The organism is Kitasatospora sp. NPDC001683 (assembly GCF_053596495.1).
The window spans coordinates 1-54,558 of the sequence record NZ_JBSFGK010000046.1; the positions used below are offsets into that span (position 1 = coordinate 1).

Here is a 54,558-nt window from a genome sequence, read left to right on the forward strand (position 1 = left end):
CCCGCCACCCCCCCGCCCCCCCCCCCCGGGGCCCCCCCCGGGCCCCGCGGCCCGTCGTCGTGCCCGCTCGTACCGCCTCACGGCTCCTGGGGGAGCAGCACCCACAGCGCGAGGTAGATCAGGAACTGCGGGCCGGGCAGCAGGCAGGAGAACAGGAAGATCAGCCGGACGGTGAACGGCGCCAGGCCGAAGCGCTCGGCGATCCCGGCGCAGACGCCGGCGATGACACGGTTGTGACGGGGACGGGCGAGGCGGGCGCTCATGTCAGCTCCTGGGGCCGGCGCCCGGTCCGGCCGGTCCGGCGGGCGTACTTCCATGCTCCGCCGCCGACGGGCCGAAGACCTCCGCCCACCAGCCGATTCCCGGCCCCGAGGAGTCACCGGGGAGGCGTAGGCCGGAGTCGGGGTCCGTCTCAGGGGTGCCCCGGACTCCGGCGGGGTGCCCGGCGGTCCGAGGGCATTGCGGCCGGGGGCGTGCGGGTGCGGAGGGCCCGTTTCGAGAAGCAGTCAGACCGGGGGGATATGATTCCGCGGTCGCTGCTGGTGGGGGGCATTCGGCGGCGCCTTTTCACGGCCTCAACAGGCCCCTCACGCCTGCGATTTCGCACTCTTCTCGGGTTACGCCCGAATTCTCCCGTGAGGTTCCCTTGCGCAATCAGTCCCGCAGAATCCTCGCCGCGGCCGCCACCGCCGCCCTGGTCTCCGGCGTCGCCCTGACCTCGGCCCCGGCCGCCCTCGCGGCCCCGATCACGGTCGGCGCGACCCAGGGCACCCAGGCCCCGGCCTCGCCGGTGACCGTCGCCCTCAGCGGCCTGCCCGGCACCGTCAAGGCGGGTGGCGCGCCGATCGAGTTCACCGCGACCCTCAAGAACACCGCCGCCCACCAGATGGACGTGCTGGGTTCCACCTTCGTCATCGGGGACACCGGCATCGGCAGCAAGCCGAGCCAGTTCAAGCTGGAGTACCAGGCCCCCGGCGGCACCCAGTGGCAGGACGCCGGGGCGAGCGGCGGGATCGCCGGTGGCCTCTGGGACATCGCCCGGAACGCCGGCCCGCACCTGGCGGCCGGCGCCGAGGTCTCCTACCGGCTGCGGCTCACCGTCGCCGCCGACGCCCCGGCCGGCCGGGTGACGCCGGGCTTCAACTCGGTGGTCTCGGACCCGATCCTGCCGCCCGAGCAGCGCATCTCGTACGCGATGAGCGGCTACCAGGACGTGGTGATCGCCCCGGCGGTCACGCCGACCACCCCGGCGACCACGCCCGCCGCCACGGCGGACGTCAGGCTCGACGGCGTGCCCGCCACCTTCACGGCGGGCGCGGAGGCGAAGCCGTTCAAGCTGGTCCTGACCAACAACAGCGGCAAGGACCTCCGGCTGGTGCCCGCGGTCGTGTTCCAGGGGCAGGACATCCTCCCCTCCGGCACGGTCAGGTTCGAGTTCCAGGCACCGAACGGGGACTGGCTGGAAGGCACCCCCGGAGGCGACTCGGACCACCCGGCTTGGCTCTACCAGGCACTGCGGACCGGCAGCAAGGACGCCGACGTCATCACCCTGCCGAAGGGCGGGACCAGGACGATCAACGTCCGACTGGCCTTCACCAAGGACGCTCCGGCCCTCGCCGAGTCCCTGGTCGCCATCGCGGGCACCCTGCCCGGCGCCGGTGAGAGCGCGGCCGAGGCGTCCAGCCCGAAGGCCGACTTCAAGATCGAGGCCGCCGCGGCCCCCACCGGCACTCCGGCCCCCACCTCCTCCGCCACCACCCCGGCGCCGGTCGCCACCGACCCGTCCACCGCCCCCGCCGTCCCGGCCGCGCAGGTCACCACCGGCGCGCCGAGCCCGGCGGCCGACACTGCCCAGACCGCCACCGCCCAGACCGACACCGCCCAGGCCGCCGCGGCCCCGGTCGCCGCGACGACCACCCAGCTGGCCGCTACCGGCGGCGGCTCCTCCGCCGCCCCGATGGCGATCACCGGCGCGACCGCCATCGCCCTCGGCATCGGCACCCTGGTCGTGGCCCGCCGCCGCAACAGCGCCCAGAGCCCCGGCAACTGATCCGGCGCGGCCGGCCCGGTACGCCCGAAGGCCCGCCCGTCCCCGCTCCACAGCGGATGACGAACGGGCCTTCGGCCTTCGTCGGATGCCGCGGTCGGGGCCGTGCTGGTATCACGGTGTCGCGATCAGGCCGGAACGGTAGTTGACGAGGTGGGAAATGATCGGGCATGAGGTGCTTCGGGTCTTCTGCGGGCCCGACGGGCGGCACGGCAATGAGCTCGGCGTGGTGCGTGACGGCGCCGCCGTGCCGGGGCGGGCGGAGCGGCAGGCGGTCGCGCGGGAGCTCGGGTTCAGCGAGACGGTGTTCGTCGACGATCCGGGGCGCGGGGAGATCGACATCTACACCCCGAGCGTGCGCCTGCCGTTCGCCGGCCACCCGTGCGTGGGGGCCGCCTGGCTGCTCGGCGTGGAGCAACTGGTCACCGCCGCCGGGGTGGTGGCCGTCCGGCACGAGGACGGGCTGACCCGGATCGAGGCCCGGCCCGAGTGGGCGCCGGGGCGGACCCTGCGGCAGTACGGCTCGGTGGCCGAGGTGGAGGCGCTGGAGGTGCCGCCGCCGGGGGAGTGGATCTACGCCTGGGCCTGGCAGGACGAGGCGGCCGGTACGGTCCGGGCGCGGGCCTTCCCCGGTCGGGGTGACGGGATCGACGAGGACGAGGCGACCGGTGCGGCCGCCCTGCTGCTGGCGGCGCGGCTCGGGCGGGCGCTGACCATCACCCAGGGCCGGGGTTCACAGCTGATGGCCGGCCCGCGTCCGGGCGGTCTGGTCGAGGTCGGCGGCCGGGTGGTGCCCGTGGAGGTTCAGCCCGCCCCGCCCCGAGCCGAAGGGGCGCGCCGGTGCCGAAAGGGAGAAGCGAGGGAGTGACGGAGGAGCGAGGGAGCGCCGACCGTCGGCACCGGGCCAGGAGCGCCCCGGAGGCGAGCGGCGAGCAGCGGGCCCCGAGCCGAAGGGGCGCGCCGGTGCCGAAAGGGAGAAGCGAGGGAGCGCAGACCGTCGGCGTCGGATCAGGAGCGCCCGGAGGTGAGCGGGCGAGTAGGCGGCGTCGGCTCCGCGTAGGCGCGCGGCCGGGCCGCCGGTGCGACCGCCACCGCCGGTGCGATGGCGGCGGCCACCGACGGGACGGTCGGCACGGACACCCGCGTCGCCCGCGGCTCGGTGCGGTGGGCCCGCAGCAGGTGGCGCAGGCCGGGTACGAGGGCGAGGTGGGTGATCACCACGCCGAGCACGGCGAACAGTATGTGGTCCACGTTGAGCACGTGGCCGGGCGTCCAGGAGGAGAGGAACTCCAGGCCGGTCGCCAGCAGGGCGGAGACGCCCGTGGTGCGCAGGAAGGACGGCAGCCAGGGGGCCCGGACCCGGCCGCCGGCCAGCGGGAGCAGGACGCCGAGCGGGGCGAGCAGCAGGAACTCGCCGACCACCTGCCAGGTGGTGGAGGAGCGGAGCGAGGCCAGTGGCGTCAGGTTGGCGTCGTACACCCAGGCCACCGGCAGCGGTCTGAGCACCAGCCAGAGCACCAGCGTCAGGTGGAGGGCCAGACCCGCCAGCCCGGCCAGCCGGAGGGAATGGTGGACGGCCGCCGCCGGCCCGGTCTCGGTCCGTGCGCCGGAACGCCCGTCGCGTGTCCTGGTGCCATCTCGCTGCACGGGGGGAAGGACGTGAGCCGGTGGCGCGGCGGTTCCACCCCGGGCGTGAACATTCCAGGACGCCCCCCCGGTTCCCCCCGCCCCGAGCGGGCGCGGGGCTGGGCCTAGCGGCACGGCCCGGCCGTCGGCACCGCGCTGAACGCGTTGTCCGGCGGCGGCGAGCCCGGTGCCACCGGGGTCGGCGAGGGGCTGGGGCTCGCGCCGGCCTTGGCCGCGCCGCGGGCCGGGGTGATCGCCGGGGCCGGGCCGGACGGGGTGGCCAGGGCGGTCGGTATGTGCGGGGTGCTAGGGCAGGCCGTCCGGCTGGCGGGCGCGCCGGCGTCGACCGGTACGGCGGTCGGCCGGATGCCGCAGCCGGAGGCCGACGCGAGCAGGAGCAGCACGCCGGCGGTGCGGCGCAGGGTGGTGCGGGTCGGGGAGGTGGGGGAGGTCACGTGGCGTCCTTGTGCTCGGCGTCGCCGGCGGGGCCGCACTGGGTCCCGCCCGCGGACGGCGGCGGTGGCGGGGTCAGCGGCAGGGTGAGCGTGAACACCGCGCCGACCTCCCCGTTCGCCGCCGTGATCGTCCCCCCGTGGATCTGTGCGTTGGCCATCGCGATGGACAGCCCCAGGCCGCTGCCCTCCGAGCGGGCCCGCCCCCGGTCGGCCTTGTAGAAGCGGTCGAAGACGTGCGGCAGCACGTCCTCGGGGATGCCGGGGCCGCTGTCGGAGACCTCGACCACGACCGAGTCATCGGTCTGCCGGACCCTGACCCGCACCGGCGAGCCGCCGTGCTTGAGGGCGTTGCCGATCAGGTTGGCGAAGACCACGTCGAGCCGGCGCGGGTCGACCACGGCCAGGATGCCGCGCGGGGCGTCCAGTTCGACCGCGTCGTACCAGGCCCGGCCGTCGATGCAGGACATGATCAGGTCGGCGATGTCCACCTCGTCGGCGACCAGCTTGGCGGTGCCGGCGTCGAAGCGGGTGACCTCCATCAGGTTCTCCACCAGGTCGGACAGCCGCCGGGTCTCGCTGACCACGAGCCGGACGGCCGGCTCGATCATCGGGTCCAGCGACTCGGCCTCGTCCTCCAGGATGTCGGTCACCGCGGTCATCGCGGTCAGCGGGGTGCGCAGCTCGTGCGACATGTCGGCGACGAACCGCCGGCTCTGCGCCTCGCGCGCGCTCAGCTCCTCGACCTGCTCGTGCAGCGACTCCGCGGCCCGGTTGAACGTCCGCGCCAGGTCGGCGAGTTCGTCCGAGCCCTCGACCTCCAGTCGGGTGTCCAGGTGCCCCTCGCCGAGCCGCCTGGCGGCCTCGCCGAGCCGCTTGACCGGCCGCAGCACGGTCGCCGAGGCGGCCTGGGCGAGCAGCGCCGAGCCGATCAGCGCGAGCAGGGTCGCGATGGCCAGCGACCAGCCCAGCGTGTTGAGGTCGGCCCGCTCGTTCTCCAGCGACTTGAACATGTACGCCGTCGGACCGTTCGGCACCACCTTGGTGCCGCCGATCACGAACGGGCGGCCCTCCAGGTTCTGCCGCTGCCAGTACAGGTGGTACGGGTACGGGTTGCTCTCGGTGACCTCGCGCGGCTTGGCGACGGTGGACCGCAGCGCCGCCGGGACGTCGGCCAGCGTGAAGTGCGGGTCGGAGGAGGCCGGGCACTCCGGGTGCGCCGGGTCGACCACGACCACGTCGTAACTCAGGCCGGAGCTCGCCACGTTGGAGGCCAGCGTGGCGAGCTCCGGACAACTGGCGTTCAGCGGCAGGTCGGAGACGTTGCGGCTGAGCGAGACCCGGAAGTCGTTCAGCGCGGTGTCCTGGGCGCGCTTGAGCACCGCGTCGCGGTTCAGCCAGTACGCGATGCCGGAGGCCGAGACGGCGGCGAGCAGCGCGACGGCCGCGAACACGGCGATCAGCCGCACCCGCAGCGAGCGCAGTCGCCGCCACGGGCCGGCCGAGAACCGCCGGGCGGTCTGCTGGTGGTCAGTCACAGGAGCCTGTCGTGGTACGGGAGTCCGACATGGAGGAAGGGGATCAGGCGGGCGGGTCCAGCCGGTAGCCCACGCCGCGCACTGTGCGGATCAGGGTCGGCGCGGACGGCACGTCCTCGACCTTGGCCCGCAGTCGCTGCACGCAGGCGTCCACCAGGCGGGAGTCGCCGAGGTAGTCGTGCTCCCAGACCAGCCGCAGCAGTTGCTGGCGGGAGAGCGCCTGGCCGGGGCGGCGGCTGAGCTCCAGCAGCAGCCGCAGCTCGGTCGGGGTGAGCTGGAGGTCCTGGCCGTCCTTGGTGACGGTCATCGCGGCCCGGTCGATCACCACGCTGCCGTAAGCGGAGGAGTCCGAGCTCTCCCGCTCGCCGCGCCGCAGCACCGCCCGGATCCTGGCGTCCAGCACGCGCGGCTGCACCGGCTTCACGACGTAGTCGTCCGCGCCGGACTCCAGGCCCACCACCACGTCGATGTCGTCCGAGCGCGCGGTGAGCAGGATGATCGGCAGCTGGTCGGTGCGGCGGATCCGACGGCAGACCTCGAAGCCGTCGATCCCGGGCAGCATCACGTCCAGCACGATCAGGTCGGGCCGCTGCTCCTTGAAGAGCCTCAGACCGTCCTCGCCGGAGGCGGCGGTGGCCACGCGGTGGCCCTGGCGGGTGAGGGCGAGTTCGAGGCCGGTCCGGATGGCGTCGTCGTCCTCGATCAGTAGGAGGAAAGGCACGGCCCCATTTTGTCCCACGGGAAGCGCCGAATCACCCCCCGGACCGGTCACCGACCGTACGGGAACCGGAAGGACGGCCACCTGCGTCCGGTACGGGGGAGGCGGACCGGGACGAAAGGCCCGCCCCTGTGACACCCCTGTGACAGTCGGCGGACAGCGCCATCACAACCGGCGGGCAGGATTTTCCATGTCGCCGCAGGACAGCGGGCCGCAAGGGCCGGCTGGAGGGCGGCAACAGGAACCGCTCGTACCGACCAAGGGGGCGCACGATGAACGCCATGCTTCAGACCCGGACCAACCCGGCTGTCCGCACCGCGCGTTCGTCAGCGACCACCCACCGGACCCGGTACGAGATCAGGACCGACGAGAACTCCGGTGCCGTGACCGTACGGGGGTGCGCGCACAGCACCGGTGGAAACCCTGTCGCCCGCCGGGTGAGCGGCGGCGGCAGGACGGGGGAGCTGTACGGGATCGGCCGACTGGGGAGTGCGGTCGACTCCGCCAACACCCTCACGCTGCGGGGGATCCTCCCCGTCCGCGTCGAGGGCAAGGACAACCGGGGGACCGGGGGGAACAACGGTCTGCGGACGGTCGGTTCGGGGGAGCCGACCGGCCGCGAGGCCGCCGGTGCGACGCTGCTGCGGCTGACGCCCGCACCGGCCCGCACCACCGGGGCGGGACAGGGAGACGCGCAGGGGGAGCACCCGGCCGTCGCGGAGGACCACATCACGGAGTTCACCGCGTACGTGCGCGAGCGCCGCGCCTCCCTGTACGCCACGGCGTACCACCTCACCGGTGACCGCTACGAGGCCGAGGACCTGCTGCAGAGCGCGCTCTTCAGCACCTACCGGGCCTGGGGCCGGATCACCGACAAGGCCGCGGTCGGGGGCTACCTCCGCCGCACCATGACCAACCTGCACATCTCCGCCTGGCGGCGCCGCAAGGTCAACGAGTACCCGACCGAGGAGCTGCCGGAGACGGCCGGCGACACCGACGCGATGGGCGGCACCGAGCTGCGCACCGTGCTCTGGCAGGCGCTGGCGAAGCTGCCGGAGAACCAGCGGACCATGCTGGTGCTGCGGTACTACGAGGGCAAGACCGACCCGGAGATCGCCGACGTGCTGGGGATCAGCGTCGGTACGGTCAAGAGCAGCATCTGGCGCGCGCTGCGCCGGCTGCGCGACGACGAGCACCTGAACAAGTCGGGCGACACCGTCCGGGCGTTCGGCGAGCTGGTCGCGTAGGGCTCACAGAGGACTCCCGTCGGGGGACGGGTAGCGGACGGTTACGGTTCGGGGGCGCCGGCTCGGGGGAGCGGCGCCTGTGGGCAGCCGAGGCCGTTCGGCAGGCGACGGCCCGGTGCGGGGGAGACGCACCGGGCCCGTCGTCGTCGTCGCTCTTCCGGCGTCGTTCCGCCGTTGTCCCGCCGCGGTTCAGACCGCCGAGAACTCCCCCGCCCAGGCCGCCGCGCGGACCCGCCGCTCGGCCTCCGGCCCGGCGCACGGGTACGAGCCGAGCTCGACCTGCCGGCCGACGATGGCCCGCTCGGCCCGCATCAGCCGGAAGCCCCGGCGCAGCAGCACCGGCAGCGACTTGCGGCCCTCCCGGACGTCCCGGCGCAGCCGGCGCCAGGCCGTGGTGAGCGCGCCGTTGCGCAGGCACAGGGCGTCGCCCAGCAGGCCCTCGGCCGCGCACTCGGCGACGATCTCGGCGGCGAAGATGCCCTCGGCGATGAACGCGGTCGCGCCGCCCAGGTCCAGCGGGCGGGTGGAGACCCGGCCGTTGTCCGGGATCGAGTACACCGGCACCCCGGTGCGTCCGTGCTCGTACAGGGCGCGGATGGCGGCCACGGCCTGGTCGCGGTGCCAGGAGAGCGGGGAGTCCCAGTCCACGGCGCCGTCCGGCAGCCGGGGCAGGGTCGGGTCGTCCCCGTCCTTGTAGAAGTCGTCCAGCTGGAGCACCGGCAGACCGCTGCGTTCGGCCAGCGAGGACTTCCCCGATCCGGACGGCCCGGAGAGCAGGATCACCCGGGCGTGGGCCGCCGGCCCGGGGTTCATGGGGGAGTCACTCACGGGACACCAGTCTGACGCATTCCGGCCGGTTGCCGAAACCGGTCGGCTCCCACTTCCTGCGCCCACCGGGAAAGTCGACGGACCCGCGCCAGGGGGGGGAGAGGCGCGGGTCCGTCCTGTGACCGCCCGGGCCCTGGGGGGAGAGGGCGCTGGGGACGGCCAGTCTGTGGAGTTGTTCTCTTCCGTTCTGTCGCGCGGAGCGCGGGATGGTGCGACGGAGGGTCAGATCCCCATCGGGTGCCAGACCGTCTTCGTCTCCAGGAACGAGAGTAGCCGGTCCGTACCGGGCGCATTGGTCCAGTCCTGGGCGAACGGGTCCAGCTCCGGACGCACCACCCGCTTCAGGGTATCCGCGGCGGCGGCCTCCAGGGCGGGCGCCGCGCCGGGGCCGTCCGCGGCGATGGCCCCGGTGAGGTCCAGCGCGTTGACGTCCTGGTGCGAGGCCAGGGTGGGGGCGATGTCCTCGGTCCGGCCGGAGATGATGTTGACCACACCGCCCGGGACGTCCGAGGTGGCGAGCACCTCGCCCAGCGACAGCGCGGGCAGCGGGGCGTCCGCGGCGGCCGCGACCACGACCGTGTTGCCGGTGGCGATCGCCGGGGCGATCACCGAGACCAGGCCGAGCAGCGAGTGCCCGTAGCCGGCCTGCGGGGCGACGATCCCGACCACGCCGGTCGGCTCCGGGGTGGAGAGGTTGAAGTACGGCCCGGCGACCGGGTTGGCGCCGCCCGCGATCTGGGCGACCTTGTCCGTCCAGCCCGCGTACCAGACCCAGCGGTCGATCGCGGCGTCCACCAGCGCGGCGGCCTTCTTCGGGCCGATGCCCTCGGAGAGGGACACCTCGACGGCGAACTGCTCGCGCCGGCCCTGGAGCATCTCGGCGACCCGGTACAGCACCTGGCCGCGGTTGTACGCGGTGGTGCCGGCCCAGCCCTTGACGGCCGCGCGGGCGGCCAGGACGGCGTCGCGGGTGTCCTTGCGGGTGCCCAGCGGGGCGTTGGCGAGCCACTCGCCGTTCGAGTCGGTCACCTCGTACACCCGTCCGCTCTCGGAGCGCGGGAACTTCCCGCCGACGTACAGCTTGTAGGTCTTGAGGACATCAAGACGGCTCACGACATCAGACATCGAGGTAGGCCTCCAGACCGTGGCGGCCACCCTCGCGGCCGTAGCCCGACTCCTTGTAGCCGCCGAACGGCGAGGTCGGGTCGAACTTGTTGAAGGTGTTGGCCCAGACCACGCCGGCCTTGAGCCTGTTGGCCATCCAGAGGATGCGCGAGCCCTTCTCCGTCCAGATGCCGGCGGAGAGGCCGTACGGGGTGTTGTTGGCCTTCGCGACCGCCTCGTCGGGGGTGCGGAAGGTCAGCACCGACAGCACCGGGCCGAAGATCTCCTCCTGGGCGATCCGGTGGGCCTGGCTGACGCCGGTGAACAGGGTCGGCTTGAACCAGAAGCCGGTGCCCGGGAGTTCGCACTCCGGCGACCAGCGCTCCGCGCCCTCGGCCTCGCCGGCCTCGGTCAGCTCGGTGATCCGGGCCAGCTGGGCGGCCGAGTTGATCGCGCCGATGTCGGTGTTCTTGTCCAGCGGGTCGCCGACCCGCAGGGTGGCCATCCGGCGCTTCAGGGCGTCCAGCACCTCGTCCTGGACCGACTCCTGGACCAGCAGGCGGGAACCGGCGCAGCAGACGTGGCCCTGGTTGAAGAAGATGCCGTTGACGATGCCCTCGACCGCCTGGTCGATCGGCGCGTCGTCGAAGACGATGTTGGCGGCCTTGCCGCCCAGCTCCAGCGACAGCTTCTTGCGGCTGCCGGCCAGCTGCCTGGCGATCGCCCGGCCGACCGGGGTGGAGCCGGTGAAGGCGACCTTGTTGACGTCCGGGTGCGCGGTGAGCGCGGCGCCGGTGCGGCCGTCGCCGGTGACGATGTTGACGACGCCCTTCGGCAGACCGGCCTGGCGGCAGATCTCGGCGAAGCGCAGGGCGGTGAGCGGGGTGGTCTCGGCCGGCTTCAGGACGACCGTGTTGCCGGTCGCCAGCGCGGGCGCGATCTTCCACGCCAGCATCATCAGCGGGAAGTTCCACGGGATGACCTGGCCGGCCACGCCCAGCGGGCGCGGGTTGGCGCCGAAGCCGGCGTAGTCCAGCTTGTCCGCCCAGCCCGCGTAGTAGAAGAACCACGCGGCGACGGTCGGGATGTCGAAGTCGCGGGTCTCGCGGATCGGCTTGCCGTTGTCCATCGACTCCAGCACGGCCAGTTCGCGGCTGCGCTCCTGGATGATCCGGGCGATCCGGAACAGGTACTTGGCGCGCTCGCTGCCGGGCAGCGACGACCAGTCGGCGAAGGCCTTGCGGGCGGCGGCGACGGCGCGGTCCACGTCCTCGTCGGTGCCCTGGGCGAACTCGGCGAGCACCTGCTCGGTGGCCGGGTTGACCGTCTTCAGGGCCTCGCTGCCGGAGGAGTCGACGAACTCGCCGCCGATGAAGTGGCCGTAGGAGGTGGCGATGTCGCCCGCGGCGGCGGGGGACTCCGGGGCCGGGGCGTACTCGAAGAGGCCGGCCTTGCGCACGGGCTCCTCGATGTTCTTCTTCTTGGCCATGGTGATCAGTCCACCGTCACGTAGTCGGGGCCGGAGTAGCGGCCGGTGGCCAGCTTCTGGCGCTGCATCAGCAGGTCGTTGAGCAGGCTGGAGGCGCCGAAGCGGAACCAGTGCGGGGTCAGCCAGTCGTCGCCGAGCGTCTCGTTGACCATCACCAGGTACTTCATGGCGTCCTTGGTGGTCTTGATGCCGCCGGCGGGCTTCACGCCGACCTGGACGCCGGTGGCCGCGCGGAAGTCGCGGACCGCCTCCAGCATCAGCAGGGTGACCGGCGGGGTCGCGTTGACGGCGACCTTGCCGGTGGAGGTCTTGATGAAGTCGGCGCCGGCCAGCATCGCCAGCCAGGAGACCCGGCGCACGTTGTCGTACGTCTGCAGCTCGCCGGTCTCGAAGATCACCTTGAGGTGGGCGGAGGAGCCGTCCGGGCGCTTGCACGCCTCCTTGACCGCGACGATCTCGTCGAAGACGTCGGAGTAGCGGCCGGAGAGGAAGGCGCCGCGGTCGATCACCATGTCGATCTCGTCGGCGCCCGCGGCCACCGCGTCGGCGGTGTCGGCCAGCTTGACCGGGAGGGCGGCGCGGCCGGCCGGGAAGGCGGTGGCGACCGAGGCGACCTGGATGTCGGTGCCGCGCAGGGCGTCCTTCGCGGTGGCGACCATGTCCGGATAGACACAGATGGCGGCGACGCGCGGGGTGGTCGGGTCGGTCGGGTCGGGGGTCCTGCCCTTGGCGCACAGGGCGCGCACCTTGCCGACCGTGTCCGCGCCCTCCAGCGTGGTCAGGTCGATCATGGAGATCGCCAGGTCGATGGCTCGGGCCTTCGCCGTGGTCTTGATCGAGCGGGTGCCGAGGCTGGCGGCACGCGCCTCGAGGCCGACCTGGTCGACGCCGGGCAGGCCGTGCAGGAAGCGGCGGAGCGAGGCCTCGGACGCCGCAACGTCCGCGAGGCCGCTGCCCGCAACGCCGGGGGCATTGGCTGCAACAGTGGACATAGTCACCAGAGCAGCATATCTACGCGCGTAGCCGACCGCTAGGGCGACCACCTTTCCGGCCGCCTTTCGTGGCCGGACCGAGACCTCGGGCACCCCGGAGCCCACGGGCGGCCCGGGAGCGCCTTTCGTGGCCGGACCGAGACCCGCCGACGAGGGGCGGATGGGGCAGAATCGACGCCATGACCGAATCCGACGGCAAGCCCCACCAGGGCCCGGCCGCCCCAGGCGGGGAACCCGAGTACGCGGACCGCGTGTACCGCTCCGTCCCCGGCGTGATCTCCGGCGTGTTCCTGCTCGCCGTCGCCGCCTGGCTGATCGGCGACGCGGTGGTGACCGGCACCGGGAAGACCCCGTACGTCGCCCTCGCGGCGGTGCCGGTGTTCGCCTTCCCGGTGATCGCCTACACGCTGCGCCCGGCGGTGTTCGCCGGCCCCGACCGCCTGGTCGTGCGCAACCCGTGGCGCACCATCACCGCCCCCTGGGCGTCGGTCGACGCGCTGCGCGCCGGCTACTCCGTCGAGCTGCTGGCCGGGGAGAAGAAGTACCAGGTGTGGGCCGTCCCGGTCTCGCTGCGCCAGCGCAAGCGCGCCACCCGGGCGCTGAGCCGCGGCAACGCCGAGCACGCGTCCCGGACGGGTCTGGGGCTGGGACTCGCCGGCCGGACCAACCCGGTCGTCCAGGGGTCCCCCGACCCCACCCGCGCGTGGTCCGACCAGGTGACCGCCGTCCTCCAGGAGATGGCCGAACGCAACGCCACCCGCCCCGGCGCCGCCGGCCCGTTGGTCGTCCGCTGGTGCTGGTGGGTCATCGCCCCCGCCCTGGTGGGCCTCGCCGCCCTGATCACCGTGATCGTGGTCTGAACCCGGACGCGCGAAAGGGCCCGCACCTGCGGGCCCTTTCGCGCACCGGGTCAGATGCCCGCGGCCTCGGCGAGGTCGCGCTTGACGGCCGCCAGCAGCTCGGCGGCGCGCTCGCGGGCGGGGGCCAGGTCGGCGGCCGTGGCGACCGGGAGGACGACCTCCAGGTAGCACTTGAGCTTGGGCTCGGTGCCGGAGGGGCGCACCACGATCCGGGCGGAGCGGACCGGACCGCCGGCCAGGTAGTAGCGCAGGCCGTCGGTGGGCGGCAGGTCGGCGGAGCCGGCCGAGAGGTCGTCGGCGCGGGTGACGGCCAGACCGGCCAGGACGGTCGGCGGCTGCTCGCGCAGGCGGCGCATCGCGTCGGCGATCAGCGAGAGGTCCCGCACCCGGACGGACAGCTGGTCGGTGGCGTGCAGGCCGTGCTCCAGCGCCAGGTCGTCCAGCAGGTCGGACAGCGTGCGGCCGGAGTTCTTGAGGGTCGCGGCGAGCTCGGCGACCAGCAGGGCGGCGGTGATGCCGTCCTTGTCCCGGACGCCCTGCGGGTCGACGCAGTAGCCGAGCGCCTCCTCGTAGCCGTAGCGCAGGCCCTCGGCGCGGGAGATCCACTTGAAGCCGGTCAGCGTCTCGGCGTAGGCCAGGCCCGCGGCCTCGGCGATCCGGCCGAGCAGGGTCGCGGAGACGATGGTGGTGGCGAAGGTGCCCTCGGCCTTCTTGGCGACCAGGGCGGAGCCGAGCAGGGCGCCGACCTCGTCGCCGCGCAGCATCCGCCAGCCGGTGGAGCCGTTGCCGCTGCCGGCCGCGTTGCCGTTGACGGGGACGGCCACCGCGCAGCGGTCGGCGTCCGGGTCGTTGGCGATCACGATGTCCGGGCCGACCGCGGCGGCGGTGCGGAAGGCGAGGTCCATCGCCCCCGGCTCCTCCGGGTTGGGGAAGGCCACGGTCGGGAAGTCCGGGTCGGGCTCGGCCTGCTCGGCGACCACGGTCGGCGCCGGGAAGCCGGCCCGGCGGAAGGCGGAGACCAGGGTGTCGCGGCCGACGCCGTGCATCGGGGTGTAGACCACGTCCAGCTCGCGCGGGCTGTGCTCGTCGACGATGGAGACGGCCCGGGCCAGGTAGGCCTCGATGACGTCCTCGCCGAGCACCTCCCAGCCCTCCTCGGCGCGCGGGACGTCGTCCAGCGAGCCGATCGCGTCGATCTCGGCGGCGATCCCGGCGTCGGCCGGCGGGACGATCTGCGAGCCGTCGCCCAGGTAGACCTTGTAGCCGTTGTCCTGCGGCGGGTTGTGGCTGGCGGTGACGGTCACCCCGGCGGCCGCGCCCAGGTGGCGGATCGCGAAGGCCAGCACCGGGGTCGGCAGCGGGCGCGGCAGCAGCGCGGCGCGCAGGCCCGCCCCGACCACCACGGCGGCGGTGTCCCGGGCGAAGTCGTACGACTTGTGCCGGGCGTCGTAGCCGATCACGACCAGGTCGCCGAGGCCCTGCTCCTTCACGTACGCGACCAGGCCGGCGGCGGCCCGGATCACCACGGCGCGGTTCATCCGCATCGGGCCGGCGCCGAGTTCGCCGCGCAGGCCGGCGGTGCCGAACTGGAGGCGGTCGGAGAAGCGCTCGGCGAGCTCGGACCAGGCGAGCTGGCTGTCCTCCTCGGCCTCCGGGGCCTCGGCCCGGGCCAGCAGGGCGGTCAGTTCCTCGCGGGTCTGCGGGTCGGGATCCTCGGCCAGCCAGGTACGGGCCCGGGCGAGGAGGTCGGTGGTGGGTGCCTGCGTCATCTGATACCTCCGTGGATACCCCCGGCTTGAGCCGGGGGTGGGGGTCCCCCCGCTTGCGGGGGAGAAACGGTCCTCCTGCGGAGCAGGACAGGTGACGACGATTCGCCGTCAAGGCGGACCGTCGCCCAGTAGCCGCCCGTAGCCACTTCGGCACGGGTGGTAGCATCTTTGGTGCCCGATCGGCGAGAACCAAGCTGGCCGGGTCTACCGCCGGGCTGGCGGGAAGTCAGGTCTGTGGAGCTGGTGTAAGACCGATGGGCGGTACACCGTCCCTTCGCTGGTAACCCCAGGTCGGCAACCGGCTGTGAAGCAGAAAGCCCGACCCGCGAGGGTTGGAATCCTCCGGCTTCAGCCCGGAGGAGGATGTCAAGTTCTTGCCTGCTCCATCGGGAAGTGCGTCGGGTGTCGGCCGGAGGGTTCCGCGCGCGGGGAAGAAGAGCTGTGCACATGCGAACGGGGCCCCGCGGGAAGGCGTGATCAGCGGATCACGCCGCCCGAGGGCCCCGTCACTCATGATTCTGCGCCCGGCAGGCGTCAGATCCGCTCCAGGACCTTCGCCAGCAGTTCGCCCATGCGCTCGGCGGAGGCCTTGCCGGCCTCCAGGACCTCTTCGTGGTTGAGCGGCTCGCCGGTCATGCCGGCGGCCAGGTTGGTGACCAGGGAGATGCCGAGCACCTCGGCGCCGGCCTCGCGGGCGGCGATGGCCTCCAGCGTGGTGGACATGCCGACCAGCTCGCCGCCGATCACCCGGGCCATGTTGACCTCGGCCGGGGTCTCGTAGTGCGGGCCGCGGAACTGGACGTAGACGGCCTCGTCCAGGCTCGGGTCGACCTCGTGGCAGAGCTGGCGCAGGCGCTTGGAGTACAGGTCGGTGAGGTCGACGAAGTTGGCGCCGACGATCGGGGAGTCCGAGGTCAGGTTGATGTGGTCGCGGATCAGCACCGGCTGGCCGGGCACCCAGCCCTCGCGCAGGCCGCCGCAGCCGTTGGTGAGGACGACGATGCCGCAGCCGGCCGCGGCGGCGGTGCGCACGCCGTGGACGACGGTGGCCACGCCGTGGCCCTCGTAGTAGTGGTTGCGGCCGAGGAAGATCAGGGCGCGCTTGTCGCCGATCTTCACCGAGCGGATCTTGCCGGCGTGGCCGGCCACGGCGGGGGCGGGGAAGCCGGGGAGCTCGGTGACCGGGAACTCGGCCACGGTCTCGCCCAGGGCGTCGGCGGCCGGCACCCAGCCGGAGCCCATCACCAGGGCGACGTCGTGCCGCTCGGCACCGGTCAGCTCGCGCAGGCGCTCGGCGGCGGCCTGGGCGGCGGCGTAGGGGTCGGTGGAGACGACCGACTGAGGAGAAGCGTTCACGGGAACGAGGATAGACGGGTTTCGGCTACGCGCGTAGAAGATCCGCGTACGGCATGCCGGATCGTTACCCGGTTGACCCGAAAGCACAGCTCGGTGGCGTCTTCCGGGCGACCGGGTCTGTCGATGCGCACAGGGGGGAGGGCTTGCGGTCAGCAGGGGCGGCGGCGCAGGTCCAGCACGTAGTCGTCCGGGGCGCCGGCGCTCTCGGCGGCGTCGGCGATCAGGCCGAGGTAGCGGGCCGCGGGCAGGCCGCCCTCGTAGTCGTTGAGGACGTACGTCCAGACCGGGATGTCGCCGTCCAGGGTCTGCGCGCGCAGCCTGATCTTGCGGTAGATGCCGAGCTGGACGCCCTCCCAGCGGTCCAGGCCCTCCTCGTCCATCGGCGCGATCTCGTAGAGGGAGACGAAGACCCGGTCCTTCTCGTCCTCGACGACGGTGGCCAGCGAGCCCTCCCAGCCGAGCTGCTCGCCGCCGAAGGTGAGCCGCCAGCCGTCCAGCCACCCCGTGCCGCGGAGCGGGGAGTGCGGGGCTCGGCGGGTCATCTGCCGGGCATCGAGGTTGGTGGCATACGCGGCGTAAAGGGGCATGGGGGCCAGCGTAGCCCCGTCGGTGCGCGGACCGGGGTGACTGGACGAAGGTACGGAGCGCGGACCCCGTTGTGGCGCCGCTCCTGGCGTGCGGGACAATGGGGTACGTGACTCGGATCGTGATCATCGGTGGCGGACCCGGCGGCTATGAGGCGGCTCTGGTGGCCGCTCAGCTCGGCGCGGAGGTGACCGTCGTCGACCGCGACGGTCTGGGCGGATCGGCGGTTCTCACGGACTGCGTGCCGTCGAAGACCCTGATCGCGACCGCGGAGGTGATGACCACCTTCGACAGCTCGTACGAGGAGCTGGGCATCACGGTCGACCAGGACGGCTCCGCCGCCGAGCGGGAGACCAAGGTCATCGGCGTGGACCTGGGCAAGGTCAACCGCCGTGTGAAGCGCCTGGCGATCGCGCAGTCCCACGACATCACCCAGTCCGTCACCCGTGCCGGAGTCACCGTGCTGCGCGGCCGCGGCCGGCTCGGCGCCGGCGGGCAGGCCGTGGACGGCTCCCGCGAGGTGCTGGTGGACGCCCCCGACGGCAGCGTGCAGTCGCTGCGCGCCGACGCGGTGCTGATCGCCACCGGCGCCCACCCGCGCGAGCTGCCGGACGCCCAGCCGGACGGCGAGCGGATCCTCACCTGGACCCAGGTGTACGACCTGGAGGAGCTGCCCCGCGAGCTGATCGTGGTCGGTTCCGGTGTGACCGGCGCCGAGTTCGCCGGCGCCTACCAGGCGATCGGCTCCAAGGTCACCCTGGTGTCCAGCCGCGACCGGGTGCTGCCGGGTGAGGACCCGGACGCCGCCGAGGTGCTGGAGGACGTCTTCCGCCGCCGAGGCATGAACGTGATGAGCCGCTCGCGGGCCGAGAGCGCCAAGCGGATCGGCGACCGGGTCGAGGTGACCCTCGCCGACGGCAAGGTGATCGAGGGCACCCACTGCCTGATGGCGGTCGGCTCGATCCCCAACACGGCCGGGATGGGCCTGGAGGAGGCGGGGGTCAAGCTCAACGACTGGGGCCAGATCCAGGTCGACCGGGTCTCCCGCACCAGCGCCCCGGGCGTGTACGCGGCCGGCGACTGCACCGGCGTCTTCATGCTCGCCTCGGTGGCGGCCATGCAGGGCCGGATCGCGATGTACCACGCGCTCGGTGACGCGGTGCAGCCGCTGAACCTGAAGACCGTGGCCTCCAACGTCTTCACCGACCCGGAGATCGCCACCGTCGGCTACACCGCGGCCGACGTGGAGTGCGGCAAGATGGACGCCGTCGTGGTCAAGCTGCCGCTGCGCGGCAACCCGCGGGCGAAGATGCAGGGCATCCGGGACGGCTTCGTGAAGCTGTTCTGCCGCCCGGGCACCGGCATCGTGGTCGGCGGCGTGGTCGTCGCCCCGCGGGCCAGCGAGCTGATCCACCCGATCGCGCTCGCGGTGGACGCCAATCTGACGGTCGAACAGGTGGCCAGCGCCTTCACCGTCTACCCGTCCGTCTCCGGCTCGACCGCCGAGGCCGCCCGGCAGCTGCACGTCCGCAAGCGGGCCGCGGGCGAATCCTGAGTTCAAGGCGCACAGTTGAGGGCGGCTGCCGATCGGCGGCCGCCCTTCGCGCGGGCATGGTCCTCACCCGGACGGCGGCGCGGTTCCGGGTTGTTGACGGCGCGCATTGTACGGTCATGCGCCGCTCTTGCGCGAGCAATTCCCGCTACCAGCTGCAAACGCCTGAAAGCAGACGGTCACGCAGGTTACCGTCGGTTCTGTGTTTGCTGCAGAACGTCGCCAGTTGATCCTCGAAATGGTGCGCGCCAACGGAGCCGTCTCGCTCCGGGAGTTGGCCCGCGTCGTCCAGACCTCCGAAGTGACCGTGCGCCGCGATGTGCGGGCGCTGGAGTCAGAAGGGCTCCTCGACCGCCGGCACGGCGGCGCGGTGCTCCCCGGCGGCTTCAGCCGCGAACCCGGCTACCCGCAGAAGACCCACCTGTCCGCGGCGGAGAAGAGCGCCATCGCGGACCTCGCCGCCGGACTGGTGGAGGAGGGCGACGCGGTGGTGGTCGGCGCCGGCACCACCACCCAGGAACTGGCCCGCCGGCTGGCCCGGGTGCCCGGGCTGACCGTGGTCACCAACTCGCTGCTGGTCGCCCAGGCGCTGGCGCACGCCAACCGGGTCGAGGTGGTGATGACCGGCGGCACCCTGCGCGGCTCCAACTACGCCCTGGTGGGCAGTGGTGCCGAGCAGTCGCTGCAGGGGCTGCGGGTCACCAAGGCCTTCATCTCCGGCAGCGGGCTGACCGCCGAGCGCGGGCTGTCGACCGCGAACATGCTGTCCGCGAGCGTGGACCGGGCAATGGTGCTGGCGGCCGCCGAGGTCATCGTCCTCGCCGACCACACCAAGCTCGGCGCGGCCGGCATGTTCCAGACCGTCGCCACCGAGACCATCACCCGGCTGGTCACCGACGAGCAGGCCACCGCCGACGACGCCACCGCCCGCGAGCTGGACGCGCTCGCCGACTGCGGGGTGCAGATCGACCTGGCACCGCTCGGCGTCGCCCCCGGCGCCGACGCCCCGGTGCACGGCACCGGCAGCGGCCCGGTGCACCAGACCCAGCCCGGTCCGATGGGCCGTCGGCCGGTCCCGCCGCCCGGCGGCGCCCCGCTGCCCGGCCAGCGCCGCCCCGGCACCCACGGCGGCCCGGCCGGCCCGGGCGGGATGCCGGTCCGGCTGGCCGAGATGGGCCTGCCGCGCGGGCGCTGAGCGCCCCGTCAACGCGACCGGTCCGCACACCCCGAAGGGCGTACGGACCGGTGGACGGCTGACGGAGTCGGCGTCAGTCCTGGCTGCGGTCAGTTTCTGACGGGGGTCAGTCCTTGATCTCGCACAGCGCGGCGCCGCTGCTGACGCTCGCGCCCACCTCGGCCTTGAGGCCGACGACGGTGCCCGCCTTGTGGGCGTTCAGCGGCTGCTCCATCTTCATCGCCTCCAGGACCACGATCAGCTCGCCCTCGGCGACGACCTGGCCCTCCTCGACGGCGACCTTGACGATGGTGCCCTGCATCGGCGAGGCCAGGGTGTCACCGCTGACGGCCGAACCGGCCTTCTTGGCGCCCACCCGGCGCTTGGCCTTGGCGGCGCCGGCCGCACCGGCCGCCGGGGCCGCCGAGGCGCCCAGCGAGGACGGCAGCGAGACCTCGATCCGCTTGCCGCCGACCTCGACGACCACGGTCTCCCGGGTCTCGGCCTCCTCGGCCTCGCCGGCGGCGCCGGCGAACGCCGGGATGGTGTTGTCGAACTCGGTCTCGATCCAGCGGGTGAAGACCTTGAACGGCCCCTCGCCGCCGTGCACCTCGGGCGCGAACGCCGGGTCGGTGACGACCGCCTGGTGGAACGGGATGGCGGTGGCCATGCCCTCGACCTTGAACTCGGCCAGCGCGCGCCTGGCCCGCTCCAGGGCCTGCTTGCGGTCGCGGCCGGAGACGATCAGCTTGGCCAGCAGCGAGTCCCAGGCCGGGCCGATGACCGAGCCGGTCTCCACGCCCGAGTCCAGGCGCACGCCCGGACCGGACGGCGGGGCGAACAGCGTCACGGTGCCGGGCGCGGGCAGGAAGTTGCGGCCCGGGTCCTCGCCGTTGATGCGGAACTCGAAGGAGTGGCCGCGCACCTCGGGGTCGCCGTAGCCGAGCTCCTCGCCGTCGGCGATCCGGAACATCTCGCGGACCAGGTCGATCCCGGTGACCTCCTCGGTGACCGGGTGCTCCACCTGCAGACGGGTGTTGACCTCGAGGAAGGAGATCGTGCCGTCCAGCGCGACCAGGAACTCGCAGGTCCCGGCGCCGACGTAGCCGGCCTCCTTCAGGATGGCCTTGGAGGCGCGGTACAGCTCGGCGTTCTGGGCCTCGGTCAGGAACGGCGCGGGCGCCTCCTCGACCAGCTTCTGGTGCCGGCGCTGCAGCGAGCAGTCACGGGTGGAGACGACCACCACGTTGCCGTGCTTGTCCGCGAGGCACTGGGTCTCCACGTGCCGCGGGTTGTCCAGGTAGCGCTCGACGAAGCACTCGCCGCGACCGAAGGCGGCGACCGCCTCGCGCACGGCGGAGTCGTACAGCTCCGGGATCTCCTCCAGGGTGCGGGCGACCTTCAGGCCGCGGCCGCCGCCGCCGAAGGCCGCCTTGATGGCGACCGGCAGGCCGTGCTCGCGGGCGAACGCGACGACCTCGTCGGCACCCGAGACCGGGTCCGGGGTGCCGGCCACCAGCGGGGCGCCGGCGCGCTGGGCGACGTGACGGGCGGTGACCTTGTCACCGAGGTCGCGGATGGCCTGCGGCGGCGGGCCGATCCAGGTCAGGCCCGCGTCGATGACGGCCTGGGCGAAGTCGGCGTTCTCCGACAGGAACCCGTAGCCGGGGTGGACGGCGTCCGCGCCGGAGTCCTCGGCGGCCTTGAGGACCTTCGCGATGTCCAGGTAACTGGTGCCGGGGGTGTCACCGCCCAGCGCGTAAGCCTCGTCGGCCGCGCGGACGTGCAGCGCATCCCGGTCCGGCTCGGCGTAGACGGCGACGCTGGCGATACCGGCGTCCGAGCAGGCCCGGGCGACGCGGACGGCGATTTCCCCGCGGTTGGCGATGAGCACCTTGCGCACTGTGGCTCCCTTCTTGAACCTCGTTGAGTTTATGGATTCCTGGGCAGTACCGGCGAGTAGCCCCAGGTTGTGAACTATCCCACACGCACCGTGATGGTTTTTCCGGCCGGGGCGGCGGGGCCGACGACGACCTCGCAGGTCGCGGCCGGTGCGGCCGGGCGGGCCCGGTCGACGGTGGGTGACCGGGCGGCGGCGTGGCGGGTCGGTGGCATGGAACACACCTTCCCGCGGCCCGCTCAAGCCGAGGTGGAGCCGACCGTGCTGGAGCCGACCGGGGCGGCCGTCGGGGAGGGCCGCAGTGCCTCGGCCGTCACGTCGGCGGCGAGCTCGACCATGTCCGGCCCGTACGCCCTGGGTTTGACGACCCGCAGGACCAGCGCGAAGGTGCCGTTCCGGCCGTGCCTGCGGGCGAGTTCGCGATGGTGTGCGACCAGGTAGCGCACGCCCGCCTGGTTGGCGGTGCCGGTCTGGCCGGAGACGAGGAACACCGGACGTCCCCCGTCCGCGGTGGCGATCCGGGCCAGCAGGGTGTGCACGTGCTCCTCGTCGGCGGTGAAGTCGCGGTCGCCGACGACGATGACGTTGCTGCCCGGGTCCGCGCCCGAGGTGACCACGGCGCCCGGCAGACCCCAGGCGAGGTGGGCGGCCGTCCGCTCGTTGCTGACCGGACCACCGATGCAGAACTCGGTCTTGGCGCCGAGGCCCCGTTTCGCCGAGTCGTGCGCGACGATCTCGGCCCTGGCCCCGCACCCTTCGACCAGCCCGGCCAGCGACATCAGCGCGTAGGCGTCCCGGCGGGTGACGGTGCCGGCGTCCGAGCCGGCTCCGATGCTGCGGGGCACCACGATCAGGCACTCGCTGCCGGCCGGCAGGCCGAAGAACGCCCGCACCCGCTCCACCGTGCGCCGCCGCCGCAGGGCCTGCGCCAGCCAGCCGAGACCGGCGCTGATGGCGCTGGCCACCAGTCCGAGCAGCACGTTGAGCACGTTGTCGTTCATCGGCGCGTTCCTCCCCCGTTCGAACGCCGGTCAGCTTAGAGGCTGAACTTTCTGTTGTGGCAGGTCAGTTGGTCCACAGATCAGTGATGCGCAGGTCCAGGTCGGCGAGCAGCCGGCGCAGCAGCGGCAGGGACAGGCCGATGACGTTGCCCGGGTCGCCGTCGATGCCGTCGATGAACGGCGCCGAGCGGCCGTCCAGGGTGAACGCCCCGGCCACGTGCAGCGGTTCGCCGGAGGCGACGTACGCGGCGATCTCCGCGTCGTCCGGGACGCCGAAGCGGACGGTGGTGGAGGCGGTCGCCGAGGACTGCCGGCCGGTCGCGGTGTCGACCACGCAGTGGCCGGTGCGCAGCACTCCGGCGCGACCGCGCATGGACTGCCAGCGGGCCAGCGCCTCGGCGGCGTCGGCGGGCTTGCCGAGGGCCCGGCCGTCCAGCTCCAGCACGGAGTCGCAGCCGATCACCAGCTCGCCGCCGGTCAGTTCGGCGGCGACGGCCTTCGCCTTGGCCTCGGCCAGGACGAGGGCGAGCTCACCGGGGGTGGCGGCGCTGATCGCGTCCTCGTCGACGCCGCTGACCACCACGCGGGGGTCGAGCCCCGCCTGGCGCAGCAGCCCGAGGCGGGCGGGGGAGGCGGAGGCGAGGACGAGGGCGCGCTGGTCGGTCATGCCCACCAGAGTAGGGGGTGCCGGCATCCGCCGTTCGGGTGAACGGCTCAGGTGAAGTACCGGCTGAACATGATCAGGACGGAGCCCACCAGCACGATGGCGGCGAGCACCTTGCCGGCCCGCTGCATCCGCTCCTGCATGCGACGGGCCTCGGGCGAGGGCTCGTCCTCGGGGTCTGACCAGAGCACCCGTCCAGAGTGCGCTGCGGGCGGGCCCGGACGCCTGAGTATCCGTACTCAGGTTTCGGGCCCGGCGGGCGGCAGTGCGCGGTGGAGAACGGGCGGGCCCGCCCCGAGCCCCTTTGGCCGGCGAGTGGGCGAATGGCGGAGCAGGAAGTCGGACCGGCCGACTTCCTGCTCCGGGTCAGAACGCGGGTCAGCGCGCCCAGCCGGAGGTCCGCCAGGCGTTGACGCCCGGGCGGACGGCGGGGCGGAGCAGGCGGGAGCGGTCGTTCCAGGGGGAGGCCGGGCCGACACCGGCCAGACGCGCCGCCTCGGCGGCGGCCTGCGCGGCGGCGGCCCGGGCCTGGACCACCGCCAGGACGGTGGCGAGCTCCTCGGGGGTCGGCTGCCCGTGCAGCACGTGGATCGGGGACATGGCTGGTTCTCTCCCGAGAGGGATGGTGCCTACAGGGGGATGTTGCCGTGCTTCTTGGGCGGCAGCACCTCGCGCTTGCCGCGCAGCGCCCGCAGGCCCCGGACGATGTGCCGACGGGTCTCGCTCGGGGCGATCACCGCGTCGACGTAGCCGCGCTCGGCGGCCAGGTACGGGTTGAGCAGGGTGTCCTCGTACGAGGCGATCAGCTCGGCGCGCTTCTCCTCGCCGGTGCCGGCCGCCTCGGCCTCGGCGATCTCCCGGCGGTGCAGGATGTTGACCGCGCCCTGCGCGCCCATCACCGCGATCTGCGCGGTCGGCCAGGCCAGGTTGAGGTCGGCGCCCAGGTGCTTGGAGCCCATGACGTCGTACGCGCCGCCGAAGGCCTTGCGGGTGATCACGGTGATCAGCGGGACGGTGGCCTCGGCGTAGGCGTAGATCAGCTTGGCGCCGCGGCGGATGATGCCGTCCCACTCCTGCTCGGTGCCGGGCAGGAAGCCGGGCACGTCCACGAAGGTGAGCACCGGGATGTTGAAGGAGTCGCAGGTGCGGATGAAGCGCGCGGCCTTCTCGCTGGCGTTGATGTCCAGGCAGCCGGCCAGGTCCATCGGCTGGCTGCCGACGATGCCCACCGACTGGCCCTCGACCCGGCCGAAGCCGGTGATGATGTTGCCGGCGAACAGCGGCTGGGTCTCCAGGAACTCGCCGTCGTCGAGGACGTGCTCGATCACCTTGTGCATGTCGTACGGCTGGTTCGCCGAGTCCGGCACGAGGGTGTCGAGTTCGAGGTCCTCGTCGGTGATGTCGAGGTCGGCCTGCTCCGGGTAGGACGGCGGGTCGCTCAGGTTGTTGGAGGGCAGGTACGAGAGCAGGCTCTTGACGTACTCGATCGCCTCCTTCTCGTCCGTGGCCAGGTAGTGCGCGTTGCCGGACTTGGTGTTGTGGGTGCGGGCGCCGCCCAGCTCCTCCATGCCGACGTCCTCGCCGGTCACGGTCTTGATCACGTCCGGGCCGGTGATGAACATGTGCGAGGTCTGGTCGGCCATCACCACGAAGTCGGTGATCGCGGGGGAGTAGACCGCGCCGCCCGCGCAGGGGCCCATGATCAGCGAGATCTGCGGGATGACGCCCGAGGCGTGCACGTTGCGGCGGAAGATCTCGCCGTACAGGCCGAGCGAGACCACGCCCTCCTGGATCCGGGCGCCGCCGGAGTCGTTGATGCCGATGACCGGGCAGCCGGTCTTCAGCGCGAAGTCCATCACCTTGACGATCTTCTCGCCGAAGACCTCGCCGAGCGAGCCGCCGAAGACGGTGAAGTCCTGGGCGAAGACGGCGACCTGACGGCCGTCGATGGTGCCGTAGCCGGTCACCACGCCGTCGCCGTAGGGCCGGTTCCTCTCCTGGCCGAAGTTGGTCGAACGGTGGCGGGCGAACTCGTCGAACTCGACGAACGAGTCCTCGTCCAGCAGTTCCACGACCCGCTCACGGGCGGTCAGCTTGCCCTTGGCGTGCTGCTTCTCCACGGCCTTGGCGGAGCCGGAGTGCACCGCCTCGTCCAGCCTGCGCCGCAGGTCGGCGAGCTTGCCGGCGGTGGTGTGGGGGTCGTACGGCGCCTCGGTCATGCGGTGGCTCTCCCTGATCATCGGCCGCGACCTGTTCGGGTGCGCGCGGGCCGGAGGTCGGGGCTCGCGCAGGAGGGCAGGGCGGCGCTGCGAACTACCGCTGCGTAGCGTAGCCAGAGCCCAGGGTCATCCGTCAGTCCTGGCGTTATGGCCATCGACACAGTGTGTCAACGGGCGTTGTGCGGGACGATGGGGCGGACTAGTGCCTCTAGTGTGCTGCCATGACCGCACCCGAGACCCCCCGCCGCAGTGGACTGCGCGGCTTCGGCCGCACCGGACCGTCCCCCTGGACCGACCTGGACCGGCCGCCGCTGGACCAGGAGGTGCTGCGCCGCGACCTGGTCGTCCCCGGCGGGCTCTGGACCTCGCTGGACGTCGTCGCCGAGACCGGCTCGACCAACAGCGACCTCGCCGAGCGGGCCCGGGCCGGCGCCCCGCAGGGCACGGTGCTGGTCGCCGAGGCGCAGCGCGCCGCGCGCGGCCGGCTGGACCGGCAGTGGACCGCCCCGGCCCGTTCCGGGCTGTTCCTGTCCTTCCTGCTGCGCCCCGAGGAGGTGCCGGTCGAGCGGTACGGCTGGCTGCCGATCCTGGTCGGGGTGGCCGCGGCCAGCACCCTCCACCGGGTGGCGGGGGTCGAGGTCGGCCTGAAGTGGCCCAACGACCTGCAGGTGGAGATCGACGGCGCGGAGCGCAAGCTGGGGGGCATCCTCACCGAGCTGAGCGGCGGCGCGGTGGTGGTCGGGATGGGGCTGAACGTCTCGCTGCGCGCGGCCGAGCTGCCCGTCCCCACCGCCGGTTCGCTCGCGCTGGCCGGCGCCGGGACCACCGACCGGTCCGTCCTGCTGCGCGCCGTGCTGCGCGAGTTCGCCGGGCTGTACCGCGAATGGACGGCGGCGGCCGGGGATCCGCACGCGAGTGACCTGATGCGCGCGTACGTGGACCGCTGCAGCACGCTCGGCCGCCAGGTGAAGGTGCTCCTGCCCGGCGACCAGGAGCTGGTCGGCGAGGCGGTGGCGATCGACGGGGACGGCCGTCTGGTGGTCCGCACCGCCGACGGCGCACGCCGGGCGGTCGGCGCGGGGGACGTGGTCCACGTCCGCCCCGAGGCGCGCTGAACGGCACTCTTCACCTCTCCTTGACTCGGGCGGATGCTCCGGATCACGTGATTCCGTGCGAACATTCCACCTGGCAGCGGTGTGAGGCGCGCCACTGTCCGCCCGGGTGGCGGGCGGTGCGCCCGGACAGGTAGGACACGAGGCAAGTGCGGCGACCGCACGGGGACGGACCGGTGGCAGAGGACGGCAGCAGCGGGACGGCGGGCAGTCACGACCCCACGGTCGCGCTCGAACTGGAACGCCTGATCCTGGACGCGCCACGCCGCTACACCCCGTACCAGGCCGCGCGCGCCGCCGACGTCCCGATGGAGCTGGCCACCCGGTTCTGGCGGGCCATGGGCTTCCCCGACATCGGCCAGTCCCGGGCGCTCACCGACGGCGACGTGATCGCGCTGCGGCGCCTGGCCGGCCTGATCGAGTCCGGACTGCTCAGCGAGTCGATGGCGATCCAGGTGGCCCGCTCCACCGGTCAGACCACGGCCCGGCTGGCCGGCTGGCAGATGGACACCTTCCTGGAGAACCTCACCCAGTCCGTCGAGCCCGGGCTGACCCGCGCCGACGTGGCGTACCCGCTGGTCGAGCTGCTGCTGCCGGAGCTGGAGCAGTTCCTGGTGTACGTCTGGCGGCGCCAGCTGGCCGCCGTCACCGGCCGGGTGGTGCAGGCCGCCGAGGACAACGAGATCACCAGCGGCCGGCTCGCCGTCGGGTTCGCCGACCTGGTCGGCTTCACCCGGCTGTCGCGGCGGCTGGAGGAGGAGGAGCTCGGCGAACTGGTCGAGACCTTCGAGAACACCTGCTCCGACCTGATCGCCGGGCAGGGCGGCCGGGTCATCAAGACCCTCGGCGACGAGATCCTCTACGTCACCGAGGACCCCTCCACCGCCGCCGAGATCGCGCTCAGCCTGATCGAGGCGCTGGCCGAGGACGAGACCATCCCCGCGCTGCGGGTCGGCATGGCCTTCGGGACGGTCACCCAGCGGATGGGCGACGTCTTCGGCACCACGGTCAACCTGGCCAGCCGGCTCACCTCGATCGCGCCCAAGGACGCGGTCCTGATCGACGGGGAGTTCGCCGCGGCGCTGGAGCAGAACGGCAGCGTCGGCCCGGTCGAGGAGGGGCCCGGCCTGGCGGAGGCGCTGTCGGTGGCGGCCGGGATGCCGGCCTCCGGGCTGCCGGTGCCGGTGCCGGACGCGGGGGCGCGGTTCCACCTGCAGCCGATGTGGCGGCGGCCGGTGCGGGGGCTGGGGCTGGTGGAGCCGTGGCTGCTGTCGCGGCGGACGAAGGCGGAGTAGCCGGCGGGCCCCGGGTGCTGGGGGGCGGGGCTCCTGGGCGCTCGTGGGCTGGGTTGGGCGCTCGGTGGGCGCTCGGGCGGGTGCCGAACGGTTGAAAGCCGTACGGTCGGTTGCGGGTCCATCCGGGCAAACGGGGCATAACCGAACGAAATCGCCATAGTCTTGGTGCAAGCGGCCGGACGGGTGCGGCCGACCGGTGGGGGTCCGGCAGGACCGAGCACAGGGAGCGAGGCGAGCCGGTGAGCAGTGAGGCGACCATGACGGACCGCGGCTGCGACTGCGATGGCCCGCACCGCTGCGACCCGCTGCCCGACCTGCGGCTGCAGTCGGTGGTCGAACTCGCCCAGGACATGGCCGGGGCGCTCACCCCGCTGGAGGCCGTCCGGGCCGCCGCCGCCCGGGCCACCGAGGCGCTCGGCGCCACCATGGCCGCCGTCTCGGTCTGGGACCGCGAGTCCGGCCGGCTGCGGGTGCTGGTCAACCACGGCGAGCTCGCGCCCGGCGAGGAGGAACTGCCGGAGGACGAGTCGTACCCGGTCGCGGACTTCCCGGAGATCGTCACCTATCTGGAGGAACGCTGGACCACCGGGCGGCTGCCGCGCGCCTGGCTGCAGACCGCCGAGGACGTCGAGCCGCACGCCGGGCACACCCACCCGACCGCCGGCGCGTACTGCCGGGAACGCGCCGCCGCGCTGCGCCGGCGCGGCCGGGCCTGCTGCGTGGTCGCGCCGATCGTGCTGCACGGACAGGCCTGGGGCGAGCTCTACCTCGCCCGGTCCACCGGCATGCCCGAGTTCACCGAGGCCGACGCCGACTACGCGACCCTGCTCGCCGCCCAGGTCTCGGCCGGCCTCGCCCAGACCGAACGCCTCGCCGACCTGCGCAAACTCGCCTTCTCAGACCCGCTCACCGGCCTCGCCAACCGGCGTGCGGTCGACGCCCGGCTGGAGAGCGCGCTGGAGGCGCACAACCGGGACAACACCGTCGTCTCGCTCGTCGTCTGCGACGTCAACGGACTGAAGCGGGTCAACGACCAGCTCGGTCACGAGATGGGCGACCGACTGCTGGAACGCTTCGCCCACCAGCTGTCCCTGGCCGCCGCCAAACTCCCCGGCAGCCTCGCCGCCCGGCTCGGCGGCGACGAGTTCTGCCTGCTCGCGGAGGGCCAGAAGGCCGACGAGGTGGTCGCCGTCGCCGAGGAGCTGTGCGCGCGGGCGCTGGCGCTCTCCGAGGGCGAGGGCGTCGCCTGCGGCGTCGCCTCCACCGGCGACTCCATCGGCCCGGTCACCACCCCCGACCGGCTCTTCCGGCTCGCCGACGCCGCCCAGTACCGGGCCAAGGCCGCCCGCGCCGCCCACCCCGTGGTCGCCGGGCGCAGCCACGGCCCCGGCTTCTCGCCCGATCCCACCGTGCTGCTCGCCGACGCCGCCGACCCGCACCACCGCGCCGACGGGCGGCGCGGCCCCGGCGGCCGGGCCGGCGCGGCCGACCGGCGGCGCTTCCGCGGCGCCGCCCACAGCGCCGACCCCGGACAGCTGCTCACCGCCGTCCTCGCCGCCCTCGACCAGGCCTCCGCGGCCCGGGCCGTCCACCCGGCCGACACCCTCGGCAAGCTGGTCGTCGTCGCCGAGACCTCCGCCCGGCTGCTCGACGCCGTCGGCTGGTGGGTCTCGTACGTCCCGCCGGGCTCCCAGCTGATGCGCACCGCCCAGCACGCCGTCTACCGGATGACCAGCGGCCCCAGCAGCACCCGCGCCGAGACCCAGCGCGCCCAGATCGAGGCCCCCGACGCCGTCTTCGACCTCCGCCACTACCCGATGACCCGCCGGGCCGTCCGCGGCGGCGCCTTCGCGCTGCGCGCGGGCGCGGCGGGCAACGACCCGGCGGAGGAGGCGATGCTCGTGGTCTCCGGCTACCGCGGCATGGTCGCGGCGGGTGGCCAGAACCCGGCGGGCGGCTGGCTGGTCGAGCTCTTCGCCGATGACGCCACCCTGCCGCTCGGCCAGGCCGCCTGCGCGATGCGGGCGCTGGTGGCGGTCGCGCTGTCGGGGCCGGCTTCGCCGCCGGTGACGTGAGGCTGGTCGAGTTCTGACGTGGCCACCCTGTCCCTGGTCAGGGTGCCGGCGCGATGCGGTGATGTGCCGGTTCGGTGACCGGGGTGTCGCGGGTGGGTCGCGGTCGGGGTGCGGGGGTGCCGGGGTGGGGTGTGGGGGTGGGAAGGTGTCGGGGCTGGATCGGGGATCGGGGGGTGGCCATGGGTGGACGGCTGGTGGGCGCGGCGGTGGCCGGGGTGCTGGTGCTGGGCGGCGGGGTGGTGGCGGCCGGGCCGGCGGCGGCGGTGCCGGTGGTGCGGGTGGCGGGGCAGGCCGGGCCGGCGTCGGCGACCGGTCCGGCGGCCGTGCGGACGGCGCCGGCGCGGCAGGTGCGGGTCGGGTTGCGGGCGCACCAGATCACCGACCACGCCGCCTCGCGGCGCCGGCACAAGACCCGGCGCAGTCTGGTCGGGCGGGCGCTGGACGCGGTGTTCGGCTGGGTCGCGTTCGTCGCGCTGGTGGTCCTGCTGATCGTGGTGCTGCTGGTGTACTCGATCAGGCGGCGGAAGGGGCGTTAGCCCGCAGTCGGTTCGAGGGCGCGCAGAGTGGCGTGAAGGAGTGGCGGGCCCCGGGGTGCGGCGCGGATCGGGGCGTCGGAGAATCCGGATGGTGGGCAGCTGTTGTCATATCTCCATTCACCTGATGTGATTATGTATATGGATATGCACAGTGCTGTGGCCCCCGACGCTCCGCTGGTCCAGGTCGGCAAGGCCGACGTCAGTGCGGAGGACGTGCTGGCCGTCGCCCGGGGCAACGCCCGGGTCGAGATCGGTCCCGACGCGCTCGCCGAGATGGCGGCCGCCCGCGCGCGGATCGACGCCCTCGCGGCCGAGCCGCGTCCCGTCTACGGCGTGTCGACCGGCTTCGGCGCGCTCGCCGTCCGGCACATCAGCCCCGAGCTGCGCGCCCAGCTGCAGCGCTCGCTGGTGCGCTCGCACGCGGCCGGCATGGGCCCGGCGGTCGAGCGCGAGGTGGTCCGCGCGCTGATGTTCCTGCGGATGAAGACCCTCGCCTCCGGCCGTACCGGCGTCCGGCCGCTGGTCGCCCAGACCATGGCCGCCCTGCTCAACGCGGGCATCACCCCGGTGGTCCGCGAGTTCGGCTCGCTCGGCTGCTCCGGCGACCTCGCGCCGCTGTCGCACTGCGCGCTGGTGCTGATGGGCGAGGGCACCGCCACCGGCCCGGACGGCGTGGAGAAGCCCGTCGCCGAGCTGCTCGCCGCCGCCGGGATCGAGCCCGTCGAACTGCTGGAGAAGGAGGGCCTGGCCCTCATCAACGGCACCGACGGCATGCTCGGCATGCTGGTGATGGCCATCGCCGACCTGCAGCGGCTGTTCACCACCGCCGACATCACCGCCGCGATGACCCTGGAGGCGCTGCTCGGCACCGACAAGGTGCTCGCCCCCGAGCTGCACGCCCCGATCCGTCCGCACCCGGGCCAGGCGCTGAGCGCCGCCAACATGCTCGCCGTGCTCAAGGGCTCCGGCCTCACCGGCCACCACCAGGACGACGCGCCGCGGGTCCAGGACGCCTACTCGATCCGCTGCGCCCCGCAGGTCGCCGGCGCCGGCCGGGACACCCTGGCACACGCCCAGCTGGTCGCCTCGCGTGAGCTCGCCGCCTCGGTGGACAACCCGGTGGTGCTGCCGGACGGCCGGGTCGAGTCCAACGGCAACTTCCACGGTGCGCCGGTCGCGTACGTGCTGGACTTCCTCGCCATCGCCGCCGCCGACCTCGGCTCGATCTCCGAGCGCCGCACCGACCGGCTGCTCGACAAGGCCCGCTCGCACGGCCTGCCGGCCTTCCTGGCCGACGACCCGGGCGTGGACTCCGGTCTGATGATCGCCCAGTACACCCAGGCGGCGCTGGTCAGCGAGAACAAGCGGCTCGCCGTCCCGGCCTCGGTCGACTCGATCCCCTCCTCCGCGATGCAGGAGGACCACGTGTCGATGGGCTGGTCGGCCGCCCGCAAGCTGCGCCAGGCCGTCGAGAACCTCGGCCGCATCCTGGCCGTCGAACTGACCGCCGCGGCCCGCGCGCTGGAGATCCGTCAGCAGGCCGACGCGGCGGGCGGGCCGGCCCCGGCCACCGCGGCCGCGCTGGCCGCCGCCCGCGAGGCGGGGGTCGGCGGCGCCGGCCGGGACCGCTTCCTCTCGCCGGACCTGGAGGCCGCCGCCGCGCTGGTCGCCTCCGGGGACCTGGTGCGGGCGGTGGAGCGGGTCACCGGCCCGCTGGCCTGAGATGTCCCGGACGCGGGGCGACCGGGGCTCAGTCCCAGTCGCTCCGCGTCCGGCGCTCGGCGCGGTTCAGCCGGTTGCCCAGGGCGGCGGCGAGGTTGACCCCGACGATGCCCGCCCAGGTGACCACCAGGGCGGGGAAGCCGGCCCCGCCGGGGCTGCTGTTGATCGCGGTCAGCGGGATGCCGAGGGCCATCGAGATCACCGCCAGCCCGGTGGGGGAACGCCGGGCGCCCCACCCGCCGCGGCGGGGGCGACCCCGGTCGCGGTAGTCGGTCTCGTAGTCGTCCGGCCGCCCGGCCGCCGAACGGTCCACCCGGGCGTCCAGACGGGCGTCGAGGCGCTTCATGAAGGAGTCGACGAGCTCGTCCTCGTACTCCTTGCCGAGCTCCTTGCGGGCCTGCAGGGTGGCGTCGAGGTCGCGCCGAAGTTCGTCCTGGCGAGTGTCCATGCCAGTAGCGTGGGGCCGCCGCACGGCCCGGTCCATCCGTTCGCGGGGGGAATCCGGGCGGGCTCAGGGGGAAATCAGGGTTACCCCGAGGCCCGTGTCCGGCCACCGCCCCGGTGTCCGATCATTGGGACGTCTCATCCGGCATCCCGCCGTACGAGACGTCTTTGCCAGGCGCGGCGCGCTGCTGCACAGTCGTCGTCCGAACCGCTCGCATCCGGAGGTACCGCTGATGACCGCCATCGACGAGGCCGGCAGCGTCGGCCCCTCCGCCCGGCTGCTCCAGCTGTTCGAGGGGTACCGGCTGACGCCCACCCAGCGGCGGATCGCCCACTCGCTGGTCCGGCACGCCACCGAGGCGCCGTTCCTGTCCAGCGTCGAGGTCGCCGAACTCGCCGGGGTCAGCCAGCCCTCCGTCACCCGCTTCGCGGTCGCCCTCGGCTACGACGGCTACCCGGCGCTGCGCAAGCAGCTGCGCGAACTCGGCGCGGGCGAACCGGCCGCACCGGAGACCCCGGACGACGCGGTGCGCAACGAGCACCAGCAGGCCGTGCTGGCCGAGATCGAGCACCTGCGCCACCTCGCCGAACTGCTCGCCGACCCCGAGCCGATCATCCGGGCCGCCCGGCTGCTCGCCGCCTCCCGCCCGCTGCCGGTGCTCGGCCTGCGGGCGGCCTCCGCGCAGGCGCGCGGCTTCGCGTACTTCGCGGCCAAGGTGCACCCGGACATCCGGCTGCTGGACGAGGGCGGCAGCATGCTCGCCGACCGGCTGGAACAGGCCACCGCGGCGGGCGCCACCGCGCTGCTGTGCTTCGCCCTGCCGCGCTACCCGCGGGAGTTGATGGACGCCCTGGCGGTCGCCCGGGAGTGCGGGCTGACCGTGCTCACCGTGGCCGACAGCGCCTTCTCGCCGGTCGCCAAGCTCTCCGACCTGATGCTGCCGGCCGCCGTCGGCACCGGGCTGGTCTTCGACACCGCCTGCGCGCCGATGATGCTCGGCCGGGTGCTGCTGCAGACCATGTGCGACGAACTCCCCGGCGCGGAGGCCCGGTTGGAGGCGATCGAACACGCGGCGGCGGCGCGGGGGCTCTTCTTGGAATAGGCGCAGCCTGGAATAAGGCTGGGGGAGTACTCGTCAAGAACCCGGGCATCCCCTATGGCAGGGGGTGCCGCCCATGCGCGTGATCCACGAGATGAAGTTCGTCGCCCGCCTGGCCTCGGGTGCCGATGAATGGTCCTGCCCCGCCTGCGGACGCCGCGTCACCCTGCGGCGCCTGCCCGAACCCGAACTGACCGTCCTCGACCCGGGCGACGAGTCCGCCGTCCACGTCGGCGTCATCGAACCCGACGCCCGCGCCATCGCGGCCGCCGAGAAGTACGGCCTCGGCCCGGTCCAGAACATCCCCCGCCCGCCTTCCCCACCCGCCCCCGACGCCGCCGACCGCCGCTGGCTCGCCGAGATCGGCATCGACTGGGACGGCGGTGACGCGGCGGCGTGACTCAGCTGCGGGGGGCGTAGAGCGGAAGGCCGGAGGTGTCCAGCTCGGCGGGCAGCGGCGAGGGCAGCGGGACGGGCTCGCCGTACTTGCCGTGCAGGACGCCCTGGTACTCGCCGTCGCGGGGGTGGGTGTGGAGTGTCCAGGAACCCTCGCGGGGGTCGACCGCGAGGAGGACCGGCACGCTGGCGATCGCGTACCAGCTGGTCTTGGCCGCGATGAGGCTGACTCGCTCGGAGGTGGAGATGACCTCGACTGCGAGCTCTACATCGTGCGGGTCTGCCAGCCACTCGTCGTCGTCCTCCCAGTCGGACGGCAGGACGACCAGATCCGGTGTCGCGTAGTCCTCCGTGTTGTCCGGCATGTCGATCGACGAAACCCCGTAGGCGCCGAGACCCGTCGGGAGTCCGGCGTCGAGCTGTCGCGACAGGCGCTTGACGGTCCCCGCGTGCTTGCCGCGAGGGGTCGGGGACACCACCAGGGTTCCTCCGATGATCTGGACGCGCAGTCCCGTGCGCTGCTCGATCTCCTCCGCCACGTCCCGGAGTCTGCCGGGCCGCACGTCGATGGCCGTCATCGCGTCCTCCGCTCCTCGGTGCTGGGCCGAGTGGCTGGTGTTCGCCGGGTTCAGGCTAGTGCGCCAAGTCGGCGGGTGCCGTGGCTGATCGGATTGTTCCGGGGTCTGGTCGAAAGTTGGTTGTTTAGATATATTCAGCCGAACCGGGCTTGAATGAATCCATCCGCAGAGAGGTCGGGACATGGTGCAGCAGCAGGCGAGCGGGCCGCGTGAGGTGCGTGCGGCGCGCGGGACGGGACTCACGGCGCAGGGGTGGCAGCAGGAGGCCGCCCTGCGGATGCTGATGAACAACCTCGACCCCGAGGTGGCCGAGCACCCGTCGAAGCTGGTGGTGTACGGCGGCACCGGCAAGGCCGCCCGCGACTGGCGCTCCTTCGACGCCATGGTGAAGACGCTGCAGGGGCTGAAGCAGGACGAGACCATGCTGGTCCAGTCCGGCCGCCCGGTCGGCGTCATGCAGACCCACGAGTGGGCGCCGCGCGTGCTGATCGCCAACTCCAACCTGGTCGGCGACTGGGCCAACTGGGAGGAGTTCCGCCGGCTGGAGAGCCTCGGGCTCACCATGTACGGCCAGATGACCGCCGGCTCCTGGATCTACATCGGCACCCAGGGCATCCTCCAGGGCACCTACGAGACCTTCGCCGCCGTCGCCAACAAGCGCTTCAACGGCACGCTGGAGGGCACCATCACCCTCACCGCCGGCCTCGGCGGAATGGGCGGTGCCCAGCCGCTGGCCGTCACCATGAACGGCGGCGTGGCGATCTGCATCGACTGCGACCCGTCCCGGATCTCCCGCCGGATCGAGCACCGTTACCTGGACGTCGAGGCCAAGGACCTCAGCCACGCGCTCCAGCTGGCCGTGGAAGCCCGCGACAAGAGGCAGCCGCTCTCCATCGGCGTGCTGGGCAACGCCGCCGAGCTGGTCCCGCAGCTGCTCGCGATGGACGCGCCGATCGACATCGTCACCGACCAGACCAGCGCCCACGACCCGCTCAGCTACCTGCCGGTCGGCGTCGCCTTCGAGGACATGGCGGACTACGCGGCCGCCAAGCCCGCCGAGTTCACCGAGCGCTCGCGCGAGTCGATGGCCCGGCACGTCGAGGCGATGGTCGGCTTCCTGGACCGCGGCGCCGAGGTCTTCGACTACGGCAACTCGATCCGCGGCGAGGCCCAGCTGGCCGGCTACGACCGCGCCTTCGCCTTCCCCGGCTTCGTCCCGGCGTACATCCGCCCGCTGTTCTGCGAGGGCAAGGGCCCGTTCCGCTGGGCCGCGCTGTCCGGCGACCCGCAGGACATCCACAAGACCGACAAGGCCGTCCTCGACCTCTTCCCGGAGAACGAGTCGCTGGCCCGCTGGATCAAGATGGCCCAGGAGAAGGTGCACTTCCAGGGCCTGCCCGCGCGCATCTGCTGGCTCGGCTACGGCGAGCGCGACAAGGCCGGCGAGCGCTTCAACGACATGGTCGCCTCCGGCGAGCTGTCCGCGCCGATCGTGATCGGCCGCGACCACCTGGACTGCGGCTCGGTGGCCTCCCCGTACCGGGAGACCGAGGCGATGCTGGACGGCTCGGACGCGATCGCCGACTGGCCGCTGCTCAACGCCATGGTCAACGTGGCCTCCGGCGCCTCCTGGGTGTCCATCCACCACGGCGGCGGCGTCGGCATCGGCCGTTCGATCCACGCCGGTCAGGTCACCGTCGCCGACGGCACCGCGCTGGCCGGCGAGAAGATCCGCCGGGTGCTCACCAACGACCCGGGCATGGGCGTCATCCGGCACGTGGACGCCGGCTACGACCGCGCCACCGAGGTCGCCGCCGAGCGCGGGGTCCGTGTCCCCATGGGTGAGCTGTGAGCTTCGAAGAGATGTGGGCGGAGCTGCTCCCCGTGGGCCGCTCCGCCGCCTCCGGCGGCTACCGCCGCTTCGCCTGGAACTCCGCCGACGCCGAGTGCCGCGCCTGGTTCGAGCAGCAGGCCCGCAGCCGCGGCCTGACGTACGAGCTGGACCGCAACGGCAACCAGTGGGCCTGGCTGGGCGATCCGCATGGTCAGGGGGCGATCGTCACCGGCTCGCACCTGGACTCCGTCCCGGACGGCGGCGCCTTCGACGGCCCGCTCGGGGTGGTCTCCTCCTTCGCCGCGCTGGACGAACTGCGCGCTCGCGGGGTCGAGTTCGACAAGCCCCTGGCGATCGTCAACTTCGGCGACGAGGAGGGCGCCCGGTTCGGCGTGGCCTGCATCGGCTCCCGGCTGACCGCCGGGGTGCTCTCCCGCGAGGCCGCGTACGAGCTGCGCGACGCCGGCGGGGTGCGGCTGCCCGACGCGATGGAGAAGGCCGGCTACGACCCGACCGCGATCGGCGCGGACGACGAGCGGCTCGCCCGGATCGGCGCCTTCGTCGAACTCCACGTCGAGCAGGGCCGCCACCTCGCCGAGGGGCAACCGGTCGGCGTGGCCGGCGCGATCTGGCCGCACGGCCGCTGGCGGTTCGACTTCCACGGCGAGGCCAACCACGCCGGCACCACCCGGATCGAGGACCGCCGCGACCCGATGCTGACGTACGCCAACACGGTGCTCGCCGCCCGCAAGAAGGCGAAGCTGACCGGCGCGCTGGCCACCTTCGGCAAGGTCGCGGTCGAGCCCAACGGCACCAACGCGATCGCCTCGCTGGTGCGCGGCTGGCTCGACACCCGGGCCGCCGACGAGCGCACCCTCACCGAGCTGGTCGCCGAGATCGAGCGGGCCGCCACCGAGCGCGGCGAGCGCGACGGCGTCCGGGTCGAGCTGACCCGCGAGTCCTACACCCCGGTGGTGGACTTCGACGGCCCGCTGCGCGACCGGCTCGCCAAGCTGCTCGACGCCCCGGTGCTGCCCACCGGCGCGGGACACGACGCCGGGATCCTGGCGTCCGCCATCCCGACCGCCATGCTGTTCGTGCGCAACCCCACGGGCGTCTCGCACTCCCCGGCCGAGCACGCCGAGGAGGCCGACTGCCTGGCCGGGGTCGCCGCCCTCGCCGACGTACTGGAGGACCTGGCGTGTCAGTGACCCTTCCGGTGAGCTACTGGGCGCAGCACGCCTGGCTGCCGCACGACAACGGGCCGGTGGTCGAGCGGGACGTGCTGATCGCCACCGGCCCCGACGGCCGGATCACCGCCGTGACCCCGGACGCCGGGCCCTGCCCGCCCGGCGCCGTCCGCCTCGACGGGCTGCTGCTGCCCGGCCAGGCCAACGCCCACTCGCACGCCTTCCACCGGGCGCTGCGCGGGCACGTCCAGGTCGGCTCCGGGACCTTCTGGACCTGGCGCGACACCATGTACCGCTTCGCCGGTGCGCTCGACCCGGACAGCTACCTGGAGCTCGCCACCGCCGTCTACGCCGAGATGGCGCTCGCCGGGATCAGCGCCGTCGGAGAGTTCCACTACCTGCACCACGCGCCCGGCGGCGCCCGCTACACCGACCCGAACGCGATGGGCGAGGCGCTGATCGAGGCCGCCGCCCGGGCCGGCATCCGGATCACCCTGCTGGACACCTGCTACCTGTCCTCCGGCTTCGGCGCCGAGCCGACCCACCCGCAACTGCGGTTCAGCGACGGCGACGCCGAGGCCTGGGCGGCCCGGGCGGACGCCCTCAAGCCGCGCGAGCACGCCCGGATCGGCGCCGCCATCCACTCGGTCCGGGCCGTCCCGGCCGACCAGCTGGGCACCGTCGCGCACTGGGCGGCGATGCGCAAGGCGCCGCTGCACGTCCACCTGTCCGAGCAGACCGCCGAGAACGACGCCTGCCTCGCCGCCCACGGCGTCACCCCGACCCGGCTGCTCGCCGACCACGGCGCGCTCGGCCCGCGCACCTCGGCCGTGCACGCCACCCACCTCACCGACGAGGACGTCAAGCTCCTCGCCGACTCCTCCACCACCGTCTGCATGTGCCCCACCACCGAGCGGGACCTCGCGGACGGCATCGGCCCGGCCCGCCGGCTCGCCTCGGGCGGCAGCCCGATCACCCTGGGCAGCGACAGCCACGCGATCATCGATCCGTGGGAGGAGGCCCGGGCGCTGGAGCTGGACGAGCGGCTGCGGACCCGCACCCGCGGGCACTGGACGGCGAACGCGCTGCTGCGGGCCGGTGGCGAGGACGGGCACGCCTCGCTGGGCTGGCCCGAGGCCGGGCGGATCGAGGCCGGGGCGCTCGCCGACTTCACGGTGATCGCGCTGGACTCCGTCCGTACGGCGGGGCCGTCGCCCCGGCTCGGCGCCGAGATCGCGGTCTTCGCGGCCTCGGCGGCGGACGTCCGGCACCTGGTGGTCGGCGGACGGCACGTCGTCCGGGACGGCGTGCACCAGCTGGTGGCCGACGTGCCGGGGGCGCTGCGCTCCGCGATCGGCGCGCTGGACTACTGACCTCTCAACTCGATTCGGAAGGCGTTGTCTTGAGCACCAGGACCACCTTGATCACGGGCATCGGCAGTCTCGTCACCAACGATCCCGGACACGGCACCGGTCCGCTCGGCCTGCTGCCGGATGCGGCCGTGGTGGTCGACGGCGACACCGTCGCCTGGGTCGGCCCGGCGGCGCAGGCCCCGGCGGCGGACGAGCGCTTCGACGCCGAGGGCCGGGCGCTGCTGCCCGGCTTCGTCGACTCGCACGCCCACCTGGTGTTCGCGGGCGACCGCACCGCCGAGTTCAACGCCCGGATGTCCGGGCAGTCGTACTCGGCGGGCGGCATCCGTACGACGGTGGCGGCGACCAGGGCGGCGAGTGATGCCGAACTGGAGGCGAACGTGGCCGGGTTCGTCCGGGAGGCGCTGCGGCAGGGGACCACGACCATCGAGTGCAAGTCCGGGTACGGGCTGACGGTCGAGGACGAGGCGCGGGCGCTGCGGATCGCCGCCGGGTACACGCCGGAGACGACGTACCTGGGCGCGCACATCGTGGCCCCCGAGTACGCCGAGGACCCGGCGGGGTACGTGGAGCTGGTCACCGGCGAGATGCTGGACGCCTGTGCGCCGCACGCCCGTTGGGTGGACGTGTTCTGCGAGAAGGGCGCCTTCGACGGCGACCAGGCGCGGGCTGTCCTGACGGCGGGGATCGAGCGGGGGCTCACGCCGCGCGTGCACGCCAACCAGCTGACGTACGGGCCCGGCGTGCAGCTGGCGGTGGAGCTGGGGGCCGCCTCGGCGGACCACTGCACCCACCTGACGGACGAGGACGTGGCGGCGCTGGTCGGCTCGGGGACGGTGGCGACGCTGCTGCCCGGGGCGGAGTTCTCCACGCGGGCCGAGTACCCGAGCGGGCGGCGGCTGTTGGACGCGGGCGCGGTGGTGGCGCTCTCGACGGACTGCAACCCCGGTTCCAGCTTCACCAGTTCGATGGCGTTCTGCATCGCGGTGGCGGTGCGGGAGATGGGGATGACGCCGGACGAGGCGGTCTGGGCGGCCACGGCGGGCGGCGCGCACGCGCTGCGGCGCAGTGACGTGGGGACGGTGACGGTCGGCGCGCGGGCTGACCTGTTGCTGCTGGACGCGCCCTCGCACGTGCACCTGGCGTACCGGCCGGGCGTGCCGCTGACGGCGGCGGTCTGGCGGGCGGGGGTTCGCGAGGTCTGAGCGACGGGCACTAGACGGCCCCCGCGCCCCCGGGGTGGCGGGCGCGGGGGCTTCTCGCTGGGTGGGCTGGTGAGTTCCGCCCGGTCAGGGCTTCCGTGGAGGGCTGATCCTGGTCGGAGTTCCGTCCGGGGTGAACGGGTGGTGGAAGGTGAAGGCGTGCGGGGTGGGGGCGTGGTCGTGGAGGTGTTCCAGCCTGGAAACCGCTTCCTGCCAGCTGGGTATCACGCCGTCGGAGACCCACCAGGTCACGTAGTTCGGGTACTCGGCTTTTTCGATCCAGTCGTGACGCCTGGTCAGTGCCTTGCGGTGCAGACCGGTGTAGATGGCGTCGAAGGTGGAGCGCAGGTCGGTCCAGAGCGAGAGGGTCGCGGCCAGGGCGGTGGTTTCCCGCGTGCGGCCCTTGGCGTACCAGGTCGGTGCGGCGAACTCGCCCCATGCGCCCCAGTTCGCGTCGAAGAGCACGCCCCGTTCGGGGTCTGTTGCTTCGGCATGCGCGAGGTACCCGGGGTGCTGAGTGATCTCCTGGTAGACGGTCGCACCGACGTCGTAGAACTCGTTGGTGAGGGGTGCGGGATCGGCGAGAGGCGACTTCAGGGTGCCGAAGGTGTACAGCGCAAGCTGGGGCAAACGTCTCTCCCTGGTTGAGGCAACTCTCGTGCGACCGTGGGTGATCGCCGGAGACCAGGTGAAGGTAGCTGCTTCTGCGGGTGCTGTCGAAGTTGCGTTTTCGCAGCTCAAGTGGCTTCTTGCAGATGGCCTGTGGCGGCCTCTTGCGGGGAGCAAGAGGCCGCCGGAACGATTCGCTCAGGGGTTGGTGGTGAGGTGGTCGAACTCGCCTGCCTTGGCTGCCTGGAGGAACGCCGCGAAGTTCGGGCGGATGGTGTGGACGATGACGTCACCCTCATCGGACTCACGAAGTTCGATCACACCTCCACGTGTGCGCACCTCAACGCAGTTGCTGGAGGCTTCGCTGAAGCTGGATTTCTGCCACTCGATGCTATTCATACCTGTCCTTCAATTCCTTCATTATCGAGCGGATATAATCTCGCGACTCACTCTCCGGGAGCGCGACGGCTTCGATGCGCTCAAAGATTGCGCGATAACCTGTCAACTGGGCGGGTGAGTCGAAGATGTGGGAGCCGTGAGACGAGTCGGCCTGGACCGTATCCAGCTCCGGCACTGGCCCCTCCGCATAAAGCAGGTTCTCGCTGGGGCCAGGGAAGTCGGCCGTGTCGAACGGTACGACCCGCAGCGAGACTCCCGGAAGCTCGGAGTCTTCGACAAGCGAATCGAGCTGTTCCCCGAGCACCATGGCGCCGCCGTACTGAATACGTAGCGCCGCCTCGTGGACCAGTGCCACGTATGGCGTCTCGCCGGAGCGAATAGTCTGCTGTCTCCGCAGGCGGAACGTAACCCTGCGATCGATCTCGCGATCGGGAAGAGGGGTGAAACCTCTCGCAAATACGGCGGCGGCATAGCTGGCCGTTTGGAGCAGTCCTGGGATGAAACCAATGTTGAAGCTCTTCAGCTTCTTCGCGTGTCCTTCGATTTCCGCCACATCAATTGGAGCGGCTGCGAGTGCGTTTCGGTACTCATCCCACCAGGCCTGGTCTCGCTCTCTGGCCATGTCGGCGAGCGCGTCGACCAGGGGCGCGTTGGCGCACATGCAAGCCTCCGCGATCTCGTGCAGGCGCCCCACGCTGACGGCGGACTTCCCGTTCTCCATCTGCGTCACCATGGCTGGAGTCACGCCAAGTAGGCGAGCGAGGTGGCTTCCCCCGAGGCCGATCTGCTCTCGCATCCTCCGCAGTTCGGCGCCGAGCCGACGCTGACGGAGGGTCGGGTTCTGGCGATTGGCCATGACGTCCTCTCTGCTCGTACAGGCGCCAGTCTGCCGTGCCCGATGCAGGGGTGGCCATCTGGGGAGGACTACCCCATCGGGGGAATCTTCGCGCATCGAGCTTAACCTTAAGCTCCGATGCGCTATCGTCGTTCACAGCTCGATCCGACGGATCGTCAACAATGCCTGCATCCAGGGCAGTAGGCGCCTGCTGCCCGTACGCGTAGCCGAAGAGCAACCATCACCCGGCCTGGCTCACGGCACCCCCTCTCCCACACCACAGCCTCACGGAGGTTCCCGTGTGCATCCGTAACACCCCCTCGCTCACCCTCTCCCGGCAGGCCCTGCGGGACGCCATGACCCGCAACGGCGGCTGGGACATCGAGACCATCTTCAACGCCGAACTCGCCCTCATCGAGCTCATCGTCAACGCCTGGCACCACGCCGGCACCCCCGCGCCGGTCGTCTGGTTCTCCATCCTCGACCGCACCCTCCGGGTCACCGTCTCCGACGAGAGCGACGCCCTCCCCCAGCCCCGCACCCCCTCCGGCCTCGCCGAGACCGGTCGCGGCCTCCAGCTCGTCGAGGGCCTCACCGACCGCTGGGGCGTCGACCCGCAGGAACGCGGCAAGACCACCTGGTACGAGCTGGACTCCGACTCGTGACCCATGACCCCATCGCGCCCGACGACCCCCGGATGCGCGACTACACCGAGCCCCAACTCACCACTCTCCTCGGCGAGTTGCACCGGCGCGGCCTGCCTCACGGCCTCCTCTGGGGCTCCGCCGCGCCCGGCGAGACGACCCTCGACGGCCGCATCCTGATCGACTTCGGCAACGCGCCCGTCAGCACCCTGCTCAACCTCCTCCACCTCCTCCGCGACCTGGAGAGGGACGAGCCGTGGCACCGATGAAGTTCTTCTTCGGCGCCGTCCTGGTCGCCCTGCTCGCCCTCGCGATCACCACCGTCGCCCTCGGCGTCATCGCGACCCTCAAGATGCGACGCCCCGACGACGGCGACTGAAACACGCGAAGACCCTCGCCTGGGAAGGCGAGGGCCTCGCGGGCTCAGACGAGGGCGGCGACCAGCAGGGCGAAGGCGGCGATGATGACCGCGACGCGGGCGTAGTGGTAGCGGTTCCAGCGCTGCAGCTGCTCCTTCCAGTCGGCGGGCCGGTTCTCGGGGGTCCACGTCTTGTTCCGGTTGTTGATCGGGACGAGCAGCAGGACCGACATGACCACGCTGACGATCAGCAGCACGCCGGCGGTGACGACCAGGCCAGTGCCGTGGTGGTGCCATCCGGCGACGGCCCAGATCGCGCTCAACACGAGCGAGCCGATGTACCAGAACGGCATCAGGGCGCCGAGCATCCGGCCCCCGTGAGCGTTGGCGAGTTGGGTGCTGTCGTCGGGGAGTGCGTTGAAGATCGGGTTCATGATGAAGGCGACGGAGAACTCCACCCCCACCATCACGCCGACGACCACGGTGGTGAAGACCTCGAGTGCGTTGAGCATGATGACCCCTCCGGGCATCTAGCGCTGCTAGCTGACGAGTCAACGCTAGGCCTTATGTCGCTCGTTTGTCTAGCGGTGCTAGGATCGAACCATGTCGGTACAAGAACGCAAGCAGCGCGAACGGGCCGAGCGCGAGCGCCTCATCCTGGCGACCGCCCGCGAACTCGCCGAGCAGCAGGGCTGGGACGCGGTCACCACCCGCCGGCTCGCCGAGCGCATCGAATACAGCCAGCCCGTCCTCTACAGCCACTTCCGCGGCAAGCGGGAGATCATCGGCGCCGTCGCCCTCGAAGGCGCCACCGAGATGGCCGCGGCGCTGCGGGCCGCGACCTCCGCCGCGGACGGCCCCCGCGCCCGGGTCGCCGCCCTCGCCCGCACCTACCTCGACTTCGCCGCCCGCAACCCGGCGGTCTACGACGCCCTCTTCCAGCTCGACGGCGGCCTGGCCTTCGCCCAGGAGGACACCCCGGAACCCCTGAAGGACGCCTTCGCCGCCCTGCTGGAAAGCCTCGCCGAGGTCGCCGGCGACGACGTCCACCCGGGAGTCTTCACCGAGACCTTCTGGGCAGCCCTGCACGGCCTCGCCACCCTGGCCCGAGCGGGCCGGCTCCCACCGGAGTACATGGAGCAGAGGCTGGAACTGCTGGTCGACCGGCTCGCCATCCTCTGACACCCCGACGGCCCACGGCACCTTCGACGGCCCTCGCCCACCCAGGACGAGGGCCTCGTGGAGCGCTCCCGGTCAGCCGAGATGCGGGATCGCCCTGCGCTCCAGGAAGTGCTGGAGCCGGAGCCGCTGGGTGTGGTGCATCGGCAACCCTTCGACGTCGCTCGGGGCGACGAACCGAAGATCGGTGGACTCGTCCGAGATCCACAGCTCCCCACCCGTGATGCGCGCGGTGAAGCAGACGTTGAACTGCTGCCGGACTTCGCCGTCCGAATAGGCGATCACGTGCCGCGGGTCGGTGTACGTGCCGACGAGCCCGGTGATCTCGACATCGAGCCCTTTCTCCTCGCTGAAGTATCAATCCAGGTAGGCCAGAGCGTCCACGACAAGGGAACGCGCTGCGGCGCCTCGCACTGCCCCCTGCGAGAGCCGATCAAAAGCGCGGGCGTACAGGTCGACCTGGCTGGGCTGCGTGAGCGTGGAGGCGGCATCCAGCGTGTCTGCGTGGACCCTGGCGTCATCGAAGATCGTGAAGGTCGCCATGGGCCACACGGTCCGCTGCGCCGCGAACGGGACGATGCCCACCGCGACATTGGGGAGATCCATGGCGCCGAGCAGGTGTCCGAGTTGTGCCGCCATGGTCTCGGCACTGCACACGCGATACCGGAGCACGGACTCTTCCAGCACGAAGGAGAAGCGGTGTGCGCCGTTGTGCAGAACCGCATTGCGCTTCATGCGGGCCGCCACGGCGTCACTCACGTCGTTCGGGGTTCCCCGGAAGCCCGCGATGCACGACAGCAAGGCGGTCGCGTACCCGGGTGTTTGGAGGAAACCTGGGATCACGTCAGAGACGTAGACCCGGAACACCTTGGTCTGCTGGTACAGATCCCCGGTCGACTCTTGCAGGCGACGGAGGCCACTTCGCTGGAGTCGTCGCCACTGGACATGAGCGTCGACGGACTGCCGGTTGGCGGCGATCAAGTCAGGGACTTGATCGCCGGCGCCACAGGCGCGGCACCACGCCCTGATGTCGGTGTCGGACGGAGGCGTCTTGGCGTTTTCGATCCGGGACGACTTCGATTCCGACCAGCCGCACCTGACGGCCAGCTCCCGTCCGCTGATCCCCGCGTCCTTCCGGATCTCGCTCAGCCGACCGGCGAGGGCTTCGCGGGCCTTCTGAACGTTTGGAGAGGGATGCGCGGGCATGGAGCTGGCCTTCGTCAGATCTCGTACAGATGGTGCGGGAGTGCTCGCTCCCAAACTGCTTCGAATGCGGTGGCGCACAGCTTCACGGCGTCGGGTTCCGCCGTGATCTCATCTTCGACCACGACGCCGTCTCCGGAGAAGTGGTGCACCCGAAGCAGCGCACCATCGAACAGCCAGAAGTCGTTTCCCGGCAGGGGGATGTTCGTGGCCTGTCGCCGTGGCAGCCAGCGGACCTGCTCGCCCGCCGTGACGTTGGCGTGGGTGACGTAGTGCTCCCACCGGATGTACTCGGACACGGGCTCGGAGACGACCCGGGCTCGACGAATGACCACACCCCGCGCCACAGTGTCCGTGATCAACTGATCATAGGGATGCCACCAGGACTGTCGGTCCTCCCAGTTGATCCGCTCACCGCGCTGCCATGCCTCGAACCGCTCCGTCGGGGCGTACGAGTCCCGCAGCTCCAGATGGACGGCGGACCGCTATGCCTCCCTGATCATGGGCACCATCCGGGCCGGAAGCCTGACGATGGCCTCATTGTCGGGTACCGATCCGTTTGCGGGGCTGCTTCCCTCGCATTCCGCCTGGGTCTCCGGGCGCGGGTTCCACCCCTGGAAGAGGATCTCCTGAGCCTCTCGGTCCACCCACACGGTGGGGCAGTGGTCCCGATCGGTGTTGGGGTCGATGCCAACGAACTCAACGGCCATGGCCGGCTCCCTGATCTACGTGCTGCTTGTTCGGGCTTGCACAAGCTTCTTTGAGCAGTGGATATGGCGTCAATACCGATGGCTGAACGGGAAATTGGCGTGCAAGCTCATGCAAGTCCATAGAGATCGGTGGCGCGCCGTCAGTAGCGTCGCAAGCATCGGTAGGGCAGGGCGGCGAAGGGAGCATCCGTGTCGAACGTGGAGCCCGAGACGGAGAAGTTGAGGCGATACCGCGCCGAGGCCGAAGCGGCGGCGAGCGCCGTAGAGACTGCTTGGAGGCTTGCGGGCCTGCCGTCCACCCCCGACGTGATGCCCGTCGTGAGCGGGCGCGGGGTACACGAGGGGCCTCACGTCTCGCTCGGTGGCTGCCGCGCCAGTGCTGCCCGCGCGCTGGCTGACGTGCTCACCGAGTACGCCCGGCTCGCGGGGCGAGTGATCAACGGCGAGTCCAGCCGGATCACGGCTCGCATGCTCACCAAATGCGATGTGGAGCCCGGCTCTTTCGAGTGATGGACTCCGCTTCGTTCGGCGGGAGTTGACCGCATCGAGCAATGCTGCCGGCCCGGGTGAGGGATGCCAGCCGCCGATTCCGGCGCGCAGCGAACCGGCCCTCGTGGGCCACCACAGACCCCTGTCCCAGCCGTCCGGGGAAGGATCCGGCTCGGATAGGTCAGCAGGAAGCACGACAGGCAGAGGGAGCCACCTCGGCCTGACCGACAGATGAGGGGAAGAACATGGGCAAGCGCGGAGGCGGCTCCGGCGACGGCAAGGGCGGCGGGCAGCAGGACGACAGCAACAAGGGCGCCGGGCACGGCGGCGGAGGGTCCGACGAGGGCGGCAACACCTCCGACGGCTCGTCCCCGGCGGGCGGAAGCGGCAAGTGACCGGCGAGACGCACCAGGAGGCGGGCCCCCAGGGGCTCGCCTCCGCGCTGATGGCCAGCGGCGCGCTCTCCTCAGACTGGCTCCCCTCCTTCCGCGCCGTACCCCGTGAGTTCTTCGTCCCGGACCGCATCTGGCCGGGCATCGCGGACGGCACCCGACAGAACTCCGTGGTGTACCGGTCGCAGGACCCCGAAGCCTGGAAGCGGGCGGTCTACTCGGACGTCCCGCTGACCACGCAGTGGGACGACGGTGACCACGCGGGGGACGGACTCGGCACGACCCCGACTTCCTCCAACTCCATGCCCACGATGGTGTTCTCGATGCTCCAGGACCTCGACGTGCGCCCGGGCGCCAGGGTGCTGGAGGTCGGAGCCGGCACGGGGTGGAACGCGGGCCTGCTGGCCCACCGCCTGGGCAGTCCCAATGTCGTCACCGTCGAGTACGACCCGGACGTCGCACGCGGCGCCCGGGAGAACCTGGACCGGGCCGGACTCGCGCCGACCGTGGTCGAGGGCGACGGGCGGTTGGGCTGGCCGGACGGCGCTCCCTACGACCGGATCATCGCCACCTGCTCCCTGCTGGAGATCCCAACGACGTGGCTGGAACAGTCAGCCCCCGGCGGGATCATCGTGGCGCCGTTCGGCACCGAGTACGGCGGCGAGCAGATCGTCCGGCTCACTGTGAACGACGACGGCACCAGCGCGAGCGGCAGGTTTACCCGGAGTTCGGCGTTCATGCGGCTGCGCCAACAGCGCACGGACCGGCCGCCCTTCGAGGACTACCTGCGTGGTCGGGAGTGGCCTGCCGACGGGAAGAGAACCACCACCACACTGGCCCCTCCGGACACGGGCGGGTGGTTCGAGCAGTTCGTCATCGGGGCGGCCGTCCCCGGCGCCTTCTGGCGGGCGGAGCGCTACGACGACGGCGCGTACACGCTGTGGCTCTACAGCCGGGACACCGAGTCATGGGCGTCCGCCGACTACGAGCGGGGCCGTACGGAATACGAGGTGTACCAGTCCGGCCCCCGGAACCTCTGGGACGATGTGGAGGCCGCCTGGCGCTGGTGGGACGACCATGACCGCCCAGGCTTGGACCGGTTCGGCCTCACGGTCACCCCGGACACCCACGCCGTGTGGCTCGACTCCCCGGAGCACCCCGTGCCAATCCGGGTCTGACCGCAGATCCCGAGGAACTGGCCGCGCAGTACAGCCGCGCGGCCATGAAGATCAGCGACCATCACAAAGAGCTGCTGTGACCGTCAGCCCGCTCCTCGAAGCCGTCGAGGAGCGGGCCGCTTTACCTCCGAAGCCGTTCGGGGCGCGCTCACTGTGGCCCCCTGAGTACGCCGACCTGAGGTGCTCCGGTCGTATCGGCAGCTCCTGCGTCAGTCGGCCTGAAGCTCCTTCGCGATCTGCGCCGCCAACGCGCTGGCGGCCTCAAGGCGTGGATCCTCCGGATGCGCGTACGGCCCGAGGATCTTCGCCGCGACGAACAAGGTCATCAGCTTGCCGACCCGGCTCGCGAAGTCGCCGCTCCGCTCGACGCGGACGCGGTCGGCCAGCGCCGGGACGGCAAGCGATGCCGCCCACAGCGTGGCGGCGTCCAGACCGCGTGGAGCCATGCCCCAGTCTTCCCAGTCGAAGACGCAGAACTCGGGCGCTGTCACGTTCGCCCAGTTCAGATCCGCATGTGCCGGACACCACTCGTTCACCGTGGCATCGACGCCCGGGGACACCTGACGGATCGTCTGAGTCACCACCTCCTGGGTGATCGTCTCGGTGTCCGGTGCGGCGATCCCATTCGTCCGCTGACTGGCGAGCGCATCGAGAGAGGCGTTCAGCTCCGACCACCATCGGGGTGGCAGCCTGGGTTCCTCGGCCACAACTGCGGACCCTGCTGGGGCGGACGGCAACAGTTCAGTCTCATCCGCCCGCCACATCACCGGCTCGGTCTCGTCCCGCCAGGCGACGCCAGCGAGCCAAAGCGGGCTTCGCGATCCCGCGCAAGGCCTCAGCCGAGGGAGTGCCGTCCGCGCCCTGGATGCGGATCCGGTCGAGACCTCGCCGCTCGATGCGTACCCAGGTGCCTCGCTCAGTGCCGGCTCCCACGGATCGGCGTTTGCGGACCACTGTCGCCTTGTCGAGCCTCGTCCCCAAGGCCGTCTCGACACGTCCCAGTACCTCGTCTACCGGCACCCGGCGCAGATCCGTCATGGGACAACGGTAGGGATGCTTGGCGGAGTTGGAGCCGCTCCAAAGGACGAACCTCGCCATCGTGCATAAGGCGTCCCCGTCCACAGGCAGATTGGTTCTGCCACCCAGCGTAGGAAGTCGGCCAGGCCGACTTCCTGCGCGTTCAGGTGCTTTACCAGCAAGCCGCGATGCTGATTCCCGGCATCCCGCAACCTCCATCATCGTCAAAAAGGTGGGGACTTCCCCGTCGCGGAGCACGCCCACGCCCACACGATCAAGCTCCCGCTCTGGCACCGTGAGCAGGATCTGGAACTGGCCGCGCAGTACAGCCGCGCGGCCAGGAAGATCAGCGACCATCACAAGGAGCTGCTGTGACCGTCACCTCCCCCGAGTTCGTGGCCCGCCTGGCGGCCGAGGCCGAAGCCGCCGGCATCACCGGCTTCGTCGCCGCCGCCGTCATCAACCACGACGGGCGGGTCCTGCTCGTGCGCCGCAAGCCCGATGACTACCTGGGCGGTCTGTGGGAGATCCCTTCCGGGAAGGGCGAGGCCGGTGAGACCATCCTGGACGCCGTGCACCGCGAGACCGCCGAGGAGACCGGGCTGACCATCGACCAGATCACGGATTGCCTCGGGCACTTCGACTACGAGAACAGCCGCGGCGGCACCACTCGTCAGTTCAACTTCGCCGTCACCGTGGAGAAGACGGAACCGATCGTCCTGACCGAGCACGATGCCCGCCAGTGGGCCGAGCTCGGCGATCTGCCCGAAGTCAGCGACGCGGTCCGCAACCTGATCACGTCCTGAGTCAGAGCAGCCAGGCCTTGCTGAGCGGCCCGCTCCTCGAAGCCATCGAGGAGCGGGTCGTGCGCACATCGGGGTGGGGAAAGCTTGATGATCTTCGAACATATAATCGCTCGCCAGATCGTCATCTGTCATCGGGGGAAGGAAAATCCGTGACCACCAAACTGCTTGCGGCAGCCGCGGCGGGCCTGCTGTCGCTCGGTCTGCTGACCGCCTGCGGGCCGTCCGACTCGTCGCCCGACCCGGCGGTCTCGTCCGCCGCTCCCGCCGCTTCCGCCTCGTCCGCCGCTCCCGCCGCTCCCGCCTCGTCAGCCGCTACTGCGGCGGCGCCCGTGGCGAGCAACGCCCCGGCCGCGGACCCGAGTTGCAACCCGGCCTCGCAGGGCGCCCACCGTCTGAAGCCGGTCCCGAACCACAAGGTCATCTACCCGGACAAGCACAGGGACCACTCCACGCTGCAGGCCCAGGACGCCAAGTTCGTCTGCGACGCGACCGGTGGCCACTACGAGGGGACCGGCCCGGTCAAGAGCTACACCCTCTCCAAGGACATCCAGGTCTACCTCAGCGCCGGCCCCGGCAGCGAGGACGTCGACGGGGGCAAGGGCTACGACGGGACCGCCAACTCGTTCGACCTCCTGATGCTGCGGGTCTACGACTGCATGGGGGGCGCCAAGTTCTGCGCCAAGTACAACGCCTGGGAGATCGGCCAGGACGCCGACGGCAAGATCAACTACCTGAAGCAGATCAACCCCTGAGCCCGGTTGCCCAGCTGCGGTGAGTGATGACGGTCTCCGAGACTCGGTCTCGGAGACCATCGCCTATTCCAGGCCCAACGACCGCCGCAGGAACCCCAGTTCGTGCCACAGCAGGTTCTCCACCACCGCCTCGTCCGTCGGCCGGTGCCCCGCGCCCCGCAGTGGCAGGACCTCGTGCGGGCGGCCGGCGGCGAGTAGGGCATGGGAGAGCCGCAGGGTGTGGGCGGGGAAGACGTTGTCATCGGCCAGGCCCTGGACCAGCAGCAGTGGGCGGCGCAGCTTCGGCGCCTCGACGACCAGGTCGCAGGAGTCGTAGTGCTCGGGGTACTCGTCGGGGTGGCCGAGGAAGCGTTCCTGCCAGTGGGTGTCGTACAACCGGTGGTCGGTGGGCGCGGCCCCGGCCGAGGCGGCGTGGAAGACGTCCGGGCGCCGCAGCACCGCGAGGGCGGCGAGGAAGCCGCCGTACGACCAGCCCCGGATGGCGACCCGATCGAGGTCGAACAGTCCGGGCCGCAGCCGGGCCGCCTCCCGCAGGCCCTCGATCTGGTCCTCCAGCGCGGGCCCGGCCTTGTCGCCCCAGATCGTCTTGTCCCACAGCGGCCCGCGCCCCGGGGTGCCCCGGCCGTCCACCACCAGCACCGCGAAGCCCTGGTCGGCGAACCACTGCGACACCTGCTCGTGCCAGGCGCCGTCAGTGGTGACCTTCTGCATGGCCGGCCCGGCGTACGGGTCGAGCAGGACGGGCAGCGGGCCGTCTTCAGCGCGGCGTCCGGTGGGCAGGAACAGACTGGCGCGCAGTTCGCGCGGGCCGAGCCGGAGCAGTTCGGGGCGGGCGGCGACCACGGGCAGCTCGGCGTACGAGGTGAGCGTGAGTGTCGGGCGACCGTCCCGCAGCACGGTGGAACGAGCACCCTCGACCCGGCTGGTGAGCACCAGCGTGCCGCCGCGCCGCACTCCGGTGTGCAGGCCCGGTCCGTCGCTCAACTTCTCCAGGCCGAGGTCGGGCCGGTAGGCCCACAAGTGCGTCTCGGTGGGTTCCTCGGAGGCGGTGAACAGCACCTGCTCGCCCTCCACCCCGAGGACGCCCCGCAGTTGCAGCCCGGCCGGGGTGACGGGCTTGCCGTCGACGGTGAGCTGCCGGGTGTCGCCCTCGTCGGCGGTGTCGACCAGCGCGCCGCTCTCCGTGCGGACCGGAAGTCCGGGAAGCAGTTCGACCCAGCGCGGGTCCGTCCGCTCCGCGAGCACCCGTACCCCGCCGTCCGGTTCGATCGCCAGGGTGCGCACGGTGCGCTGGTCGCGGCTCTGCACGGCGGCGTACGGGCCGTGGCCGTCCCAGCCGGCGGCGGTGAGGTACTCGTAGCCCGCCCGGTCCCAGCGGACCTCGGTGCGAGGGCGACTGCCGTCGAGGCCGAGCAGCCAGAGCGAGACGTCGGCGTTGGCGGTGCCGGCCAGCGGGTAGCGGATGGCGCGCGGCGGCCGCCGGGGATCGGTGGGGTCGGCCAGGAAGATCCGGGTGACCGCGCGCTCGTCGACCCGGGCGACCAGCAGGGCGCGGCCGTCGGGGGACCACCAGTACCCGCGGTCGCGGTACATCTCCGAGGCGGCGACGTACTCGGCGAGGCCGTACGTGACGTCAGAGGCCTCGGGCTCGGCCAGCGCCCGGTCGCCCGTACCGTCGACGCCCACCACCCGCAGGGCGCCGCCGCTGACGTAGGCGATCGTGCGGCCGGTCGGGTCGAGCCGCACCTCCTCGGCCTCGCCGCCGCAAGCCACACGGCGAACCGAAGCCGTGGAGGCGTCGGCCAGCCACAGCCCACCGCCCAGCGCGAAGACGGCGAGGGAGCCGGTGGCGTCGGTGCTGTACGCGGTGATGCCTTCGTCGGAGCCGAGCACGCCCGGGTCGGCGATCAGCCGCTCCTCGCCGCTGTCGGCGTCCAGCGCCCAGAGGCAGGTGAGCGGGTCGGTGCCGCCCCGGCTGCGCAGGAACAGCACGGTGGCGCCGTCGGCTGAGGGTTCCGGCTGGACGGGGAGGCCCAGGGCGAACCGCCGGGTACGGGCGAGCTGCTGTGGAAACGAGGTCGTCATGCCGGGCACGGTAGGCGCAAAACGACCGGGGCCGCCGTGGATCTCAGGAATCCACGGCGGCCCCGGAGCTTCACCGGGCGGACGTCAGTGCACGTCGCCCATGAGCTTGACGACCTTCTTGCGGTACAGCGCCAGCGCGATGCCCGCGACGATCGCCATGACGCCCTGCACCGCGAAGTACGCGGTGCTGCCGACCACCTTGTCGCCCAGCACCAGCTGGAAGATGGCGGCGACGCAGTCACCGGCGGTGACGGCGAGGAACCAGACACCCATCATCTGGCTGGCGTACTTGGTCGGCGCCAGCTTGGTGGTGACGGACAGGCCGACCGGGGAGAGGGTGAGCTCACCGACGGTCTGGACCAGGTAGACCATGGCCAGCCACAGCGGGGTGACCTTGGTGTCGCCGGAGGCGGAGGCCATCGCCAGCATCATGACGATGAAGGACGCGCCGATCATCAGCAGACCGAAGGCGAACTTCATGGTGGTGCTGGGGTTCTTCGACCGGCGGGCCAGGGCGACCCAGATCCAGGCGAAGACCGGGGCCAGCGCCATGATGTACAGCGGGTTGAGCGACTGGAACCAGCTGGACGGGAAGTTGAACCCGAACAGCGTGGACGCGGTGTGCTCGTCGGCGAAGATGTTCAGCGTCGAGCCGGACTGGTCGTAGATCATCCAGAACACGGCGGCGGCGACGAAGAACCAGATGTAGCCGCTCATCTTGGACTGCTCGGTGGCGTCGAGGTCCTTGTCGCGCTTCACCTTGGTGAAGACGAGGACCGGGATCGCCAGGCCCGCGATGGACAGCGGCCAGATCGCCCAGTTGATGGTGAAGTGGCCGGTGGCGCCGACGACCGCGTAGAAGACGACCGCGACGGCCAGCCAGATGCCGGCCTTGGTGAAGATCTTCCGCTTCTCGTCCGCGCTGATCGGCGAGGTGACGACGTTGCTCTTCGGGCTCAGGTGGCGGGTGCCCAGCAGGAACTGGCCCAGGCCGAGCGCCATGCCGACGCCGGCCAGGGCGAAGCCCAGGTGCCAGCTGACGTTCTGGCCGACGGTGCCGATCACCAGCGGGGCCGCGAAGGCGCCGAGGTTGATGCCCATGTAGAAGACGGTGAAGCCACCGTCGCGACGCGGGTCGTTCGGGCCGTCGTACAGATGGCCGACCATCGTCGAGATGTTGGCCTTGAGCAGGCCCGAGCCGACCGCGATGAACGCGAGGCCGACGAAGAACGAGGCGCTGAACGGGACCGCCAGCAGGAAGTGGCCGATCATGATGATCGTGCCACCGACCGCGACGGTCTTACGGGCGCCGAGGAAGCGGTCCGCGATCCAGCCGCCCGGGAGGGCCAGCAGGTAGACCATGGCCGTGTACACGCTGTACACGGCGGCGGCGACGGCCGCCTTCATGCCGAGGCCGCCGTCTGCGATGGAGGCGGTCATGTAGAGCACCAGCAGGGCACGCATGCCGTAGTAGCTGAAGCGCTCCCACATCTCGCTCATGAAGAGAGTGGCGAGTCCCCGGGGGTGGCCGAGGAAGGTCTTGCCGCTGGGGGTGGCCGACGTGACGCCGGTTTCCAGGGTCGTAGACGCCATGAGTAGTGGTTCCTTGCCTGACAGCGTCCGCCTAGGGGGGTGGCGGCGGACGTGGACTTGGACCACTCTACGTGGCGACATTTGGCGATATCAGATGACAAAGGCGGTGAATCAGCCGGGTTAATAACAAAGTTGGCACCACAGCTGCCCGATTGATCCATGGTAGACGGGCGTTTGATCCTTCAGTTTCAAGATCCAAGGGTTGTTTTTTCGCCGAACGACCGGTCGGCAACGTTCTGTTGATCCCTGAATGGGCTCCATATAACGATCACGCTCTGTGAACTACTTCACAGGGCGTACGGCCTTACCCGAGCGGACTACCATCACCACA

Annotated in this window: 55 protein-coding genes and 4 pseudogenes (1 of these 59 only partly in view); 27 read left to right on the forward strand and 32 right to left on the reverse strand. The window is 72.0% G+C overall.

The features are described from left to right. Positions 1–77 precede the first annotated feature (77 nt). The gene (locus tag ACWCYO_RS23730; protein WP_270146561.1) at positions 78–263 is read right to left on the reverse strand and encodes a PspC domain-containing protein; all 186 of its coding nucleotides are present in this window, start codon (positions 261–263) and stop codon (positions 78–80) included. A gap of 383 nt (positions 264–646) precedes the next feature. Between ACWCYO_RS23730 and ACWCYO_RS23735 the strand changes: the two genes are divergently transcribed. Both ACWCYO_RS23735 and ACWCYO_RS23740 read left to right on the forward strand, forming a co-directional pair. Beyond that, a complete protein-coding gene (locus tag ACWCYO_RS23735) occupies positions 647–2,050 on the forward strand; it encodes a hypothetical protein (RefSeq protein WP_449785322.1) in 1,404 nt (467 codons plus the stop codon). Between the two features lie 157 nt (positions 2,051–2,207). Then, positions 2,208–2,915 (forward strand): PhzF family phenazine biosynthesis protein, encoded by a 708-nt coding sequence (locus tag ACWCYO_RS23740; RefSeq protein WP_270146564.1) that lies wholly within the window; start codon positions 2,208–2,210, stop codon positions 2,913–2,915. Between the two features lie 140 nt (positions 2,916–3,055). Here the strand turns inward: ACWCYO_RS23740 and ACWCYO_RS23745 are convergent, their stop codons facing one another. The 4 genes from ACWCYO_RS23745 to ACWCYO_RS23760 all read right to left on the reverse strand — a co-directional run bounded on the left by ACWCYO_RS23745 (position 3,056) and on the right by ACWCYO_RS23760 (position 6,384). Continuing rightward, positions 3,056–3,694 (reverse strand): VanZ family protein, encoded by a 639-nt coding sequence (locus ACWCYO_RS23745; RefSeq protein ID WP_270146565.1) that lies wholly within the window; start codon positions 3,692–3,694, stop codon positions 3,056–3,058. Between the two features lie 104 nt (positions 3,695–3,798). Further along, positions 3,799–4,128 (reverse strand): hypothetical protein, encoded by a 330-nt coding sequence (locus tag ACWCYO_RS23750; protein ID WP_270146566.1) that lies wholly within the window; start codon positions 4,126–4,128, stop codon positions 3,799–3,801. Continuing rightward, on the reverse strand, positions 4,125–5,663 hold the full coding sequence (locus ACWCYO_RS23755) for a sensor histidine kinase (RefSeq protein WP_270146567.1): 1,539 nt from the start codon (positions 5,661–5,663) through the stop codon (positions 4,125–4,127). The genes ACWCYO_RS23750 and ACWCYO_RS23755 overlap by 4 nt, the downstream gene beginning before the upstream one ends. Before the next feature lie 43 nt (positions 5,664–5,706). Further along, on the reverse strand, positions 5,707–6,384 hold the full coding sequence (locus ACWCYO_RS23760) for a response regulator transcription factor (RefSeq protein WP_030257458.1): 678 nt from the start codon (positions 6,382–6,384) through the stop codon (positions 5,707–5,709). Positions 6,385–6,662: 278 nt separating this feature from the next. Between ACWCYO_RS23760 and ACWCYO_RS23765 the strand changes: the two genes are divergently transcribed. Further along, entirely contained in the window at positions 6,663–7,628 is a 966-nt protein-coding gene (locus ACWCYO_RS23765; protein WP_405000826.1) for a SigE family RNA polymerase sigma factor, read from the forward strand. A gap of 189 nt (positions 7,629–7,817) precedes the next feature. Here ACWCYO_RS23765 and ACWCYO_RS23770 read toward each other — a convergent pair whose 3' ends face one another. The 4 genes from ACWCYO_RS23770 to deoC all read right to left on the reverse strand — a co-directional run bounded on the left by ACWCYO_RS23770 (position 7,818) and on the right by deoC (position 12,041). Further along, the gene (locus ACWCYO_RS23770) at positions 7,818–8,456 is read right to left on the reverse strand and encodes an ATP-binding protein (protein WP_270146568.1); all 639 of its coding nucleotides are present in this window, start codon (positions 8,454–8,456) and stop codon (positions 7,818–7,820) included. A 222-nt stretch (positions 8,457–8,678) separates the two neighbouring features. Further along, on the reverse strand, positions 8,679–9,581 hold the full coding sequence (locus ACWCYO_RS23775) for an aldehyde dehydrogenase family protein (protein WP_449785323.1): 903 nt from the start codon (positions 9,579–9,581) through the stop codon (positions 8,679–8,681). Beyond that, positions 9,574–11,049: an aldehyde dehydrogenase family protein gene (locus ACWCYO_RS23780; protein WP_270146570.1), complete on the reverse strand. Its 1,476-nt coding sequence runs from the start codon at positions 11,047–11,049 to the stop codon at positions 9,574–9,576. The genes ACWCYO_RS23775 and ACWCYO_RS23780 overlap by 8 nt, the downstream gene beginning before the upstream one ends. 5 nt (positions 11,050–11,054) lie before the next feature. Beyond that, positions 11,055–12,041, reverse strand: coding sequence for a deoxyribose-phosphate aldolase (deoC, locus tag ACWCYO_RS23785; RefSeq protein WP_270146571.1), 987 nt, complete (start codon positions 12,039–12,041; stop codon positions 11,055–11,057). Between the two features lie 179 nt (positions 12,042–12,220). On the opposite strand from deoC, the gene ACWCYO_RS23790 reads away from it, so the two are divergent. After that, positions 12,221–12,901 carry a PH domain-containing protein gene (locus ACWCYO_RS23790; protein ID WP_270146572.1) on the forward strand — a complete coding sequence of 227 codons (681 nt, stop codon included), beginning with the start codon at positions 12,221–12,223 and terminating at the stop codon, positions 12,899–12,901. A gap of 50 nt (positions 12,902–12,951) precedes the next feature. Here ACWCYO_RS23790 and ACWCYO_RS23795 read toward each other — a convergent pair whose 3' ends face one another. The 3 genes from ACWCYO_RS23795 to ACWCYO_RS23805 all read right to left on the reverse strand — a co-directional run bounded on the left by ACWCYO_RS23795 (position 12,952) and on the right by ACWCYO_RS23805 (position 16,613). Further along, the gene (locus ACWCYO_RS23795; protein WP_449785324.1) at positions 12,952–14,670 is read right to left on the reverse strand and encodes a phospho-sugar mutase; all 1,719 of its coding nucleotides are present in this window, start codon (positions 14,668–14,670) and stop codon (positions 12,952–12,954) included. 534 nt (positions 14,671–15,204) lie between these two features. Then, positions 15,205–16,026, reverse strand: a complete 822-nt coding sequence (locus ACWCYO_RS23800; RefSeq protein ID WP_449785325.1) for a purine-nucleoside phosphorylase — start codon at positions 16,024–16,026, stop codon at positions 15,205–15,207. A 149-nt stretch (positions 16,027–16,175) separates the two neighbouring features. Further along, positions 16,176–16,613: a gamma-glutamylcyclotransferase gene (locus tag ACWCYO_RS23805; RefSeq protein WP_270146575.1), complete on the reverse strand. Its 438-nt coding sequence runs from the start codon at positions 16,611–16,613 to the stop codon at positions 16,176–16,178. 98 nt (positions 16,614–16,711) lie between these two features. On the opposite strand from ACWCYO_RS23805, the gene ACWCYO_RS23810 reads away from it, so the two are divergent. Both ACWCYO_RS23810 and ACWCYO_RS23815 read left to right on the forward strand, forming a co-directional pair. Continuing rightward, a complete protein-coding gene (locus tag ACWCYO_RS23810) occupies positions 16,712–18,166 on the forward strand; it encodes an NAD(P)H-quinone dehydrogenase (protein ID WP_270146576.1) in 1,455 nt (484 codons plus the stop codon). A 235-nt stretch (positions 18,167–18,401) separates the two neighbouring features. Beyond that, complete coding sequence (locus ACWCYO_RS23815) at positions 18,402–19,358, forward strand: DeoR/GlpR family DNA-binding transcription regulator (protein ID WP_449785342.1); 957 nt, start codon at positions 18,402–18,404, stop codon at positions 19,356–19,358. A gap of 106 nt (positions 19,359–19,464) precedes the next feature. Here the strand turns inward: ACWCYO_RS23815 and ACWCYO_RS23820 are convergent, their stop codons facing one another. The 7 genes from ACWCYO_RS23820 to ACWCYO_RS23850 all read right to left on the reverse strand — a co-directional run bounded on the left by ACWCYO_RS23820 (position 19,465) and on the right by ACWCYO_RS23850 (position 25,121). Then, on the reverse strand, positions 19,465–21,240 hold the full coding sequence (locus tag ACWCYO_RS23820; protein ID WP_270146578.1) for an acetyl/propionyl/methylcrotonyl-CoA carboxylase subunit alpha: 1,776 nt from the start codon (positions 21,238–21,240) through the stop codon (positions 19,465–19,467). Positions 21,241–21,314: 74 nt separating this feature from the next. After that, positions 21,315–21,452 carry a hypothetical protein gene (locus tag ACWCYO_RS23825; RefSeq protein WP_270146579.1) on the reverse strand — a complete coding sequence of 46 codons (138 nt, stop codon included), beginning with the start codon at positions 21,450–21,452 and terminating at the stop codon, positions 21,315–21,317. A 24-nt stretch (positions 21,453–21,476) separates the two neighbouring features. Further along, on the reverse strand, positions 21,477–22,238 hold the full coding sequence (locus ACWCYO_RS23830; RefSeq protein ID WP_270146580.1) for a hypothetical protein: 762 nt from the start codon (positions 22,236–22,238) through the stop codon (positions 21,477–21,479). A 64-nt stretch (positions 22,239–22,302) separates the two neighbouring features. After that, a complete protein-coding gene (locus tag ACWCYO_RS23835; protein ID WP_270146581.1) occupies positions 22,303–22,905 on the reverse strand; it encodes a nucleoside triphosphate pyrophosphatase in 603 nt (200 codons plus the stop codon). 47 nt (positions 22,906–22,952) lie between these two features. Continuing rightward, a complete protein-coding gene (gene mmpB, locus ACWCYO_RS23840) occupies positions 22,953–23,093 on the reverse strand; it encodes a morphogenic membrane protein MmpB (protein WP_270146582.1) in 141 nt (46 codons plus the stop codon). A gap of 187 nt (positions 23,094–23,280) precedes the next feature. After that, the gene (locus tag ACWCYO_RS23845; protein ID WP_270146583.1) at positions 23,281–23,502 is read right to left on the reverse strand and encodes an acyl-CoA carboxylase epsilon subunit; all 222 of its coding nucleotides are present in this window, start codon (positions 23,500–23,502) and stop codon (positions 23,281–23,283) included. A 29-nt stretch (positions 23,503–23,531) separates the two neighbouring features. Beyond that, entirely contained in the window at positions 23,532–25,121 is a 1,590-nt protein-coding gene (locus ACWCYO_RS23850) for an acyl-CoA carboxylase subunit beta (protein ID WP_270146584.1), read from the reverse strand. Positions 25,122–25,342: 221 nt separating this feature from the next. Between ACWCYO_RS23850 and ACWCYO_RS23855 the strand changes: the two genes are divergently transcribed. The 5 genes and pseudogenes from ACWCYO_RS23855 (at position 25,343) to hutH (ending at position 31,861) form a co-directional block, all read left to right on the forward strand. After that, the gene (locus ACWCYO_RS23855; protein ID WP_270146585.1) at positions 25,343–26,236 is read left to right on the forward strand and encodes a biotin--[acetyl-CoA-carboxylase] ligase; all 894 of its coding nucleotides are present in this window, start codon (positions 25,343–25,345) and stop codon (positions 26,234–26,236) included. Positions 26,237–26,409: 173 nt separating this feature from the next. Next, positions 26,410–27,528 (forward strand): adenylate/guanylate cyclase domain-containing protein, encoded by a 1,119-nt coding sequence (locus tag ACWCYO_RS23860; RefSeq protein ID WP_270146586.1) that lies wholly within the window; start codon positions 26,410–26,412, stop codon positions 27,526–27,528. A 350-nt stretch (positions 27,529–27,878) separates the two neighbouring features. Next, positions 27,879–29,012: pseudogene (locus ACWCYO_RS23865) on the forward strand (diguanylate cyclase domain-containing protein); the annotation flags it as partial. A gap of 764 nt (positions 29,013–29,776) precedes the next feature. After that, entirely contained in the window at positions 29,777–30,139 is a 363-nt protein-coding gene (locus ACWCYO_RS23870) for a hypothetical protein (protein WP_449785326.1), read from the forward strand. A 138-nt stretch (positions 30,140–30,277) separates the two neighbouring features. Beyond that, positions 30,278–31,861: a histidine ammonia-lyase gene (gene hutH / locus ACWCYO_RS23875; protein WP_270146588.1), complete on the forward strand. Its 1,584-nt coding sequence runs from the start codon at positions 30,278–30,280 to the stop codon at positions 31,859–31,861. Between the two features lie 28 nt (positions 31,862–31,889). Here hutH and ACWCYO_RS23880 read toward each other — a convergent pair whose 3' ends face one another. Further along, the gene (locus ACWCYO_RS23880) at positions 31,890–32,309 is read right to left on the reverse strand and encodes a hypothetical protein (RefSeq protein WP_270146589.1); all 420 of its coding nucleotides are present in this window, start codon (positions 32,307–32,309) and stop codon (positions 31,890–31,892) included. 229 nt (positions 32,310–32,538) lie between these two features. Here ACWCYO_RS23880 and ACWCYO_RS23885 point away from each other — a divergent pair, with 229 nt between their 5' ends. Both ACWCYO_RS23885 and ACWCYO_RS23890 read left to right on the forward strand, forming a co-directional pair. After that, the gene (locus ACWCYO_RS23885; RefSeq protein ID WP_270146590.1) at positions 32,539–33,408 is read left to right on the forward strand and encodes a MurR/RpiR family transcriptional regulator; all 870 of its coding nucleotides are present in this window, start codon (positions 32,539–32,541) and stop codon (positions 33,406–33,408) included. Positions 33,409–33,481: 73 nt separating this feature from the next. Then, complete coding sequence (locus ACWCYO_RS23890; RefSeq protein ID WP_270146591.1) at positions 33,482–33,805, forward strand: hypothetical protein; 324 nt, start codon at positions 33,482–33,484, stop codon at positions 33,803–33,805. Between the two features lies 1 nt (position 33,806). On the opposite strand, the gene ACWCYO_RS23895 is transcribed toward ACWCYO_RS23890, so the two are convergent. Continuing rightward, entirely contained in the window at positions 33,807–34,379 is a 573-nt protein-coding gene (locus ACWCYO_RS23895; RefSeq protein WP_449785327.1) for a Uma2 family endonuclease, read from the reverse strand. A gap of 181 nt (positions 34,380–34,560) precedes the next feature. Between ACWCYO_RS23895 and hutU the strand changes: the two genes are divergently transcribed. From hutU to hutI, 4 genes are read left to right on the forward strand one after another with little or no spacing between them, the layout of a single operon-like run. Then, complete coding sequence (gene hutU, locus ACWCYO_RS23900) at positions 34,561–36,231, forward strand: urocanate hydratase (RefSeq protein WP_270146593.1); 1,671 nt, start codon at positions 34,561–34,563, stop codon at positions 36,229–36,231. An 11-nt stretch (positions 36,232–36,242) separates the two neighbouring features. Then, positions 36,243–37,424, forward strand: coding sequence for an allantoate amidohydrolase (locus tag ACWCYO_RS23905; RefSeq protein ID WP_449785343.1), 1,182 nt, complete (start codon positions 36,243–36,245; stop codon positions 37,422–37,424). Continuing rightward, positions 37,415–38,776 (forward strand): formimidoylglutamate deiminase, encoded by a 1,362-nt coding sequence (locus ACWCYO_RS23910; RefSeq protein WP_270146594.1) that lies wholly within the window; start codon positions 37,415–37,417, stop codon positions 38,774–38,776. The genes ACWCYO_RS23905 and ACWCYO_RS23910 overlap by 10 nt, the downstream gene beginning before the upstream one ends. Positions 38,777–38,805: 29 nt before the next feature. Continuing rightward, the gene (hutI, locus tag ACWCYO_RS23915) at positions 38,806–39,981 is read left to right on the forward strand and encodes an imidazolonepropionase (RefSeq protein ID WP_449785328.1); all 1,176 of its coding nucleotides are present in this window, start codon (positions 38,806–38,808) and stop codon (positions 39,979–39,981) included. A gap of 84 nt (positions 39,982–40,065) precedes the next feature. On the opposite strand, the gene ACWCYO_RS23920 is transcribed toward hutI, so the two are convergent. The 3 genes from ACWCYO_RS23920 to ACWCYO_RS23930 form a co-directional block, all read right to left on the reverse strand. After that, positions 40,066–40,608: a DUF3291 domain-containing protein gene (locus tag ACWCYO_RS23920; protein WP_449785329.1), complete on the reverse strand. Its 543-nt coding sequence runs from the start codon at positions 40,606–40,608 to the stop codon at positions 40,066–40,068. A gap of 177 nt (positions 40,609–40,785) precedes the next feature. Further along, positions 40,786–40,986, reverse strand: a complete 201-nt coding sequence (locus ACWCYO_RS23925) for a DUF397 domain-containing protein (protein ID WP_449785330.1) — start codon at positions 40,984–40,986, stop codon at positions 40,786–40,788. After that, positions 40,979–41,842, reverse strand: a complete 864-nt coding sequence (locus tag ACWCYO_RS23930; RefSeq protein ID WP_449785331.1) for a helix-turn-helix domain-containing protein — start codon at positions 41,840–41,842, stop codon at positions 40,979–40,981. Before ACWCYO_RS23930 ends, ACWCYO_RS23925 begins: the two co-directional genes overlap by 8 nt. Before the next feature lie 278 nt (positions 41,843–42,120). On the opposite strand from ACWCYO_RS23930, the gene ACWCYO_RS23935 reads away from it, so the two are divergent. From ACWCYO_RS23935 to ACWCYO_RS23945, 3 genes are read left to right on the forward strand one after another with little or no spacing between them, the layout of a single operon-like run. Further along, positions 42,121–42,486: an ATP-binding protein gene (locus ACWCYO_RS23935; protein ID WP_449785332.1), complete on the forward strand. Its 366-nt coding sequence runs from the start codon at positions 42,121–42,123 to the stop codon at positions 42,484–42,486. Then, positions 42,483–42,734, forward strand: a complete 252-nt coding sequence (locus ACWCYO_RS23940; RefSeq protein ID WP_270145555.1) for a hypothetical protein — start codon at positions 42,483–42,485, stop codon at positions 42,732–42,734. The genes ACWCYO_RS23935 and ACWCYO_RS23940 overlap by 4 nt, the downstream gene beginning before the upstream one ends. Beyond that, complete coding sequence (locus ACWCYO_RS23945) at positions 42,722–42,844, forward strand: hypothetical protein (RefSeq protein ID WP_270146600.1); 123 nt, start codon at positions 42,722–42,724, stop codon at positions 42,842–42,844. Before ACWCYO_RS23940 ends, ACWCYO_RS23945 begins: the two co-directional genes overlap by 13 nt. A gap of 44 nt (positions 42,845–42,888) precedes the next feature. On the opposite strand, the gene ACWCYO_RS23950 is transcribed toward ACWCYO_RS23945, so the two are convergent. After that, on the reverse strand, positions 42,889–43,335 hold the full coding sequence (locus ACWCYO_RS23950; protein WP_270146601.1) for a DUF1772 domain-containing protein: 447 nt from the start codon (positions 43,333–43,335) through the stop codon (positions 42,889–42,891). A 91-nt stretch (positions 43,336–43,426) separates the two neighbouring features. Between ACWCYO_RS23950 and ACWCYO_RS23955 the strand changes: the two genes are divergently transcribed. Continuing rightward, a complete protein-coding gene (locus ACWCYO_RS23955) occupies positions 43,427–44,005 on the forward strand; it encodes a TetR/AcrR family transcriptional regulator (protein ID WP_449785333.1) in 579 nt (192 codons plus the stop codon). Between the two features lie 72 nt (positions 44,006–44,077). Here ACWCYO_RS23955 and ACWCYO_RS23960 read toward each other — a convergent pair. From ACWCYO_RS23960 to ACWCYO_RS23975, 4 genes and pseudogenes are all read right to left on the reverse strand, one after another. Beyond that, positions 44,078–44,350, reverse strand: a pseudogene (locus ACWCYO_RS23960) (DNA mismatch repair protein MutT); the annotation flags it as partial. Positions 44,351–44,359: 9 nt separating this feature from the next. Beyond that, a complete protein-coding gene (locus tag ACWCYO_RS23965; RefSeq protein ID WP_449785334.1) occupies positions 44,360–45,208 on the reverse strand; it encodes a helix-turn-helix domain-containing protein in 849 nt (282 codons plus the stop codon). A gap of 14 nt (positions 45,209–45,222) precedes the next feature. After that, positions 45,223–45,690, reverse strand: a pseudogene (locus ACWCYO_RS23970) (DUF6879 family protein); the annotation flags it as partial. Further along, positions 45,691–45,915: a hypothetical protein gene (locus tag ACWCYO_RS23975; protein WP_449785335.1), complete on the reverse strand. Its 225-nt coding sequence runs from the start codon at positions 45,913–45,915 to the stop codon at positions 45,691–45,693. It abuts the pseudogene before it with no gap. 189 nt (positions 45,916–46,104) lie between these two features. Between ACWCYO_RS23975 and ACWCYO_RS23980 the strand changes: the two genes are divergently transcribed. From ACWCYO_RS23980 to ACWCYO_RS23990, 3 genes are all read left to right on the forward strand, one after another. Beyond that, positions 46,105–46,425: a hypothetical protein gene (locus ACWCYO_RS23980; RefSeq protein WP_449785336.1), complete on the forward strand. Its 321-nt coding sequence runs from the start codon at positions 46,105–46,107 to the stop codon at positions 46,423–46,425. A gap of 224 nt (positions 46,426–46,649) precedes the next feature. Further along, on the forward strand, positions 46,650–46,799 hold the full coding sequence (locus ACWCYO_RS23985) for a hypothetical protein (RefSeq protein WP_199922064.1): 150 nt from the start codon (positions 46,650–46,652) through the stop codon (positions 46,797–46,799). Beyond that, on the forward strand, positions 46,796–47,974 hold the full coding sequence (locus ACWCYO_RS23990; protein ID WP_449785337.1) for a methyltransferase domain-containing protein: 1,179 nt from the start codon (positions 46,796–46,798) through the stop codon (positions 47,972–47,974). Before ACWCYO_RS23985 ends, ACWCYO_RS23990 begins: the two co-directional genes overlap by 4 nt. Before the next feature lie 209 nt (positions 47,975–48,183). On the opposite strand, the pseudogene ACWCYO_RS23995 reads toward ACWCYO_RS23990, so the two are convergent. Then, a pseudogene (locus ACWCYO_RS23995) lies at positions 48,184–49,012 on the reverse strand (hypothetical protein). Positions 49,013–49,362: 350 nt separating this feature from the next. Between ACWCYO_RS23995 and ACWCYO_RS24000 the strand changes: the two are divergent. Both ACWCYO_RS24000 and ACWCYO_RS24005 read left to right on the forward strand, forming a co-directional pair. After that, positions 49,363–49,797: an NUDIX hydrolase gene (locus ACWCYO_RS24000; protein ID WP_449785338.1), complete on the forward strand. Its 435-nt coding sequence runs from the start codon at positions 49,363–49,365 to the stop codon at positions 49,795–49,797. Positions 49,798–49,946: 149 nt separating this feature from the next. Further along, positions 49,947–50,549: a hypothetical protein gene (locus ACWCYO_RS24005; protein ID WP_449785339.1), complete on the forward strand. Its 603-nt coding sequence runs from the start codon at positions 49,947–49,949 to the stop codon at positions 50,547–50,549. Positions 50,550–50,612: 63 nt separating this feature from the next. Here the strand turns inward: ACWCYO_RS24005 and ACWCYO_RS24010 are convergent, their stop codons facing one another. Then, on the reverse strand, positions 50,613–52,634 hold the full coding sequence (locus ACWCYO_RS24010; RefSeq protein ID WP_449785340.1) for a prolyl oligopeptidase family serine peptidase: 2,022 nt from the start codon (positions 52,632–52,634) through the stop codon (positions 50,613–50,615). An 84-nt stretch (positions 52,635–52,718) separates the two neighbouring features. Beyond that, positions 52,719–54,227, reverse strand: coding sequence for a peptide MFS transporter (locus ACWCYO_RS24015; RefSeq protein WP_270146607.1), 1,509 nt, complete (start codon positions 54,225–54,227; stop codon positions 52,719–52,721). Positions 54,228–54,557: 330 nt separating this feature from the next. Here ACWCYO_RS24015 and ACWCYO_RS24020 point away from each other — a divergent pair, with 330 nt between their 5' ends. Then, a protein-coding gene (locus ACWCYO_RS24020; protein ID WP_030290974.1) for a response regulator transcription factor crosses the window boundary here: on the forward strand, position 54,558 shows a 1-nt sliver of it. The gene runs 674 nt beyond the window's last position; only 1 of the gene's 675 nt is visible here; its start codon straddles the right edge of the window (only 1 of its three bases is visible, at position 54,558); its stop codon lies off the right edge, out of view.

What these genes read in the sequence shown, in the direction of transcription:
- ACWCYO_RS23730 (WP_270146561.1), bottom strand. Translation starts at nt 263, where the DNA reads ATGAGCGCCCGCCTCGCCCGTCCCCGTCACAACCGTGTCATCGCCGGC.
- ACWCYO_RS23740 (WP_270146564.1), top strand. Translation starts at nt 2,208, where the DNA reads ATGATCGGGCATGAGGTGCTTCGGGTCTTCTGCGGGCCCGACGGGCGG.
- ACWCYO_RS23765 (WP_405000826.1), top strand. Translation starts at nt 6,663, where the DNA reads ATGCTTCAGACCCGGACCAACCCGGCTGTCCGCACCGCGCGTTCGTCA.
- ACWCYO_RS23775 (WP_449785323.1), bottom strand. Translation starts at nt 9,581, where the DNA reads ATGTCTGATGTCGTGAGCCGTCTTGATGTCCTCAAGACCTACAAGCTG.
- ACWCYO_RS23780 (WP_270146570.1), bottom strand. Translation starts at nt 11,049, where the DNA reads ATGGCCAAGAAGAAGAACATCGAGGAGCCCGTGCGCAAGGCCGGCCTC.
- deoC (WP_270146571.1), bottom strand. Translation starts at nt 12,041, where the DNA reads ATGTCCACTGTTGCAGCCAATGCCCCCGGCGTTGCGGGCAGCGGCCTC.
- ACWCYO_RS23790 (WP_270146572.1), top strand. Translation starts at nt 12,221, where the DNA reads ATGACCGAATCCGACGGCAAGCCCCACCAGGGCCCGGCCGCCCCAGGC.
- ACWCYO_RS23795 (WP_449785324.1), bottom strand. Translation starts at nt 14,670, where the DNA reads ATGACGCAGGCACCCACCACCGACCTCCTCGCCCGGGCCCGTACCTGG.
- ACWCYO_RS23805 (WP_270146575.1), bottom strand. Translation starts at nt 16,613, where the DNA reads ATGCCCCTTTACGCCGCGTATGCCACCAACCTCGATGCCCGGCAGATG.
- ACWCYO_RS23810 (WP_270146576.1), top strand. Translation starts at nt 16,712, where the DNA reads ATGGGGTACGTGACTCGGATCGTGATCATCGGTGGCGGACCCGGCGGC.
- ACWCYO_RS23815 (WP_449785342.1), top strand. Translation starts at nt 18,402, where the DNA reads ATGGTGCGCGCCAACGGAGCCGTCTCGCTCCGGGAGTTGGCCCGCGTC.
- ACWCYO_RS23825 (WP_270146579.1), bottom strand. Translation starts at nt 21,452, where the DNA reads ATGCCACCGACCCGCCACGCCGCCGCCCGGTCACCCACCGTCGACCGG.
- ACWCYO_RS23830 (WP_270146580.1), bottom strand. Translation starts at nt 22,238, where the DNA reads ATGAACGACAACGTGCTCAACGTGCTGCTCGGACTGGTGGCCAGCGCC.
- ACWCYO_RS23835 (WP_270146581.1), bottom strand. Translation starts at nt 22,905, where the DNA reads ATGACCGACCAGCGCGCCCTCGTCCTCGCCTCCGCCTCCCCCGCCCGC.
- ACWCYO_RS23845 (WP_270146583.1), bottom strand. Translation starts at nt 23,502, where the DNA reads ATGTCCCCGATCCACGTGCTGCACGGGCAGCCGACCCCCGAGGAGCTC.
- ACWCYO_RS23850 (WP_270146584.1), bottom strand. Translation starts at nt 25,121, where the DNA reads ATGACCGAGGCGCCGTACGACCCCCACACCACCGCCGGCAAGCTCGCC.
- ACWCYO_RS23855 (WP_270146585.1), top strand. Translation starts at nt 25,343, where the DNA reads ATGACCGCACCCGAGACCCCCCGCCGCAGTGGACTGCGCGGCTTCGGC.
- hutH (WP_270146588.1), top strand. Translation starts at nt 30,278, where the DNA reads ATGGATATGCACAGTGCTGTGGCCCCCGACGCTCCGCTGGTCCAGGTC.
- ACWCYO_RS23880 (WP_270146589.1), bottom strand. Translation starts at nt 32,309, where the DNA reads ATGGACACTCGCCAGGACGAACTTCGGCGCGACCTCGACGCCACCCTG.
- ACWCYO_RS23885 (WP_270146590.1), top strand. Translation starts at nt 32,539, where the DNA reads ATGACCGCCATCGACGAGGCCGGCAGCGTCGGCCCCTCCGCCCGGCTG.
- ACWCYO_RS23890 (WP_270146591.1), top strand. Translation starts at nt 33,482, where the DNA reads ATGCGCGTGATCCACGAGATGAAGTTCGTCGCCCGCCTGGCCTCGGGT.
- ACWCYO_RS23895 (WP_449785327.1), bottom strand. Translation starts at nt 34,379, where the DNA reads ATGACGGCCATCGACGTGCGGCCCGGCAGACTCCGGGACGTGGCGGAG.
- hutU (WP_270146593.1), top strand. Translation starts at nt 34,561, where the DNA reads ATGGTGCAGCAGCAGGCGAGCGGGCCGCGTGAGGTGCGTGCGGCGCGC.
- ACWCYO_RS23905 (WP_449785343.1), top strand. Translation starts at nt 36,243, where the DNA reads ATGTGGGCGGAGCTGCTCCCCGTGGGCCGCTCCGCCGCCTCCGGCGGC.
- ACWCYO_RS23925 (WP_449785330.1), bottom strand. Translation starts at nt 40,986, where the DNA reads ATGAATAGCATCGAGTGGCAGAAATCCAGCTTCAGCGAAGCCTCCAGC.
- ACWCYO_RS23930 (WP_449785331.1), bottom strand. Translation starts at nt 41,842, where the DNA reads ATGGCCAATCGCCAGAACCCGACCCTCCGTCAGCGTCGGCTCGGCGCC.
- ACWCYO_RS23950 (WP_270146601.1), bottom strand. Translation starts at nt 43,335, where the DNA reads ATGCTCAACGCACTCGAGGTCTTCACCACCGTGGTCGTCGGCGTGATG.
- ACWCYO_RS23955 (WP_449785333.1), top strand. Translation starts at nt 43,427, where the DNA reads ATGTCGGTACAAGAACGCAAGCAGCGCGAACGGGCCGAGCGCGAGCGC.
- ACWCYO_RS23965 (WP_449785334.1), bottom strand. Translation starts at nt 45,208, where the DNA reads ATGCCCGCGCATCCCTCTCCAAACGTTCAGAAGGCCCGCGAAGCCCTC.
- ACWCYO_RS23975 (WP_449785335.1), bottom strand. Translation starts at nt 45,915, where the DNA reads ATGGCCGTTGAGTTCGTTGGCATCGACCCCAACACCGATCGGGACCAC.
- ACWCYO_RS23985 (WP_199922064.1), top strand. Translation starts at nt 46,650, where the DNA reads ATGGGCAAGCGCGGAGGCGGCTCCGGCGACGGCAAGGGCGGCGGGCAG.
- ACWCYO_RS24010 (WP_449785340.1), bottom strand. Translation starts at nt 52,634, where the DNA reads ATGACGACCTCGTTTCCACAGCAGCTCGCCCGTACCCGGCGGTTCGCC.
- ACWCYO_RS24015 (WP_270146607.1), bottom strand. Translation starts at nt 54,227, where the DNA reads ATGGCGTCTACGACCCTGGAAACCGGCGTCACGTCGGCCACCCCCAGC.